This window comes from Rhodococcus sp. P3_B8, assembly GCF_056402775.1.
This window is the reverse complement of record NZ_JBFUGT010000034.1, coordinates 1-49,320: the sequence shown is the minus strand read 5'-3', so window position 1 is coordinate 49,320 and position 49,320 is coordinate 1. Positions and strand designations below refer to the sequence as shown.

Genomic DNA, 49,320 nt, shown 5'->3' with positions numbered 1-49,320 from the left:
GCGCTCCCACGGCGCCGAAGGGCACCTTCGTATGTCTACCCGCGACGACTAGCGGGCGGGTCGCATACTCGGATTCGGGCCGAGAGTGATCGTCCGGGTTCTCGGCAGAAGTCCTATTTCCTTCCACCCCGCGGTCAGTGTGATCGTCCCCGACTCCGGGTAGTCGCTGATCCAGTAGTGCGGCGCGGAGTGATATTCGGACGCCTCCGCGGCGTCGGTCTTCGACGTCGAATGCGGGTGGCGTGGATCGGCGACGCCCTCCATGTCGTCGACCTGCACGTTCACCGCGAGATACGACCACCGCGCCGACGGGTCGTCGGGATCGTCCAGCGGACGCGTCTCGTGCCGCGCGAGATCAGCGGATCTGCCTCTCGCCGTCAGCTCGACGCGCAGCAGCATGCCCGTCGGGTGCGCGACGACCTCCGCCAGTCTCAGGCTCAGGTCGCGGCTCGTCACGAGCTCCACCGGCCCGTGCACCACAATTCCCTCCGTGGCAGGCGGCGGTGCCGCCGGCCACCGTCTCCTGCGCATGACTCAATCGTCCCACCGGCTCCGACCGGCTGCCACAGCTACGTTTCGCACACTCAGGGCAACTGGGCCATGCCGTACACCTTCGTCGCGCGGACCCGGAGTACCTGCCGGTGCTCGGACACCATCGCGCGGCGGAACTCTTCCCAGTCGTCGTGCTCTTTTCCGGACGCGAGCCGGAACACGTCGACGAGCTCGTCCGCCGCCGCGTCGTGCGGATCGGCCGCGACCGCGCTCAGTTCCGCGTCTCCCTCCACGACCGCGTAGCTCCAGAAGTCGGTCGCGCTGACGTGCAGCGAGACCCGCGGGTCGCGGGCGGCGTTCCGGGTCTTGGCCCGATCCGCCGTCACCGACACCCTCGCGGTCTGCGTGCCGGGGTCCCAGGCATAGATCACGTTGGACAATTGCGGGCGCCCGTCGCGTTTGATCGTCGCGAGGACCGCACGGTTGTGTGCGGCGACGAGGTCGAGAAGGGGGCGCCGGTCGTCATTCGCATCGAGGGTCATGTCTCACCCAACCACGGACGCCGAAGCGGTGTTCCCGTGCGGAGTCGCGGCTGCCCCTGGTCGCGGTCCAGGGCCCTACCGACGAGTAGGGCACCKGGATCGGAAAAACATTGGCCGGTAACGTGTTCCAGGAAATCTCAGGATACTGACCGGTACACATTCTCGTGTGGGATCTGCGGTTCTTCTCGGGTACGCTCTCGTGATCCCGAGCCGGAAGGACCACACGTGAACGACTCATATCTCGTCATCGGCGAAACCACCGTGGCCCGACGGGTCTGTGCATCCCTCCGCGAAAGGGACTTTCACGTACGCCATCTCGTCGCCCCCGACGACGACGAGCTCCGCCTGGCGATGGCGGACGAACCTTGCGGTATGGCCGTACTGGTGCGGGACGACGTCGTCGCGCTGCGCTACGCGCTGGCCGCGGCGCACATCTCGGCGTCGATCCCGTTGGTGGTGACGATCTTCGACCGCACGGTCGCGGACCAGCTGTCACAGCTGCTCCCGCAGTGCGAGGTGACGTCACCGGCAGACCTGGCCGCACCGACGCTCGCCGGTCCGTGCCTGGAACCCGAACTCGTCGCGGCCCGGCACGCGGGCGAGCACATGCTGACGGTCCGCATGATCGACGGCCACCCCGAGGGCGCGCACGTCGACCTGCCCCGGCGGAACTGGTGGCGCACCGCGGCGACCGGCGCAACCGGACTGTTGCGGTCGCACGACATCGGCACGCGCATCCTGCTCGGTGGGCTCGCGGGACTCCTGGCGGTCCTGTTCGCCGACTGGCTGTGGCTGATGCTCGGCCAGCACGTGGCACCGCTCGACGCGTTCAACGAGGCGGTGCGGGTGGTGACCACCGTGGGCCCGGGAACCGATACACACGGCAGCCCCGCCTACGCGGTGTTCGCCTCGGTGGCGATGCTGTTCACCGTCGTCTTCACGGCCATGTTCACCGCCGGAATCATCGAGCGCCTGCTCGGCCCCCGGCTGGTCGGGCTGGTGGGCAGCCGCGTCCTGCCCCGCTCGGGTCACGTCATCGTGGTGGGCCTCGGCCAGGTCGGGCTCCGGCTGTGCCGGGAGCTACAGGCCCTCGGTGTCGCGGTGGTGGGCGTCGAACGCGACCCCCACGCCAAGAACCTCCGGCTCGTGCGGTCGATGAACATCCCGACCGTCGTCGGGCACGGCGGCGACCGTGAACTCCTCGAGCGACTGGGCGTGGGCCGCGCCCTCGCGCTGGCCGCCGTCGGCTCCGACGACCTGGACAACATCGCGGTGTCCGTGGCCGCGCAGGCCCTGTCGCCCGGGCTGCGGCTGGTCCTGCGGGCCGGGGAGCAGGAGGCGATCGCCGAGACGCGGTCGTTGCTGCGGCTCGGCATCATCCGCGACGTCACCAGCCTGAGCGCCACGTACGTGGTGGCCAAGCTGATCGGCCTGCAACCGCAGGGGGTCGTGGCGGACGGCAGCCACCTCTACCTGGAGGTGCCGACGGCGGACACGTCCGAGCCCGTCTTCACCGAGCTGCCCATGTCGCCGCGGATGAGCTGCCGGCACCTCGTCACCGCGTAGCGACCTAGCCGGTCACTGCCAGCGCGTCGATCTCGACGAGCATGACCTCGTGCGGGAGGTCGACGAACACCGTGGTCCGGCACGGCAGCTGTCCGCTCGGCACGTTCGCCGCAATGAACTCTCCGTACACGTCGTTCATCGCGGCGAAGTCGTCCCGGGTGGTGAGGTAGACGCGGAACATCAGCACGTCCTCCACGCTCGCGCCGCCGGCTTCGAGGATCGCCTTGACGTTCTCGAGGGTGCGACGGGTCTGCTCGCGCACGTCGCCCTCCGCGATGTACTTGTTGGTGACGGGGTCCATGGGACCCTGCCCCGACACCTGGAGCATGTTGCCCTTCTTGATGCCCTGGCTGAACGTGTGCGCGGGGGCGGGGGCGCCTTCGGTGCGGATGACGGTGGTGTCGGACATATCGATTCTCCTGTGTGTCGTTACTTTTCGGGTGGACGGGGGACGGTCAGGGCTGGGCGCGGTATCCACAGTCGCGGGAGATCCGCGCCCCCACGGCCTGAAGGGGTTCGAGCAGGTCGAGGACGCGTTCGTAACTGAGCACGACGTCGGGCACCGAGACGGAGACGGCGGCGACGACGCGGCCGGACGCGCCACGGATGGGCACCCCGATGCAGTTGACGGACGGCTCGTTCTCCTCCTGATCGTGCGCCCAGCCCTGCTCCCGGACCATGCGGATCTCGTCGAGGTAGCGTTCGGGCGTCGTGATCGTGTTGGCGGTGCGGGCCGAGAAGTCCATCGAGTCGACGATGGGCCGCAGTTCCGAATCCGGCAGGTCGGCGAGGATCACCTTCGCGACCGCGGTGGAATTGAGGTTGGCGCGCAGTCCGATTCGCGAGTACATCCTGATCTGGTCGTGCGATTCGAGTTTGTCGATGTACACCACGTCACCGCCCTCCATCGCCGCGAGGTGCGTGGTGCGCCCGTATTCGCGGTTGAACGCGACGAGGTGCGGTGACGCGATGCGCCGGACTTCCCGCTGATCGGTGGCCTGAGCGGCGAGCTCGAAGATGCGGGAACCGAGGTGGTACTGGTTGCTGTTGTCGCGGAACGTGAACCGCTCGTCGGACAGCGTTCGCAGCAGCCGCAGCACGGTGGTCTTGTGGACCCCGGTGGATTCGGCCAGCTGGTCGAGATTGGCGGGACCGTTGCCGAGTTGCACCAGCAGGTGCAGGGCGCGGGAGACACTCTGACTCATCCGTTCACTCCACTTTCTCGGGGGGAGAAACCGTTGGCGGTGACGCTTGTGGCCGCCCAGTCCGATTCGGAGCACCGGAGCAGCTCGTCCAGCAGTTCGGCGGGCGGCGGTGGCGCCGAGTCCGCGGCCACCGTCAGGGTGGCGGCGGCACCGATGTGTCCGCGGCGCAGGCACCGTGCCTGATCCTCGCCGCGCACCACACCGCTGAGATATCCGGCGGCGAAGGCATCGCCCGCGCCGACGGGTTCGACGACGTCGACGCGGAGCGCCGGAACAGCCACACTGCGGCCACTGCGGTCGACGGCCAGCGCCCGATGCGCTCCGTCCTTGACGACGACGGTGGCCGGGGCGGGCAGGATGAGCCGCAACTCGTGCGGATCCGCGGTGCCGAGAACGCGCAGGGCCTCGTCGGCGCCGACGAGAACCAGATCGGCGAGATTCGCCAGTTCCACGACCATCCGCGGGTCGCCGTCCGGCCACAGTTGCTCACGCCAGTTGACGTCGAAGCTGACCACACCGGAGATTCCCGGCCGGTCGCGGAGCAGTCTCCGCATCAGCGCGAGGCACGAATCGGACAGGGCCGGTGTGATTCCGCTGCAGTGGACCACGGCGGCGCGGCCGAACAGGTCCGCGACCGCCGGCCTGTCGAGGAAGCCGGGATCCATGGCCGACGCCGCCGAACCCGCCCGGGAATACAGGCTGTCCGTTCGCGGCTCGCCGTGCTCGTCGAGGGCGGTGGATTTCGAGTAGTGCCCGGTGGGCCGGTCGGGATCGACCTCGATCGCGCGGACGTCGACACCCCGCGCCTGCAGTTCGGTGCGGATGAGGGTGCCGAACTCGTCGTCGCCGAGGCGTCCGACCCAGGCGGCGGGGACACCCAGCGTGGCGAGCCCGGCGGCGACGTTCGCCTCGGCGCCTGCCAGGTGGAGTGTCGAGTCCGGGGCCACCAGGACCATCGCCTCACCGAGGCACGCGACACCGGACTCGGGGGTGGGGGTCGATTCCTGCACTTGTTACCTCTACGACTGCTCGGACCGGCACTGGAGTTGCGTTTCGAGAGCCCTCGCCCCGGCGATGCATGCCACACCGGACCGTTGACGATGACCCAGGCCAATGCTAGACATAGGTGACTCAAAAACGCAATCACCGTTGCATACAGCGCAACGTTGCACTTCACGGCCACTCCTTCCCGATGAAGACCAGCCCCACAGAACCCGAACGACAGGATCGACGATGACGATCAGCGGACCGGACACACTCGATTCCGGCGCCTTGGCGGAGCTCGACGAGCTGCGCTTGTCCGACGTGGACAAAGCCCTCCCCTCCGCGGCGAACGGCCTCACCAAGACCGAGTTCCTCGGAACGCAGCCGCGGCTGTCCGCCTTCAGCACACCCGTCATGGTCCTCGACGAGACGGCCATCGCCGGCAATCTCGACACCATGGCGGCCTGGTGCGAGGCGCACGGGGTCGACCTCGCTCCGCACGGGAAGACGACGATGTCTCCGGTGCTGTGGGACCGGCAGATCCGCAGCGGCGCGTGGGGAATCACGCTCGCGAACTTCGGTCAGCTCCGGGTGGCGGTGCGATTCGGCGCGCGCCGGGTGCAGATCGCGAACTCGCTCGTCGACCCGACCGCGCTGCGGTGGCTGGCCGAGCAGATGGACGCGAACCCGGAACTCGAAGTCCTGATGTGGGCCGACTCCCCGCAGACGGTCGACGCGATGACCGCGGCACTCGCGGACGTCACGGTGGCCCGTCCGCTGCCCGTGCTCGTCGAACTCGGCGGAGAGGGAGGACGCACCGGCGCACGCTCGGTGGCCGAGGCCGTGAAGGTGGCCGACCGTATCGGCGAGAGCCCCGCACTGCGGTTGGCCGGCGTCTCCGGTTACGAGGGCGCCCTCGCACACGACGCCTCCGAGGAATCCCTCACCCGGGTCCGCGCCTACCTCCGGTCGATGGCCGAACTGCATCGCCGGCTCGAGGCCGAGGGTCGCTACCCCGAGGGTCGGAACGTGTACGTGACCGCGGGCGGCAGCGCCTACTTCGACGTGGTCGCCGAGGTGCTCGCCGAACTTGCCGGCGGCAGAACCAAAGTGGTGGTCCGCGCCGGCGCATACATCATCCACGACGACGGCTTCTACACCGGGATCTCACCGTTCGGCCGCAGCGAAGACAGGCAGGCGCGTCGTCTCACGTCGGCGATGCACACGTGGGCCCGGGTAGTGTCCCGCCCCGAGCCGGGCCTCGCCCTGCTGGACGCCGGCAAGCGCGACGTCCCGTTCGACGAAGGACTCCCCACCGCGCAGGCCGTCGCCGGCCAACTCGGGGCGACGCCGCGGCCCCTCGACGGCACCGAAGTGACCGCCGTCAACGACCAGCACGCGTTCCTCCGGCTCGATCCCGCACGGCCCGAACACGATCTGCGTGTCGGGGACGTCGTCCGGCTCGGTCTCTCCCACCCGTGCACCGCGTTCGACAAGTGGCGCTGGATTCCCGTCGTCGGCGACGACTCCGACGATCCCGTCGTCGTCGACCTGATCCGCACCTTCTTCTGATCCCCCGGCCGAGGACTCACATCATGACCACTCTGATCCGTTCCGCCACCGTCGTCGACGGTTCGGAGGCGCCGCGGTACCGCGCCGACGTGCTCGTCGACGGAGACCGGATCGCCGAAATCCGGTCCGAGGCAGATCACTCCGAGACCGGATGCCCTCGCGCGGATCGGGTGATCGACGCCGACGGCCTGGTGCTCGCGCCCGGTTTCATCGACATGCACGCCCACTCGGATCTGCAGATCCTGCTGAACCCCGAGCACCCGTCGCGGATCACCCAGGGCGTCACCACCGAGGTGCTCGGGCAGGACGGGCTGTCCTACGCGCCCGTCACCGACGACGTGCTCGCGGTGGTCCGGCGCAAGATCGCGGGGTGGAACACCGATCCCTCGGATTTCGACTTCTCCTGGCGGAGCGTCGGCGAATACCTCGACCGACTCGACCGCGGTATCGCCACCAACGTCGCGTATCTCGTCCCGCACGGGGTCGTCCGGGCGCTGGTGGTCGGCTGGGACGACCGGCCGGCGACACCGTCGGAGATCGAGGAAATGCAGCGGATCGTGGCGCAGTCGATGGCGGAGGGTGCCGTCGGGTTGTCCGCGGGGCTGACCTACACGCCGGGGATGTACGCGGACAACGAGGAGTTGCTGGCACTGTGCCGGACCGTCGCCGAGTACGGCGGCTACTTCTCCCCGCACCACCGGTCCTACGGCGCCGGCGCCATGGAGGCCTACGCCGAGATGGTCGACCTGACGTCGCGGGCCGGGTGCGCTCTGCATCTCGCCCACGCCACGCTGAACTTCGGACCCAACAAGGGCCGCGCCCCGGAACTGCTGGCCCTGCTCGACACGGCCGAATCCGCGGGCGCGGACATCAGCCTCGACACCTACCCCTATCTTCCCGGCGCCACCACGCTGTCGGCGATCCTGCCCAGCTGGGCGTCGGCGGGCAGCATGGAACAGACGCTCGATCGACTCCGGGATCCGATTGCCCTCGAACGCATCCGGGAGCATCTCGAGGTCACCGGCTCCGACGGCTGCCACGGGGTGATCGCCGAGTGGCACACGCTCGAGATCAGCGGCGTGCAGAACGCGGAACTCGACGACTACGTCGGGAAGACCGTCGCGGACATCGCCGCCGCCGAGAACCGCGACCCCTTCGACGTGTGCATCGACATCCTGATCCGCGACCAACTCGGCAGCGGCATCCTGCAACACGTCGGCCACGAGGAGAACGTGCGCGCGATCATGCAGCACCCCCGGCACACCGGCGGCAGCGACGGACTGCTGGTCGGCGCGAAACCGCACCCGCGCGGGTGGGGAACGTTCGCACGCTACCTCGGGCACTACAGCCGCGACCTCGGTCTGATGTCCCTCGAGGAGTGCGTCGGTCACCTCAGCGGCCGAGCCGCGACGCGGTTGCGACTGGTCGATCGCGGCTTCGTCCGCCGCGGCTACGCCGCCGACCTCGTGCTCTTCGATCCGGAGACGGTCAGCGACACCGCGACCTACGCGCAGCCGCGCCAGGCGGCGGCCGGTATCACCCACGTATTCGTTCGTGGCCGCCTCGCCCTCGAGGACGGCCGCCTGACCGGCGCGACCGCCGGAAGATCGTTGCGCCGCGAAGAAGGAGGAGCAGTTCGATGACCGAGATCGACATTTTGCGTGCCGACCGGGTACTGACGGTGGTGCGAGCGGAGACCATCCCCGACGCCGCAGACCTGTGCCACGCCCTCGCCGAGGGCGGAATCCGGACGGTCGAGCTGACGTTCACCACGCCCGATGTGCTCCATCATCTCGGTCGCGCCGCCGACGCCGCAGCCGCGGCAGGCAGCATCCTCGGCGTCGGAACCGTGATGACCGGCGATCAGGCCGCCGCCGCGATCGACGCCGGCGCCCGGTTCCTCGTCACCCCCGGCATTCGACCGGACGTCGCGAAAGTCGCGACGGGACGGTCGGTTCCCGTCTTCCTCGGCGCGTTCACCCCCACCGAGGTGGCCATGGCCGTCGACCTCGGCTCGGCCGCGGTGAAGATCTTCCCCGCCAAGCGGCTCGGCCCCGACTACCTGTCGGACCTGCACGGCCCGTATCCCGGCGTCGAACTCCTGCCGTCGGGTGGGATCAACGATTCCAACGCCCGCCAGTTCCTCGACGCCGGCGCGCTGGCCGTGTGCGCGGGCACCAGCGTCGTCCCACCGTCCAGCGTCGCGGCAGGCAACTGGACCGACATCACCGACCGCGCACGATCGTTCGTCGCCGCGCTCTCGAACTAGACCCGCTCTCGCCCGACCCCACCCACCTCCCCTGGAGACGCAATGACGTCGTTCGTCGACTGGCTGCAGCACGACACAGCCGGACTACTCACTCTCGCAGCGGTATCCATCGCCGTGCTGTTGATCCTCATCATCAAGCTGAAGCTCGAGCCGTTCATCGCGCTGATCGTCGTCGGTGTCGGCGTCGCGCTCATCGCGGGAGTGTCGGTGGTCGAACTGGTCGGCACCCCGACGTCGGCGGCCGACTCGATCCTGGAGAAGGGGTTCGGCGGCATCCTGGGGCACATCACCCCGATCATCGGCCTGGGCACCGTCCTCGGCGCGATGATGGAACGCTCCGGCGGTGCCGACGTCCTGACCGAACGGCTCCTGAAGTTGTTCGGGCCCAAGGGCGCTCCGCTCGCGATGGGTGTCACCGGACTCGTGCTCGGCATCCCGGTCTTCTTCGACATCGGCATCTTCATCCTCGCCCCGCTCGTGTACGTGGCGGCCAAGCGCGGCGGCAAGTCGCTGGTGATGTACGCGATGCCGATGCTCGCCGGCCTGTCCATGACGCACGCGTTCCTGCCACCGCACCCGGGCCCCGTCGCCGCGGCCGGTCTGCTGCACGTCGACATGGGCTGGATCATCATCATGGGTCTCGCCTGCGGTATCCCCGCCTGGTTCGTCAGTGGCGTCGTCTGGGGTAGCTGGATCGGCAAGCGGGTGATCATCGAGGTCCCCGACGAGTTCATCCCGGAGGAGAAGGAAGCCGACAAGAACCCGCCGCCGCTCTGGCTGATCTCGTTCATCATCCTCGTCCCGATGGTGCTGATCCTCGGTGCGACGGTCGGCAACGTGGTCCTCGAAGAAGGCTCGACGCTGCTGTCGGTCCTCATCTTCCTCGGCACACCCACGATCGCGCTGACCATCGCCGTCCTGCTGGCGCTGTACCTGCTCGGGACCCGGCGCGGAATCACGGCGCAGGAGATCGGTGCGATGTCCGCGGCGGCGTTGAAACCGGTCGGCATGATCCTGCTGGTCGTCGGCGCAGGTGCGTTCTTCGGCGCGGTGCTGCGGGCCACCGGAGTCGGGCAGGCCCTGGCCGACTCGATGGACGCACTCGGCCTCCCGGTCATCCTGTCCGCGTACCTGATCAGTTGCGCACTCCGCATCGCCCAGGGCTCGGCGACCGTCGCCATCGTCACCACCGCAGGCGTCATCGAACCGTCGATCGCAGCCGGAAACTATTCGTCCCCGCAGATCGCCCTGATCGTGATCGCCGTGTCGGCCGGATCCATCATCGCCAGCCACGTCAACGACGGCGGATTCTGGATCGTGTCACGGTATTTCAATATGTCGGTGAAAGACACCCTGAAGACGTGGACGGTGCTCGAAACCATCCTGTCGATAGTGGGCTTCGCGATGGCCTCGCTGATCTGGGTGCTGGTCTAGCTCCCGGAGTCCGCGTCGCGCAGCGCCCGCGCCGCACCGGCGAACGTCCGCACCTGCCGGTCGTCCCAGACATGGGCAGGCACACCGCCTCCCAGCAGTGTGCGGACGAGTGCGGGGTCGTCGCCGATCGGCACGTCGCTGCCCGCGATCACGATGTTGCCGTAGCGGCGGCCCTTGAGCATGGCGGGATCGGCGATGATCGTGGTGTGCGGGAACACGCTGCCGATGGTCGCCGCCTCCCGGCGCGCCAGGACGAGGTCGCGGGTGTCGCCGCAATTGACCGCATAGATCCCGCCGGGCGCCAGCACCCGTCGCACGTGCCCGGTGAACTCCGTCGTCGTCAGCGGCGCCGGAGTCGTGTTCCCTGCGAACACGTCGCGCACGATCAGGTCGCGGCTGGACTCCGTCAGCGTCTCGGTGACCGCCCGCGCCTCCCCCACCCGCAGCCGCAGCAGTGGGGCCCGCGGGAGGTCGAACCATTCGCGCACCAACTCGGCGAGCTTGCCGTCGAGTTCGACCACCACCTGCCGGGCGTCCGGATACCGGGCGGCGAGATGCCGGGCAAGTGAGCAGGCGCCCCCGCCGAGGTGCAGGGCCCGCACCCGCTGATCCGTCCCCCAGTGCGAAGCGACCAGCTCGGCGATCCACCGCATGTACTCGAAATCGAGGTGCGTCGGGTCCGACAGGTCGATGTGGGAACTCTCGACCCCATTCACCTTCAGCACCCAGCCGTGCGGATTGAGGTGGTCTTCCGCGAGTTCGCAGGTGCCCGTGTCGATCGGGTACACGCCGGCGACGGGACCCCCGTCGGCTGTCCGGGCAGCCCGACCGCCGCGCTGCCTGCCCATCGTCCGTCTTCCCTACTGCTCGCGCCGTCCGCTCGCGTCTGCTGCGAGAATCGTCTTCCCACGATACCGGGACGAGACACGGGTGACCTACCGTGGTGACGCGCACGAGAAGGGAAGACGATGGAACCTCAGGAAGTCGACTTCGCGCACACCGAAGGCGCTGCGAAGCGACGTCGCGAGAAGGCGATGGGACTCGCGCGGTATGTGTGGGATCGCGGAATCAGCGGTCAGGAACTCCTCGACCTCACCGACGGCACGCTGCGGAAACTCGCCCGGGCGGCCGGGTCGAACCCGCCGAGCACCATGGAGACGTGGCTGACCGTGGTCGAGTTGCTCGACCAGAAATCGGCGTGGGCGGAGCGCCACCCCGACCATCCCGCCGCCACCCCGGCGCACCGCGACGAGAAGATCATGTGGGTGAAGCCGCCGATCGTCCCCTGGACCTCCTGACCCGTGAGTACTTGTTAACCGCCCGCGGTTAATAAGTACTCACGGGCGGAGCATGAGGATGCGGTCGTCGCCCTCCCCCGGATCGCCGCGCCCGTCACGGTTGCTGGTGCTGAACCAGACGGCACCGTCCGGTGTCGCGACGACGGTACGCAGTCGCCCGTACTCTCCGTCGAACAGCGACTGCGGTTCGCCGAGCGCGCCGTCACCGGCCACGGGGATCCGCCACAGTCGTTCGCCGCGCAGCGCCGCGACCCACAGCGCGCCGTCCTGGAACGCGAGCCCGGACGGGGACGCCTCGCCGGTGGACCATTGGACCACCGGATCGACGAAGCCCGCCTCGCCCGACCGCCCCTCGACCTCCGGCCATCCGTAGTTGCCGCCGGGTTCGATGAGGTTCACCTCGTCCCAGGTGTTCGCCCCGAATTCGGTGGCCCACAACCGGTCGGCGTCGTCCCACGCGAGGCCCTGCACGTTGCGGTGCCCGAWCGACCAGACCGGTGAACCGGGGGTGGGGTTGTCGGCCGGGATCGACCCGTCGGGGTTGATCCGCAGAATCTTGCCGCCGAGTGAGGACGGGTCCTGGGCGCGTGGCCGGTCACCGGCTTCACCGGTGGCGACGTACAGGTTGCCGTCCGGCCCGAATGCGATCCGGCCGCCGTCGTGGATCGATCCGGCGGGGATGCCCGTCAGGATCGGGGCCGGCTCGCCGAGGCTGCGGCCGTCGAACCGCAGGGCGACCACCCGATTGTCGTCGTCGGTGGTCAGGTACGTGTAAATCATCTGATCCGTTGCGTAGGCCGGTGAGACGGCCAGGCCCAGCAGTCCCGATTCGCCCCGCGCCGCCACACCGGGCACTTCGCCGATCACGGTCGTGTCGCCGTTCGCCTGCAGGTGCCGGATCGCGCCGCTGTCCCGTTCCGCGATCAGTGCCGTCCCGTCCGGCAGGAGCGCGATCCCCCACGGCACGTCGAGGTCGGCGGCGATCACCGTGGGCTCGCTGCCTGCCGGTGCGGCGACCGCGGTGGTCGTCGACGGCTGCGCGGAAGTCCCCTCGGACTGGCATGCCGCACATGTAACGGCCACCAGCAACGCCGTGGCCGAGAAAAGTCGCCGTCCCATGGGTGTCCTCCCGTCACGCGACCGCACCCTGTCCATCCTCCCCCAGGTGAGTGGCAAAGTATCCTCGACCACGCATCGCCACTCACATGAGGAGGTGACGGCGGGTGATCATTCCGCAGAAGATCGCGCAGGGGGTGGCGGACGGCACCGTCACGGTCGCCTTCCGCCGCTGGGCCGCTCCGCGGGTGCTCGAGGCTCGGAGTTCCACACCGTCTCGGGGATGGTCCGGATCAGCTCGATCACGACTCCGACAACCGGGGCTGACGCACAGCCTCGACGTCGGGTACCGGATCGCGCCGCGCGGCGCCGCCTACCTCGCGGCAACACCCGACGACCTCTGATCGGTCATTCGCCGCGCTTAGACTGTGCTCCATGGCCACTGCGGGCGATCTGAATCTGGAGCGGTACTTCGAACGGATCGGGTACGACGGCGACCGATCCGCGACGACGGCGACGCTGAACCAGCTTGCCGCACATCACGCCCGGTCGATCCCGTTCGAGAACCTCGACCCGTTCCTCGGCACACCGAACCGGCTCGACCTGCCGTCACTGCAACAGAAATTGGTCGAATCCCGAAGGGGCGGTTACTGCTTCGAGCAGAATCTCCTGCTGCGCGCTGTCCTGGTCGAGCTCGGATTCGACGTGACGCCGCTCGCCGCGCGGGTTCTGTGGGGATCTCCGATCGATGCGGTCACTCCGCGCTCGCACATGCTGTTGCTCGTCGACGTGGCCGGCGAGCGGCGGCTCATCGACGTCGGGTTCGGCGGCATGACGCTCAACACCACGCTGCGCCTCGAACTGGACACCGTGCAGGACACTCCGCTGGAACCGTTCCGGCTGGTCGACGTCGCGGGCGACTACGCGATGCAGGCACTCGTCGGTGACGAGTGGCGGACCATCTACCGGTTCGACCTCACCAGGCAGTTCCCCGTCGACTACGAGGCCCCCAACTGGTACCTGTCGACCTGGCCCGGATCGCATTTCGTGACCGGACTGATGGCGGCGCGAGCGACGGAAGACCGCCGCTACGCCCTGGCCGGTACGCGGCTGACGGTGCACCACCTCGGCGGGACGTCCGAGCGGCGCGACCTGGCGACCGTCGACGAACTGCGGGACAGCCTCGAATCCGATTTTCTCATCGACACGAGCGGACTTGCCACACTGGACGGGGCGTTCAGCCGGCTCCGGCACGCCTAGCCGCCCGGTAGCATGACGGCGTGTGCGAAACAGGTGGCTGCTGAGGTGGCCGAGCAGCCGGCGTCGGGGGAACGGTATTTCCTCGAGTCCCTGGACCGTGGCCTGACCGTTCTCGAATGCTTCGACGAGCAGCACCGGGAACGCACGCTGAGTGAGGTGGCGCAGGCTGTCGGGATCACCCGGTCCACGGCGCGCCGCATTCTGCTCACCCTGGTGGACAAGGGTTTTCTGCGTCTCGACGGACGCAGCTTCTCGCTCACCCCCCGGGTGCTGCGGTTCGGCTTCTCGTACCTAGCCGCGCTGCGACTGCCGCAGGTCGCCGACCCGCACATCGAGGTTCTCGCGAAGGAACTGGGCGAGACCATCTCCGTCACCATCCTCGACGGTCCCGATGTGGTGTACGTGGCGCGGGTCCGCTCGCCCAGGATCATTCGCATCTCCATCACGGTGGGCATGCGGTTCCCCGCGTATGCGACGTCGACGGGACGGGTTCTGCTGGCCGGGCTTTCGGCCGACGCGCTCGACGACTACCTGAAGGCCACCGAATTCCAGTCCTTCACACCCCACACGATCTCCGACGTCGACCAATTGCGTGCCGAGGTTCGGAAGGTCGCCGCGGACGGCTGGTCGATGTCGGAGAACGAGCTCGAGATCGGCATCCGCGGCGCGGCCGTTCCCATCCGGGATAGGACGGGCGCCGTGGTCGCCGCCCTCAACTCCTCGCTGCAGGGCACGCAGTACACGCGGGACGACGTCGCGGCGTCGGTGGTGCCGAAACTCGTTGCGACCGCGGAGCGGATCGGTTCCGACCTGTCCCTCGGCTGACCGCCATGTTCAGTGTGCGTTCTCGAGCTTCGCGGGTGTGGCGGCGTCCGAGGTGTCGGCACTGGCATCGGGCTGCAGTCGCCACGCGATCAGGGCGCTGACGACGCAGCCGCCGGCCAGGTACACGGCCACGAGGTGCCAGGACCCGCCGCTGGCGGTGACCAGCGCTGCCGCGATGAATGGGGTGAAGCCGCCGCCGATCGCGCTGGCCACCTGGTATCCGACGCCCGCGCCGCTGTACCGGTACTCGGCCCCGAACATCTCGGTGAACAGCGGCTGCTGCACGCTGACGACCATGTCGTGCGAGATGTTGACGAGGAGCACGGCGAGGATGACGGTGCCGATCATCGACCCGTTCTCGAGGAAGATGAAGAACGGGAACGCGCACACCGCGCCGATCAGCGCGCCGAGGATGTAGACGCGTCGCCGGCCGTGCTTGTCGGACAGCCACGCGAACAGCGGGATGGTGCCGATACCCACGGCACCGACGAGCAGGCCGACGTTGAGCATGAAGTTGCGCTCCATCCCCAGTTCCTGGGTGGAGTAGCTCAACGCGAACGTGGTCACGATGTACATCGAGAACAGTTCGGCGAAACGCAGACCGATGATCTGGAGGAATGCCTTCGGGTGGTTGCGCAATGCCTCGACGAGCGGAATCCGCTTCTTGTCCTGCGCGGTCTGCTCCTCCTCTACCTTCTCCACCTTCTCGACGAATTCGGGGCTCTCCTGCACGCCGGCGCGGATCCACAGACCGATACCGACCAGGACGACGCTGGCGACGAACGGAACCCGCCACCCCCACTGGCTGAACGCGTCCTCGGTGGTCAGGTTGCTCATGAGCATGACGAATCCGGTGGCGAGGATGAGCCCCACCGAGTAGCCGACCTGCACTCCGCTGCTGTAGAACGCCTTCTTCTTCGGCGGCGCGCTCTCGACGGCCATCAACGCGGCCCCGCCCCACTCGCCGCCGACGGCGAAGCCCTGGATGGCGCGCAGGGTGACGAGCAGGGCCGGTGCCCACCAGCCGATCGACCCGAACGACGGCAGCAGCCCGATCAGCGCGGTGCTCGTGCCCATGATCAGGACGGTGAGGATCAGCATCCGTTTGCGTCCGATGCGGTCGCCGTAGTGGCCGAACACGACGCCGCCGAGCGGCCGGAACAGGAATCCGACGCCGAACGTCGCGAACGCGGCGAGCGTCCCGATCGCCGGGCTGACGTTCGGGAAGAACTCCGAGTTGAAGACCAGTGCCGCGACCAACCCGTAGAGCAGGAAGTCGTACCAGTCGATGACCGCGCCGACGAAACTGCTCAGCGCTGCTCTTCGCGCCTGCTTCTCGGCTGCCGGGGTGAAGGCGTGATCGCTCATTCCGATGTCCCGTCTACGTTTGTGCCGGACAAGTCCCGTTCGTATATCGAACGCATGTCCGCTGGTCGAATAATGTGACGGTAGCCATAGCGTTTCCGCGTTGTCAAGAAGACGCAGGTGCGTGGTACTGCCGTTTCGTCTATCTCGCTGGCCCGAAATTCACCGAATCGGCGGTTCCAGAGCCCCCACCACTCGTACACACTTTTCCGAATCAGCGACGCACATCACACCCGGAGTAGCGCCGAAGGGATTTCTCCATGTCAGGAACCACCGATCCGCAGCTTCAGCACACACTGAAGAAGCGGCACCTCTCGATGATCGCTATCGCGGGGGTGATCGGCGCAGGCCTCTTCGTGGGCTCCGGGGTCGCGATCCGCGAGACGGGCCCCGGCGTACTCGTCGCCTACGCGCTCGCAGGAATCGTCGTCATCCTCGTGATGCGCATGCTCGGCGAAATGTCGACCGCCAACCCCGAGACAGGATCGTTCTCGGCGTACGCCGACCGCGCGATCGGCCGCTGGGCCGGCTTCAGCATCGGCTGGCTCTACGCGTGGTTCTGGATCATCGTCCTCGGCATCGAGGCGACGGCCGGTGCCGTCATCATGAACCGCTGGATCCCCGACGTCCCGCAGTGGAGTTGGGCACTGATCCTGATGGTGTTGCTGACGCTGACGAACATCGCGTCCGTGAAGTCGTTCGGCGAGTTCGAGTTCTGGTTCGCGTCGATCAAGGTCGCGGCCATCGTCATCTTCCTGGTGCTCGGCGTCCTCGCGATCTGCGGAGCCCTGCCCGGCGTCGAAGCGCCCGGGCTCACCAACCTCACCGGCCACGGCGGATTCTTCCCCAACGGGGCAGGTGCCGTGTTCGCGGCGGTCCTCGTGGTCGTGTTCTCGTTCTTCGGCGCCGAGATCGCCACCATCGCCGCCGGTGAATCCGCCAACCCCGTGGCGGCAGTGCGCAACGCAGTGCGTTCCGTCGTGTGGCGCATCCTCATCTTCTACATCGGCTCCATCGCCGTCGTCGTGACGCTGCTCCCCTGGGACGACGCCTCCGTCGCGCTGAGCCCGTACGTCGCCGTCATGGACTCGTTCGGCATCCCGGCGGCGGGCAACATCATGGACGTCGTCGTGCTCACGTCCGTGCTGTCCTGCCTGAACTCCGGCCTGTACACGGCGAGCCGCATGATCTTCTCGCTCTCCCGCCGCGGCGACGCGCCGGCCTCGTTGTCGAAGATCGGATCGTCAGGCGTTCCCCGCCAGGCCGTCCTCGTCTCGACGGTCGTGGGGTTCCTGACCGTGGGCCTGAACTACCTGTACCCGGACACCGTGTTCCTGTTCCTCGTCAACTCCTCGGGTGCGATCGCCCTGTTCGTATGGCTGGCGATCTCGGTGTCGCAGCTGCGCATGCGGCGCAGCCTCGAGGCGGAGGGCAAGGATCTGTCGCTGAAGATGTGGCTGTTCCCGTACCTGACGTGGTGCACCATCGCCGCCATCATCGCGCTCTGCGTCGGCATGCTCGTGCTGCCGGAGACCAGGAGCCAGATGTACGTCTCGATGGGACTCGCCGTGGTCGTGGTCGGAATCGGGATCTACCGCCAGCGCACGCGCGGGACCACCGACGAGACGCCGGATCCCTCGACCTCCGGCGAAGAGGTCGACGCACTCCGCCCATGAGCTCGGATCGGCCCGGCAGTTCGCATATCGAACAGTAGTGCGCTCTCGGAACTCGGCGTACAGTCCCGCCGAGGAAAGGCCGGACCCACCGGCCCGAGGAAGGACCGAAGCTCATGAAGTGGGCGATTCTGGGTGCGAGCAACGTCGCCGCCACACGCGTACTCCCCGCGTTGCGGGAGTGCGGGCAGACCGCGGCAGTCGTGCTCAGCGGCGACGCGGCGCGCGCCGAGGACTACCGGAGGACCCACGACATCGAGTCCGCCACCGGTRACCTGCGCGACGCGGTGGGCGGGGACGTCCAGGCCGCCTACATCTCCTCGACCAACGACAAGCACTTCGACCACGCCATGGCCGCGATCGACGCCGGTCTGCACGTACTGTGCGAGAAGCCGCTCTCCTTCGACGTCACTCAGGCGCAGAAGATGGTCGACGCGGCCGCGGCCGCGGGGGTGGTCTTCGCGACGAACCATCATCTCCGCACCCATCCCGTTCACCGCGCGGCGCGAAAGTTGCTGGCGGAGGGTGCGATCGGCGACCTCCTGTCGGTGCGCGTCAGCAACGCCATTCTGCTGCGCCAGGCCCTGCGTGGGTGGCGCCTCGACGGCGTCGGCGGCGGGGTCGTCCTCGACCTCGCGGTGCACGACATCGACACGCTCCGCTTCGTCACCGGAATGGAACCCACCACGGTGACGGCGGTCGGCGTCCGCCAGGGACTCAGCGAGGGTCCGGCGGACGCCGTGATGACCAGCGGCGTGCTCGGCACGTCCACCCTGTTCTCGCTCCACGACGCGTACACGGTCCCGCGCGCCGTCACCGGATTCGAGATCCACGGAACGTCCGGCACTCTCGTCGCAGGCGATTGCATGCGCCCCGATCCCACCGGAACGCTGCGGATCGTCGCGGACGGCCAGGACACGACCGTCCCGCTCGAAACCGTCGACAACCTGTACGCACCAGGGATCCGGGCGTTCGTCGACGCCGTCCGCGGGGACGGTGAACCCGTGGCGACCGGACACGACGGACTGCGTTCGGTGACCGCCGCACTGGCCGTCCTACAGTCTATCGACGAGGGCCGGGCGGTGCGCCTCTGAGGAGAGACCGCTACAAGATCAGCCCGCTGGGGCGACGCCGCAGCGGTGACTGTTCCTGCACCGGCATCGAATTCGGCGGGACAGGGTAGGGCGCACCGGCGTTGAGCGTCCCCGCGGCCACGTTCGGCCCGCACTGCGCGATCGCCGCCTGCAGGCGTGGCCCGGGGTCCGTCATCGCGGGAACGCCGGCGTTCGGCGCCGACGAGAAGTCGAACACCGACGTCATGTCGCCGACGGCGCCGCGGCGCCACWCGGTGAGATTGGGGACGGGCACACCGAACCGCTTCTCCAGCAACCGGAGCTGCGACGTGTGGTCGAACGTGTCGGACGCGACGAGGCCGCCGCGACTGTACGGCGAGACGATCAGCGACGGCACCCGGAAACCGAGACCGATCGGACCCGGATTGTTCTCGCTCTCCGACACCGTGTTCAGCGGAACCGTCAGATATTCACCCGGGGTGCCCGGCGGCGGTGTGGGCGGGGTGACGTGGTCGAAGAAGCCGCCGTTCTCGTCGTAACTGATGATCAGCGCCGTCTTCTCCCAGATCGCCGGGTTCGACGTGAGGATGTCGAGTACCTCGACGATCCCGACCGCGCCCGCGGCCGGGGGCAGCGCCGGATGCTCGCACGTGAAGACGTTGGGCACGATCCAGGACACCGCGGGCAGCGTGCCGTTCGCGACGTCGGCCCGGAAGTCGTTCGGGTACGTCGGATCGAGACCGCGGCGAGCGAGTTCCGAATTCGGGTCGCTGTACTGCGTGAAGCAGCCGAGCATCCCGTCGAGCGCGACACTCGACACGGGGCCGAGGTCCTTGTTGGCGTACACCTTCCAGCTGACGCCTGCCTCCTGCAGGTTCTCCGGATAGGTGCGCCAGGAGTAGGCGAACCTGGGGATCACCGTCGGCGTCTCGACCAGCGGCCCGCCGGCCAGCCCGTCCGGGTCGATCGTGCCCGTCATCCAGTACAGCCGGTTCGGGTCCGTCGGTCCGAGTACCGAGCAGAAGTAGTGGTCGCAGATGGTGAAGGCGTCGGCGAGGTCGTAGTGCACCGGGATGTCGGCGCGCGTGTAGTAGCCCATCGTCGCGGGACCGTTCAGCGGCCCCTCGTGCGCGATGTGCACCGGCATCCACCGGTCCATCGCGCCGCCGTTCCACGCGTCGTGCTGCGGACCCCACGAATGGGTGGGGTCGTTGATGCATTCGCCGTCGAGGTGCGTGCCCTGCGTGGTGTCGAGCCGGAACGGGTTGAGAAACCCGGTCGGGGTCGGACCGGCACCCGGCGTCCAGCCGTACTGCTGCCACGCCGGTGACGGGTCGTCGAAGCCGCGCACCCCCGACAGCGTGCCGTAGTAGTGGTCGAACGAGCGGTTCTCCTGCATGAGGTAGACGAAGTGCTCGATGTCGTTCAACGACCCGCTGCCGCCCGGGTCCTGCGCGTAGGCGCGGTCGATCACCGGGCCCGCCCACGAACTGAGGAAGGCGGCGCCACCGGCCGCAGCGGCGGAGGCGAGGAACTTGCGTCGTGAGATGTCCGATGCCGGGGTCACGGATCGTGACGGTAGTCGCTGCGGATGCCGCCCGCCCGGCGAATGCGCAGGTTGCTCTACTGCGGGCCGACGGGCACGTCACCTTCCAGTGTGATGCGGTGCATGACACGGTGCTGGGTGCCGTAGTCGCGGTTGGCGTAGTGCGCGGTGCTGCGGTTGTCCCACAGGACGAGGTCGCCGAGGCGCCAGCGGTGCCGCACGATGTGCTCGGGTTTGGTCAGGTGTGCGTAGAGGAAGTCGAGGATTCCCCGGCTCTCCGCCTCGGACACTCCGGCGATGTGGGACGTGAAGCCCGGGTTCACGAAGATGCCCTTGCGTCCCGTCTCCGGGTGAACCCGCACGACGGGATGCTCGACAGGCACGAGCGCGGTGACTTCCTCACCGTCCCAGACGTTTCCCTTGCCGCCACGCTTCTGCGCGAGGTAGTACCCGAACTCGCGGTTGCCGTCGTGCACCGCGGTCAGCTGATCGATCATCTGCCGGACCGGCAGCGACAGCGACTCGTACGCGAGTTGGCTGTCGGCCCAGTTGGTGTCGCCGCCGTGCGGCGGGAGGACGACGGGACGGAGGATCGACCCCAGCGGCGGTCGCTTCATGAACGTCACGTCCGTGTGCCACACGTCGGCGAAACCGTTGTCCTGGCTGTCGAGGGCGTACACCTCCTGCGCGACGTCGCCGCTGTCGTGGACGGGGTGCCCCGCGGTGAGCCGGCCGAGACGGCGACCGAACTCGATGTGGCTCGCGTCGCCGAGTGACTGACCGCGCAGGACCAGCACCTTGTGTTCGGTCAACGCCGAACGGATCGCGGCCACCTCGTCGTCGGTGGCGGACGCGACGTCCAGGCCGATGATCTCGGCACCGAAGTGGGGGCCGAACTTGTCGAGCGTCAGCGACGGTGTTCTGGTTTCGAATGCAGTGCTCATGATGTCTTTCCGCGAAGGTGATGGTGCCTGGAGACGGGCGTACCGGCCCGGACCTGCGAACGCGGAGAATGCGTGAGGAATGACCGGATGCCGGAGGCTACCGAGGAGTGGACAGCACGCGGTACGCGCGCCGGACCATCAGCAACAACAGATGTTGGCGCACGTACGGCACAGGTCGACGGTGAGGCGTCGCACCAGGTGAGTCGTATGCACGACGCAATTCCTACCGGATGGGAGGGAAATGAGCAAGCTCGGGGCAATCGGCGGCGATCAGCTCCAGCGCGCCTGGCCGCCGTCGAGCGGGATGGTGGCACCGGACAGGTACCCGGCGTCGGGGCCGACGAGGAAGACGACGGCACGTCCGATGTCCTGCTCGCAATCACCGATCCGGCCGAGCGGGATCGACTTCACGAACTCGGCGGCCTCCTCGGGATTGTTCTCCGTCCACCATTTCAGGCCCGGGGACAGTGCGTGCGGCGCAATCGCGTTGACGCGGATTCCGTCGGGTCCCCATTCGCTGGCCGCGGTCCGGGTCAGCGAGCGCATCGCCTCCTTGGTGGCCGCGTAGAGCCCGTAGCCGCTGGTGTCCCACCGCACCGCCGAGGAGCTGACGAGGTTGATGATCGAGCCGCCGCCACGCGCCTTGAGGTGCGGGTAGCACAGCTGCATGAGGAACAGGGTGGCCACTGGGCCGACGGCCATGGCGCGGTCGAGAAGTTTCGGAGTGATGTCGAGGAGCGGTCCGAGTGCGCTCGCGTTGGCGTTGTTGACGAGGATGTCGATGCCACCGAACGCATCCACGACGCGGTCGACCATCGGGCCGAGCTGATCGCGTTTGCTGACGTCGCAGACGATCGGCTCGGCGACGCCGCCGAAGTCGGCGATGGCGGCGCACGTGTCGACGAGTTTCGACTCCGTTCGCCCGACCACCGCGATTCGGGCACCCTCCTTGGCCAGCGCGAACGCCATACCGGCGCCGACGCCCTGACCGGCGCCGGTGATCAGTGCGACCTTGCCGTCCAGTGTCCCCATCACGAGTCTCCTTTGCCGGGTTCCGTGTCGGCTGCCCACCGGTTGGACGTCAGCCGGAAGCTGGGAATGTCGGCCAGCGACATCACCGCCTCGTAGGTGCGCTCGTATCCGGTGTGGGCGATCCGCCATCGGTCGTCGGGCCCGCGGACGTAGCGGTCGGAGTAGAATGCCGCCCCGCGCAGCACCATGTCGTGTTCCGGGATCAGCACGGTGTCCGACAGATACCAGCGTCCGGTCGCCGTGTCGCCGTCGACGTCGATCTCCGGGTGACCGCAGTGGTGCTCGGTGATGGTCTGCGGCCCCAGATTCGACTTCATGAATTCGACGAGCGCGTCGCGCGACTCGAACGCGAGATGCTCACCATAGTTCGCCGTTGCGTCGGGAAGGAGCGTGTCGGCGAACTCGTCCCAGCATTTCGTGTCCAGGGCCCGCAGATACGCGTACTTGAGCCTGCTGATCGCGGCGACGGCCTCGAGATCCACGGAATTCACCCTTCGTCCGCCCCCAAAACTGACACCTGTTCTACCACGGATCGTCAGGTGTGGGGGCGGACTCGGGGATTACCGGCCGACGCTGCCCGCGGCGCTCATCGGCTGACGCTGCCCGCGTCGACCGGCAGGGCGACGGACGTGATGTAGCGCGCCTCGTCCGAGGCCAGGAACAGCGCGGCGTTGGCCACGTCGACCGGCTCGATCCACGGAATCGACAGCATGTTCATCGTCACGGCCGCCGCCGCGAACTCTTCGCGGGTGGGGTGCTCGAGGTCGGGCCGGAACGCCCGCCGCACCATGTCGTTCTGGATCATGTCCGTGTCCACGTTCGTGGGATGCACGCTGTTCACCCGCACCCGGTGCGGCGCGAGCTCCTTGGCCAGCGACCGCATCAGACCCACCACCCCGTGCTTGGCCGCGGTGTAGTGGGCGACGCCGACGAGCCCGCGCAGCCCCGCGATGGAACTCGTCAGGATCATCGCCCCGCCGCCCCGCTCGATCAGGTGCGGCGCCGCCGCCTTGCACGTCTGCCACACCCCCGTCAGATTGACGTCGAGCATCGTCTGCCACGTCTCGGCGTCGAGGTCCAGCGCGGCACCCGAGGACGTGATGCCTGCCGTGGCACACACGAAGTCCAGCCCGCCCAGCTCGCCGGCCGCCGCAGTGACCGCCTCGGCGAGCACCGCGCCGTCACGCACGTCCACCTGCGCGGTCACGATCCGGCGGCCCGTGTCCCGGACCAGTTTCGCGGTCTCCTCGAGGTCCTCCGGACTCGCCGGTGGCGTCACCACCGTGCCGACCGGGCCACACAGGTCGACAGCCACGACGTCCGCGCCCTCCTGTKCGAACCGCAACGCCTGCGCCCGGCCGACCCCGCGTGCGGCACCGGTGACCAGGACGACTCTTCCGTTCACTCGACCTGTCATCTCTACACCTTCTGGGTCAGTCCGGCGTCGACCACGAGTTGTGTGCCGGTGATGTATCGCGATTCGTCCGAGGCCAGGAACAGCAGCGCATTGCTGACGTCCCGCGAGTCCAGCCACGGGACGGGCAGCATGTGGTTCGCCGCGAGGACGGGGACGACGTCGTCCCGGGTCGGATTCTCGAGGTCCGGCCGCAGCCGTGCCATCGTCTCCGGGTTCAGGGTCATGCGGGTGCCGACGGCGCCGGGGTGCAGCACGTTCACCCGGATGAACTGCGGTCCGAGTTCGTTGGCGAGGGTCCGGGCCAACCCGACCACGGCGGTCTTGGACGCCGAATAGTGGGCGGCCCCGGCCACCGCCTTGATACCGGCGGTCGAACTGACGATCACGACGGAACCGCTGCCGTCCCGCATCGCCGGGACCGCGGCCTTCGCCGTGTTCCACACACCGGTGAGGTTGACGTCGAGCGATCGGTGCCAGACCGCGTCGTCGATCGTCCACGCCGGGCCGGGGTTGTCACAGACACCCGCGTTCGCGACGACGACGTCGAGGGGTCCCAGTTCCGCGACTCCGGCGTCGACGGCTGCCCGCAACGCCGACGGGTCACGCACATCGGCATGGGCGACGACCGCGCGCCGGCCGAGTTCGCCGACCAGCCTTCCGGTTTCGGCGAGATCCGCCTCGGCCGACGGCAGATCGACGACGACGACGTCGGCGCCCTCCTCCGCGAGCCGGACCGCGTGACTGCGTCCCATGCCGTTCCCGGCACCGGTGATGAAGGCGACCTTGCCTGCCATCCGTGACATCGGTTGTCCTCTCTAGTCCAGGCGGCCGGGAGTCGGGTAGCTGCGCAGGGAGAGCCCCACCCGCCCGTCCTCCACCGCGTCGTCGATCGATCCGCGCAGCGCGCCGCAGGTGGGGACGAACATCGAGTGCTCTCCCTCCTGCGCACGCCGTGCGAACTCCGGGCAGGTCTGCTCGGCGTCGCCCAGCCACTGCACGCTCGTGTGCGCCTCGCTGTATTTCTCCACGAGCACCGCGTTACCGCAGCGCCGGCATTCGACCGGAAGCACTCAGCTCACCGCCCCGGCTGCGTGCCGGGCGCCGACCCAGCCGAACACCATCGCGGGACCGATCGTCGCGCCCGCACCGGCGTAGTCGTTGCCCATCACGGACGCCGACGTGTTGCCGGTGGCGTAGAGCCCGGGGATCGGTTCGCCGCTGCTGCGGCACACCTGGCTGTGCTCGTTGCACACGAGCCCGCCTTTGGTGCCGAGGTCGCCTGCTTCCATCCGCACCGCGTAATACGGGGCCTTCTCCACCTCGTCCATGGTCGGGTTGGGCAGTCGCGGGTCGCCGTAGTACCGGTCGTAGGCGCTGTCGCCGCGACCGAAGTCGGCGTCGACCCCCGCACGCGCGAAACCGTTGAACCGGGCGATCTCCGCGGTCAGCGACTCCGCGGGAACGCCCATCTTCTGCGCGAGTTCGCCGAGGGTTGCGGCGCGTTGCATCAGCCCCGTCTCGAACCACTCGGCGGGGAACTTCTGCCCGGGCATCACACCACCGAACTGGTAGCGGCTCTTGGCCTTCGAATCGAAAACGAACCACACCGGGTCGTGACCACCGGCGATCTGGTCGTGGACGAACGACACGTACGGGGACGCCTCGTTGGTGAACCTCTTGCCGTTCTGGTCGACGATCAGCGACGGCGGAATCGACCGCTCCGACACCAGGACGTGCATGATGCCGTCCGGCCGCCGGAACGACGGCATCCACCACGCGTCGTCCATCAGATCGACGGCCGCGCCGACCTGCTCGCCGGCGACGATTCCGTCTCCGGTGTTGTCGGGTGAGCCGGCGCTGTAGTTGTCCTTGCCGCCTTCCCGGAGGAACCGCTTGCGCATCTCCTCGCTCTGCTCGAACCCGCCGGTGGCCATCATGACGCCGCGGCGGGCGCGCACGCGCAGTTCCCGTCCCCCGGACTCGACCACCGCGCCCGTGACGGCTCCGGATTCGTCGGTGACCAGACCCTTCAGCGGGGAATTCAGCCACAGCGGAACCTCGGCCTCCTGGAGCGTGAGCCGCAGACGCCCGACGAGGGCCTGCCCCAGAGTCTCCATCCGCCTGCGCCGCAGCATCGCCACGACCGAACGCCAGCCGACGCCCAGCGCGGTCCTGCGTCCGGCCCAGGTGCGGAAGACCATGTTGAGGTGACGGAACTCGGTGGACGTCATGTACAGCCCACCGGGCATCGCGAGGGAGTTCGGCCGCTGCAGGTCGCCGTCGGCGCCGAGCTGGTTCATGTCGAACGGCAGCGGTTCGACCGTCCGCCCTTTCGGCCGTCCGCCCACGTTCTCGGGGTGGTAGTCGGAATAGTCCTCGCACCAGGAGAACCGGAGATGCGGGCAGTTCTGTTCGAAGAACCGCATCATGGCCGGCCCCTGCTCGATGTACGCGTCGAGGCGCTCGGCCGGCACGCTGTTGCCGACGATCGACTCCAGGTACTTCCGGACGTCGTCGGGGTCGTCGGCGCGGCCTTCACGGACGAGGATCGGCGAGTTGGGAATCCACAGGGCGCCACCCGACAGTGCCGTCGAACCGCCGTACACCCCGGACTTTTCGACGACGAGGGTGTCGAGCCCTCGCTCGGCCCCGGCGAGGGCGGCGGTCATGCCACCGGCACCGCTGCCGATCACCAGGAGATCTACCTCCCGGTCCCAGTTCTGCTCGTCTACGCTCATCGTGCACACCTTCCGAAGTGGTCTCGATCACACTCTGCCGGTGTCAATTGCTGTTTCCCACAGCCTTTCCCGCGGAGCGGGAGACAGCGCGGCTAGGTGGCCGCGGTGAAGATGCCGAGCCCGCCGCGGTACACCAGGAGCGGCGGCGCATCCCTGAGCACGTCCAGACCGGTGACGCGCGCGACGACGATGGTGTGGTCGCCGGCGTCGTGCTCGAATTCGACGGTGGCCTGCACCTGGGCCAGCACACCGTCCAGCGCAGGGGCACCGTTGCGGGCGTGCGACCACCCGACGTCGGCGAACTTGTCGGCGCCGCTGGTCGCGAACGTCCCGCACACGTCGCGCTGGTCGTGGGCGAGGACGTTGACGCAGATGTGTTCGCTCGCCCGCAGCCGCGGCCAGCTGGTCGACGTCCGTGCGGGGCTGAAGGACACGTACGGCGGGTCCAGCGACAGCGACACGAAGGACTGACATGTGAAGCCGTGTAGGCTCTCGCCGTCGTGCGCGGTGATCACCGTGACTCCGGTGCAGAAGTGGCCGAGCACCGACTTGAGCTCGGCGGGGTCGATGCGTCGTGCCGTCGGCGGCACGGGTTCTTCGGTTCGGGTCATCGTGTCTCCTCGGATCGACGGGTTGCGTTCAGCCTGGCCGCGGCGCCTGCAGGCGGGGAATGCCCCGTCCCGCCCAGCGGCAGGGTTTCGCGTGTCCGGCAGTCGGCGCACGGTTGATAGGCTCGGGAAATGCCATCGTCCGACCCCACACAGAGCTCCGGGTTCGCCGGCCTCCGATCGACGAGCTGGCCGGTACTCGGCATCCTGTCGTTCGGCGAGGAACTGTCCGGCTACGACCTGAAGAAGTGGGCGTCGTACAGTGTGCGTTTCTTCTACTGGAGCCCGTCCTTCAGCCAGGTGTATTCGGAGCTGAAGAAGCTGGAAGACCTGGGATACGTGACGTCCCGGACCGTCGTGGACGACGAGGCACGGGTGAAACCCAAGCGCCTGTACAAGATCACGGACGCGGGCATGGCCGTCATGCGCAGCTGGGCGCGGGAGGCGCCGATCGATCCGCCCGTCCTCAAGCACGGCGTGATGCTGCGCATGTGGCTCGGTCACCTCACCGAGCCGGAGCAGCTCAAAGATGCCCTGAAGGAGCACATTTCGTACGTGGAGGGGATGAGCAGGCAGGCCGCGCTCGACGCCCGCGATTCCGACGTCGAACCGACGTGGGCGTTCGCGCACATGGTCAACAAGTGGTCCGAGCGGTACTACGCCGCCGAGAGCGAGCTCGCGAAGCAGATGCTCGCCGACATCGACGAGGCCGTCGAGCGGATGCACGGTGAAGGGACGCCGGAACATCCCGGTGTGCCGAAACCGACCGCATCGCATTCGATCCGGCGCTCCCGCGAGGCGCAGAAGGAGTACCAGGCCGCGATGAAGGCGGCACGGGACGCGGACGACGAGACGGAGCGCGAAGACTAGTCGGACGGAGTCCGCACCGGTTCGGCCACCAGATTCCGGAGCCGAGGCCACAGTTCCCGCCGCGCGGTCTGCGCCGCGGCCATCGCGTCGATCGTCAAGAATCCGTGGAACATTCCCTCGACCCGCCGGCACTGCACGGGAACACCGGCGTCGGCGAGCGCCGCGGCGTACTTCTCCCCCTCGTACCGGAGGGGATCACGTTCGGCGGTGATCACGATCGCGGGCGGAAGCCCGCCGAGGTCCTCGGCCCGGACCGGGGCGGCGTAGGCGGGTACGGTCTCGCGGTGGGTCGGCAGGTACTGATCCCAATACCATTGCATCGCAGAGCGGGTGAGGAAATGACCCTCCGCGAACAGCTCGTAGGACTCGGTGTCGAAGACCGGTTCGATGACRGGGTAGATCAGCAGCTGCCCGGTGACGGCGGGGGCCTCCCGGTCCCGGGCCATCAGCGCCGCGACCGCCGCGAGATTGCCCCCACTGCTGTCGCCGGCGACGAGAAGACGATCCGGATCTCCGCCGAACTCGCGGGCGTGCCGCGCGACCCAGCACGTCGCGGCGTAGGCGTCGTCCGCTGCGGCGGGCCACTGCGATTCCGGGGCGAGTCGATAGTCGACGGAGACGACGACGGCGCCGATCCCGTTGCACATCGCGCGACAGAAGCCGTCGTGGCTGTCGAGGTCGCAGATCACGAACCCGCCGCCGTGAAAGAAGACGACGACGGGCAGGGATTCCGCGGGATGCCCTGCCGGCGAATAGATCCGCACGGCAATCGGTCCAGCCCCGCCGGGGATCTCCCGGTCGCGCACACTACCGACCGGCTCGGGGTCGGCGACGGCCTTGCGTCCCGCCCTCGTCGCCGCCCGCGCCTGGGCGCCCGTCATGGTCTCCACCCGGGGGAAGTTCTCGTTCAGTCCCCGGAGGATGGTCTCGGCCTGCTCGTCGAGCGGCATTCGTGCTCCTTCGTCCCGCCTCAGGCGGAGTATCGGTCGGCGCGGCCGGCGGCCGGCGTCGCGGTCGCCATGTAGTTGCGCCAGGTGCCCTTGGCGGACATGCGGATCGGCGCGGTCAGGCGGTGATCGAGCTTGATCTGGCTGCTCGGACCGCACACGGAGATGGCCGCGACCACGTTGTCGTCGGCGCCCACCGGCACGGCGACGCAGCTGACGCCGACGAGATCCTCTTCCCGGTCGTACGCCGCTCCGCGTTCGCGGGTCTTCTGCAACTCGGCACGGAACGCCGCGGGCGAGTCGATGCTGAATCGTGTGCTGCGGGGCAGACCCGCTTCGACGACGCGGTCGACCACGGACTCGGGCGAGTGGGCCAGCAGCACCTTGCCGACGCTCGTACAGTGCGCGGGCTGGCGGCCGCCGACGCGGGACGGCAACCCGACGCCGAACCGTCCGGCGATCTTCTCCAGGTAGACGACGTCGATCCCCTCGAGCACCGCGAGGTGCACGGCGTGCCCGGTGAGCCGGTGGAGTTCGTGCAGGAACGGCAGGGCGGCCCGGTGCAGACGGTCCTGGTGCACGGCCAGCGACCCGAGTTCGAACAGCCGCATGCCGAGTTCGTAGTCCCGGCCTTCCCGGCGGAGCCACCGCAGCTGGACGAGACGTTCGAGCATCCGGTGTGCGGAGGAGCGCGGAAGCCCCGTGCGGCGCACGATCTGCGCGAGCGTGAGCCTGCCCGGGCCGTCGAAGGCGTCGAGGAGAAGGGCGGCGCGATCGAGGCCGGCGGTGGGGGTGGGGCTGAGTGTCGTCGTCATGGGGACCTCCGTAGCGGCGCTGCTCGGTGCGGCGACGCGGTGTGTGACTGGCGACACTTACTATAAATAGGCATATACCTATTTGCAATAGTGCTGGCTGAACGGCCCCGAACAGCCCCGAACAGCCCACAGGCCCGGTGCACGCATCGAGTGGATACGCACACCGGGCCCGGACACCCCTTACATCGCCGCCAGCGGCTCGCTTCCGGACCAGTCGTGGCCCCAGTAGCTGTCCGCGGTGATCTCCTCCGCGGAGTAGTACTTCTCGTCCACCTTCATGCCCTCGGTGCCGAACTCGATGTCCCAGCCGCCGGGGGCACGCACGTAGAACGACACCATCTTGTCGTTCGTGTGGCGGCCGAGGGTCGAGGAGACGGAGAACCCGTCCTTGACGACGCGGTCGAGCGCCTGGCCGACGGCGTCGAGCGTGTCGACCTCCACCATGATGTGCACCAGTCCCGGCGCCCCGCCGTGCGGTGCCGGGCACAGCGCGAGGCTGTGGTGCCGCTCGTTGACACCCAGGAAGCGCACCCGCATCGGACCGAACTCCGGCGGTGCCGGGATGCGGAAGGCGCCGCGGGGCAGGAATCCGAGCACCTCGGTGTAGAAGTCGAACGCGCCGCTGAAATCCATCACCGGCAGCACCACGTGGCCGAGACCCTGCGCCCCCGTCACGAACTTCGCGCCGAACGGGGTGACCACCGGGCTGTGGTCGAGGACGGCGCCGTGGAAGACCTCGATCGTCGCACCGGTCGGATCCTGGAACGTGACGACCTCTTCGACGCGGCGGGCGTCGGCCTCTTCCACCGACAGCGGTTTGACGGCGATCCCGGCGCCCTCGACCGCCTCCTGGACGCGGACCAGACCTGCATGATCGCGGACCTCCCACCCGATGGTGACGACTTCGTCCGTCTCGCCCGGCACGATCACGATGCGGGCCGCGCGCTCGTCCATGCGGAGGTACAGGGCGTCCTCGTCCGGGCCCGATCCCTCGGCGAATCCGAGCACGTCGAACGCGAACGTGCGCCACCGCTCCAGGTCGTTGGTCTGGATCTTGACGTAGCCAAGCCCCTTGATATCTGTCATGTGTTGTCCTTCTGCTGTTTTCGAGGTCCGACGGCGGTCAGATCATCGACTTGAGGTTGTCGGCCGGGTCGAGGCCGAGCGAGCTGAGCGCGGAGGCGTGGTAGACGGTGCTCGGGACGTGGATGGCGTGCGCCAGGCCGGCGTGCGCGTCCCGCCAGTACCGCTGCAGCGGCTTGTCCATGCGCAGCGCGTTGCCGCCGGAGCGGGCGAAGATCTGGTCGACGGCTGTGACCGCACGCCACGCGGCACGCACCTGCGTCCGGCGCCCGGCCGCGCGGTCCTCGAACGTGACCTCCCTGCCCGACTCGACGAGGTCCCAGATCCTGTCGACGTTGGCGAGGAGTTCCTGGCGGGCGGCATTGATGTCGGCCGCGGCCTCGCCGACCGCGAACAGCACGTAGGGGTCGTCCTTGATCGCGGTGCCCTGCGCTCCGACGCGGTCGCGCTGGTAGTCGAGGTGAGCGGCCAAGGCGCCCTCGGCGATTCCCACCACGGCGGAGGAGATTCCGAGCGGGAACATCGTCGACCACGGCATGTTGTACAGCGTCTCGGTGCGCCCGAACTTCTGCACCGCGGTGCCGTTCATGACCTCGTCGGCGTCCATCACCCGGTAGTCGGGGACGAACGCGTTCCGGACGATGATGTCCTTGGAACCGGTGCCCTTGAGGCCGACGACGTTCCATGAGTCCTCGACGATCTCGTAGTCGCTGCGCGGCAGGATCATGTGCAGCATCTTCGGCGGCAGGGCCATCGCGCCGTCCTTGTCGCCGAGCATCGCGCCGAGGAAGATCCAGTCGCAGTGATCGGTTCCCGACGAGAACTGCCAGCGTCCGCTGAAGAGGTAGCCGCCGTCGACCGGGGTCGCGATCCCGGTCGGCGCGTACGGCGAGGCCATCCAGGTGTCGTTGTCGGCCGCCCACACCTCGTCCTGCACCTTCGGGTCGGCGAACGCCAGCTGCCAGGGGTGCACGCCGACGATGCCGCACACCCAACCGGTCGCCGGGTCGAGGGACGCGGCGGCCATGACCGTCTCCGCGAACTCGCGCGGATGAGCCTCGTAGCCGCCGTACTTGCCGGGCTGGAGCAGCTTGATCGGCCCGGCCTCGCGGAGCTTCTTCGCCGTGTCGTCGGGCAGCCGGCCGATCCGCTCGGCCTCGGGCGCCTGATCGCGGAGCTGATCCGCGATCGCCATGATGTTGTCGAGAACCTCGTGGGTCATCTGTCGTGTCCTTCTTTTCGGAGCCGGGCTCAGGCGTTGGTGTCGAGCGGCACGACGCCGTTGGCGAGGTTGTCGGCGACTTCCGCCTCCCAGCTCTGCACCGCCCTGGTGGTGTCGATCTCGAATTCGAAGCGCTTGGTCATGTCGTCGGTGATGTCCTCGACGTCCACGTAGAACTGCTGGTACCAGCGACGCAGCTGGTACACCGGCCCGTCCTCCTCCGACAGCAGCGGGTTGTCGATGCGCGACTTGTTGAGCCAGATGTCGACGTCCTGCTTGAACCCGAGTTCCACGCCCTCGGCGAACTGCGCCGCCATGCCGTTCGCCACCTCGTCGGACAGCCCCTCGGGCTTCTTCACCATGGCGCCCCACTGCAGGACGAACGAATTCGCGGTAACCGGGTAGTGGCAGTTGATCAGCACAGTCTCGATCATCATGCCGTTCGCTTCGCTCCACAGCTTGTCGATCATGTAGGACGGGCCGAAGTACGACGCGTCCGAACGCAGCGTCGAATTGGGGTCGTCGTAGCTGGTGCCCACCGAGATGTCGTGGCGGGGCGTCGACTGCATGTACTGGGTGGCCACGTGCCCTTCGAAGACGTTCTTGAAGTAACGCGGGAACGAGAAGTGGACGTAGTAGAAGTGCGCCATGTCGACCACGTTGTCGACGATCTCGCGGCAGTGCGAGCCCTCGACGAGCAGCGAATTCCAGGTCCAGTCGGTCCATTCAGGGGAGCCGAATCCCTCGATCTCGGGAATCGTCACGTCGGCGGGCGGCGGGTTGCCCTGCGGGTCGTTCCAGACGTAGAGCTGCCCGTTGCGCTCGATGGTCGTCCAGGCCCGGGTCCGCGCCAGCGGCGGGACGCGTCGCGCATACGGGATTCCCGTGCACTTGCCGTTGCCGCCCCAGCGCCAGTCGTGGAAGGGGCACGCGATGGAATCGCCCTTCACGGTGCCGTGCGCCAGGTTGCCACCCATGTGACGGCAGTAGGCGTCGAGCACGCTGAGGGTCCCGTCCGAGGTTTCGAACACCACCAGCGACGTCCCGAACGCATCGACCTGATGCGGGGCACCGTCCCTGAAGGTGTTCGCCAGACCCAGGCAATGCCACCCACGCGCGAAACGCGTTGGTGCCGATCCCACTTCGATCATCCGGACTTCGTCGCCGTCAACGGCACTGTTGCGCGCCATGTCTACCTCCGCCTCGCTGTACGTCAAGAACACCCTCGGGGTGTGGTGTAGCTCATAGTCTTCGCGACGGGTCCGCAGCGGTACCCGACTCTCCCACTCAGCGAGAGGCTTTCGCATCCACGCCTCAGAGCGGAAGTTCGGCGTCCCGATCACAGGGACCACACCCCCCCGTTTACGGGCCGCGGCGACTACCGTGCGGATCACATACCCGGAAATTGGGAGGAACGATGGCCGCACTCATCTCTTCGCAGCGGTACACAGCGGAGGTTCGCCGGCTCTGCGCCGACGCCGTCCCGAGCGGGGTGGTCGTCGCACCCGAGCCGGGAGCGGCCGTCGAGCACGATTTCCTCCTGCTGCGACCGCACCGGACGTCGGACGACGCCCTGTCCCCGCAGGTCCGGAGGGTGGGCGACCACGACCTGCTCGTCCGCTTCCGCAACCGCGACGAGCAGCTGGTCTTCGAGTTCTGGACGAACAGCTTCACCGGAACTCCGACATCCGACGACCGGTCGGTGGACCTGCTGGAGCGCTACTGCGCCGAGCAGTTCCCCGGGACTCTCCGCAGGTTCCGCACCCGCATCCGGCGGGCCGTGCCGTCCGCAGCGGACTTCTCCGCGTCGCTGCAGCAGACGTACGTCCAGGACGGCACACGTATGGCGGACGTCACCGTCACGTGCACGCAGGGTGGTGACGTGCTCGCGCAGGCGTGGGCCACGTACGCACTCCCCGACTGATCTCGACCTCGTTCTTCCACGAATTGGTCAGCCGCGCAGGCAATTGTCTGCGCGGCTGACCAATGTCTGGGAAACTATCCCACCGGGTCGGCCAGCCTCGTCCGGGAACGGCTGAACTCGAAACCGCGGAACCCCTCCTCCGCGACGTCCGCGCAGATCCGCCCGTACGCGCCGAAGCCCCCGAGGTACGGCATGAACACGCGGGGCTTGCCCGGAATGTTGGCACCCATGTACCAGGAGTTCGCCAACGGGAACAGGGTCTGCGCGGCGAGCTCACGGCAGTGCTCCACCCACTGCTCGGTGGCGGGGACGGACGCCTCGATCGCGTCGTGGTCCTTCTCCCACAGGTGCTCGATGCAGTCCGCGATCCAGTCGACGTGCTGTTCGGCGCCGAGCACCATGTTCGCCAGCACCGACGGACTTCCCGGCCCCGTCACGACGAACAGGTTCGGGAACCCCGGAACACCCAGACCGAGATAGGTTTTCGGCCCCTCACTCCAGTACTCGGAAAGCGACACACCGTCGCGCCCGACGATCCGCATGCGGTCGAGGGCGCCGGTCATGGCATCGAATCCGGTGGCGAACACCAGTGTGTCGAGGGCGTAGTCGGCGTCTGCGGTGGTGATCCCCGACGGGGTGATCGCTTCGATCGGCGCCGCCTTCAGATCCACCAGGGTGACGTTCGGCCGGTTGTACGTTTCGAAATAGTGGGTGTCGGTGACGATCCGCTTGGTCCCGATGGGGTGATCGTTCGGGATCAGCTTGTCCGCGACGGCGGGGTCGTCGACGAGCAGGCGGATCTTCTCCTCGGCGAACTGGCGTGCCGTCGCGTTCGCGGCCTCGGTCTTCGTCTGGTCCGGAAAGGTTTTCGCGAACAGCACCCCGCCGAGCTTCCACCGCGTCTCGTAGGCCTCGCGACGTTCCTCGTCGGAGACCTCCAGCGCCGACTTCGGATGTGCGTTGTACGGCGAGCCGCCACCGCTTTCCCGGGACAGCCGTCGGCGCTCGTCGTATCCCGCCTTGATCGCGCGCCGCATCTCGTCGTCCCACGTCTGGTTGCCCGCCGGGACGCTGTAGTTGGCGCTGCGCTGGAATACGTACAGGTGCTCGGCCTGCTCGGCGATGAGGGGAATCGACTGAATTCCCGAGGAACCGGTGCCGATGATCCCGACCCGCCTGCCGGTGAAGTCGACACCCTCGTGCGGCCACTGTCCGGTGTGATGTGTGTCCCCGGTGAACGATTCGCGGCCCGGGATGTTCGGCATGTTCGCGGTGGACAGCGCGCCGGTCGCGAAGATGCAGTACCGGGCGGACAGCACGTCGCCGCGGTCGGTGCGTACCTCCCACCGGAGCGACTCCTCGTCCAGTTCCGCGGAGGTGACCCGGGTGCCGAACAGGAAACGGTCGCGCAGGTCGAACCGGTCCGCGACGTGATTGATGTACGCAAGGATCTCGGGCTGGGTGGCGTACTTCTCGCTCCAGTCCCACTCCTGCTCGAGTTCCCGCGAGAACGAGTACGAATAGTCGACGCTTTCCACGTCGCACCGGGCGCCGGGATAGCGGTTCCAGAACCACGTTCCGCCGACGCCTCCCGCCGCCTCCACGCCCTGGACGGTCAGCCCCAGGCTCCGCAGCTTGTGGACGGCGTACAGTCCCGCGAATCCCGCGCCGACGACAACCGCGTCCACGTCGCCGATCCGATTCGCACGAGCATCAACTTCGGTGCGTGCACTCACGGGCGCGCTCCTCTCCCATTCGACAGACACATTCGGCAGCAAAGGCCTGTCTGGGACGGTAGGTCGCGGCACCGGGCAGCCACAGGTTCGTTCCCGGTGAGCGGTCGGGCAGCGCCTAACTGGACACGACGGGAGCGAGAGCGGGGTCGATCACGTCGGCCAGCGCGTCCCACGGCACGGTGACGGTGACGAGTCCGATGGCGTGCGGCCCCACCTGGTAGTCGTTGAAATGGATCTCCATGCCTGCCGGGGTGGCCAGCCAATTCGCGAAGTTCGCCTCGGTCGGCTCGATGCCGCTGCGCTCGAAGTCCGCTCCGGCGACCGTCTCGGGGAGCAGGCGCGCGGATTCGTTCGACAGCGTCTGCAGTCCCGCCGGCAGGTCGGGGAAGAGATCACCGAGCGTGATCGGCGCGGCGGTGTCGGCATTCACCACCACCGTCGCGACGATCGGTGTCGGATGCGCACCGGGTGGGTCGGCGTTCCACGACGTCACCAGCAGCCCGCTGATCACGTGCTCGCCGATGTGCGCGACGCTGTGCTCCTGGCTGCTCAGCGTGAAGGCGTCGGTGCCCCAGCCGTCGATCTGGTCCTGGAGTGCGGCGCGCATCGATTCGTTGAACTCGGCGGTGACCGCCGGATTTCCACCCTCGATCTGCGGGATGAGGACGTCGTAGCCGACACGGCCGGTGGAACCCGTGACCTGCAGTTCCGTCTCCGTGTACGGCAGGCTCGCGGGCGTGGTCGCCTCGGTGCCAGGCGTGTCCGCGGCGGACACGGTCGTCGTTGTCGACGGCTCGCTCACTGCGGTGCCGGCTTGGTCGGAGCAGGCGGCGAGTGCGAGGACCACCGCAACGAGCGCCGCTGCCCGACCAGATCTCCGGATGCCGCTCATGAGCTATCTCTACCACGTCGATTCCGCGGGGTCACCTACCGATCGGGTCGACGATGGTGTGCAGCGTGTCGACGAAACCCTGTGCGGTGGACGCGTCGTAGAGGTCGGCGGAATACACCAGTTCGGCATCGATTCCGGCGGGCCTCCCGTCGACGTCGTGACGTTCCGTGAAGTGGAAGTGCAGATCGCACTTGGCGATGTCGAGCGGACGGGGTGTGACCTCGAAGTCGAGCCCGGACACGTTCAGGGCCGCGGGAGCGAAGTTGTTCAGCGACAGCGCAACCTGGAACAGCGGGTGCAGGGACGGCGACCTCGGCGGGTCGAGCACCTGGACGAGTCGCTCGAACTGCACGTCGGCATTTGCCAGAGCCCGAAGCTCCACGCCGCGTGACCGATCGACGATGTCGCACAGCGTCATTGTCGGGTCCACCCGGGTGCGCAGAACCAGCGTGTTGACGAACATCCCCACCACGTCGTCGAGCGCCGGGTCTCCCCGGCCCGCGATCGGAGTTCCGATCGCGATGTCGGGGTCGCCGCTGACGCGGGCGAGCAGGACCGCCACCGCCGACCTGAGCGCCGTGAACAGGCTGGCGTGGTGCTCGTGCGCGGTGGCCAGCAGGCCGCGGTGCGCATGCTCGTCGAGGGAGAACGGAAGTCGTCCCGCTCGGTAGGTCCACCGGCGGGGCCTGGGGCGATCGGTGGGCAGCGCGAGCTCCCCCCGAAGTCCCGACAGTTCCTTCGTCCAGTGGGCGATCTGCTGGGACGCGATGCTGTCCGGGTCGGCCTCGTCACCGAGCAGGGCCCGGCGCCACACCGTGTAGTCGGCGTAGTGCACGGTCGGCGGCTCCCATGCGGGCTCACTGCCGTTCGCCCGGGCACGGTAGGAGTCGGCGAGATCTCGTGCCAACGGCGCGAGCGACCAGCCGTCGGCGGCGATGTGGTGGACGACGCAGGCCAGAAGGTGGTCGCCGTCGCCGAGCCGGAACAGCCGGGCGCGCAGAGGAGGCTCGCGCCGCACGTCGAATCCCGCGGACAGCAGCTCCGACGTCTGCGCTTTCACGTCCGCGGCGCCGGTCTCCACCGGAGTCAGGTCGGGCAACGCATCGGCCACGTCGAGCACACGCTGGTACGGCCCCGACGGCGAGTCGGGAAACACCGTCCGCAGCGAGCGGTGTCGGCCCAGCACATCCGCCATCGCCGAGCGCAGCACCTCGACGTCGAATCCGCCGCGCACTCGTACCGTGAACGGGATGTTGTGGAGAGCGCGTTCCCCTTTGGTGCGGTCGATGTAGTACTGCGACGGGGACAGCGGCACCCGGTCCGGCAGTGGTGCGACGCCCAATTTCGGTCCGCCGGACCGCCCCGCGTTCTGCGGGCGTGCGCCGGTGTCCGCGATCGTCCGTGCGAGTGCCGCGACCGTCGGTGCATCGAAGAGTTCGCGCACGCCCAGCGTGGTGCCCAGCTCGGCGTTGATCGTCGCGACCACCCGGATGGCCGACAGCGAATCGCCGCTGAGATCGAAGAAGGAATCGTCGGCGCCGATCGTATCCACGCCGAGTACCTGGGCGAACACCCGTGCGACGCGGCGCTCGGCCGGGGTCTCCGGGTCACGATGAGGCACCGAATCCGAGCCGAACTCCGGCAGCGGGAGCGCCGCCCGGTCGAGCTTCCCCGTCGGCGTCAACGGGATCGAGTTCACGAGCATGATCGATTTCGGAACCATGTAGTCGGGCAGGAATCGTGCCAGGTGCGCCTTCAACGCCTCGCGATCGATGAACGCGTCCCCGTCGGCCATGATGTAGGACACCAGGGTCGGATCTCCGGCCGAATTCCGTTGCACCACCGTCGCGGCGAACGCGACGCCCGGATGCGTGTTCAGCGCGGCATTGATCTCGCCCAGCTCGACACGGAAACCTCGGATCTTGATCTGGTCGTCCGCCCTGTCCAGAAACTCGAGCGTTCCTGCCGCCGTCCAGCGCACCACGTCGCCGGTGCGGAACATCCGGGAGCCGCTGCGACCGAACGGGTCGGCGACGAACCGGGACGCGGTCAGCCCGGGGCGCCGATGGTAACCCCGGGCGAGTGCCGGGGTGGCGAGGTAGAGCTCTCCGACAGCGCCCGGCGGAAGCGGACGTAGACGGTGATCCAGAACCACCGCGTCCACGCCGCGCATGAGCGAGCCGATCGTCATCCGCTCGTCCGGTGACAGAGGATCCGTGAGAGTGACGCTGCACGTCGTCTCCGTCGGACCGTACGCGTTCCGCATGGTCCGGCCACCGGCCCACCGCCGCGCCAGCTCCTGCGGACACGCTTCCCCTCCGACCAGCACCAACTCCAGTTCGTCCATGACGCAGGAGTCGACGGCGGCCAGGGCGGACGGCGTCGTCAGGAGGTGGGTGACGTGTTCGTCGCGCAACAGTCGTGACAGTTCCTCGCCGCCGAACACCCCGGGCGGGGTCACGACGAGCGTCGCGCCGCCGACACAGGCCGCGAGCACTTCGACGAGCGCGGTGTCGAAGCTCGGCGAGGCGAAATGCAGGACACGAGAACGCGCGGTCACCGCGTACTTGTCCCGAATCTCCTGGGCGAGGTTGGCCAGGCCGCGATGGGTGACGACGACGCCCTTCGGCGCTCCCGTCGACCCGGACGTGTAGATCAGATACGCGGGATGGTCCACGAGCAGCGGACGGGTCCGTTCCGCACCGGGGAGGGTTTCCCCACAGAGGTTTTCGAGTTCGTCGATATCCGTGGTCAGCCATGCGACGGTGCCGGGCAGTCGGGCGCGCTCCGAGCGGACGGTCAGCCCGACTGTCGCACCGCAATCGTCCAGGGCGTACGCGATGCGAGCGCTCGGGTGCGAGGGATCGATCGGAACGTATGCGGCGCCGGCCTTCGCGACGGCCCACAACGCCAGCACCGACTCGAGCGACCGCGGGATGGAGACCGCGACGATGCTCTCGGGTCCGATGCCCCGGCCGGTCAGGAGCCGGGCGAGCCGGCCGGCGAGCCGGTCCAGGTCACCGTAGGACAGTTCGCGTCCGCGATCGCGGATCGCGATCGCCTTCGGGTGGTCGGCGACGGTCCCCGCGAGGAGACGGTCGAGTGTGATCGGGTCGGCATCCGGAAGTCCCTGCGCGGGAGCGAATTCTCCGCGCTCGCCGGCGAGGAAGACGTCGAGGTCGGCGACCGGTCGTTCCGATTCGATCGATGCGGTGAACCTGTCGAGGTAGGCGAGGAAACGCGCATGATGTCCGGTCAGTTCGGCGTGGTCGTACAGTGCCGGATTTCCCTCGAAGTCGATGCGGGCGGCGCTGCCCTCTGCCCCCGGATAGATGTTGACGGCGAGGTCCGCGACGGGACCGGTGGTGAGTACCCGGACCGTCCCGTTCACGGCGCCGAGCGTGATCTCCTTCGTGAACATCATGACGTTGACCACCGGACCGAAATGCAGGAGTTCGACACCGCCCGTGGCGAGGTCCCGGCCGATGTCCTCGCGGCGGTAGCGTTGATGCCGCAGTGCCGCTGTCAACGCCGCCTCGGCGGTTCCGACCGCCTGACGGACGGTGGCAGAGCCGATTCCCTTCAGCCGCAACGGAATCACATTGGAGACCGAACCGCCCGAATACCTGAGGCGGGCCGTCGTTCTCGCCGACACCGGAAGCGACAGGACCACGTCGTCGACGCCGGTCATCCTGGCGAGGTAGGAGGCGAAGGCGGCGACCGTCACCGCCGTCGAATTCCGTGAGCTCTTGCTCGGGCTCGGGTGCCCGGTCGCCGTCCCGGCGTCGATGTCCGGTCGCGCCGTGCGACCGCTGAGGCTGAGGACGGAAGTCAGGTCGCCGCCGGATTCGCGCCAGTAGTCGCGGTCCCGGGCGAACCGGGTCGAGGCACGGTAGGTCGCGTCCTCCCGCACGAGACGTTCGGGCCCCACGATCCGGCTGTCCGGCGGCTCCCTGCCCTCGATGGCGGTGACATACAGTTCGGCCGTGCGGCTCATCAGCATCATCGCGGCGTACCCGTCCGACACGATGTGGTGAGCGCGGGAGTACCAGTAGTAGTGATCGTCGCCCAGCTGCAGAATGCGCGAGACGAGGAGCGGTCCGTCGTACATGTCGGTGCGAGCGCTCCGGTCGTTCCGCATCCAGCGGTGGGCAGCGTCCACGGGATCGCCCTCGCCGCGAAGGTCGGTGGTGGGCACCCGGTCGTCGACGGTTGGGTCCACGACCTGATGCGGCTGCCCGTCGATGTCCACCAGGCGCACCGCTCCCCAGCCGAATTCGCGATTCGCGCGCCGGGTGGCTTCAGACAGAACGGCAAGGTCGGCCGGACCGCGCAGATCGACGTAGTGGGCGATGACGTACGGGATCTCCGGCGTGAGCTGTTGCGCGAACCAGATGGATCGCTGCGCCGCGGTCAGCGGGAAGGCTCCCACGGCCACTCGCGCCGGGCGCCCGAGCGGGCGTTCCACGATGGCGACGTCGGGCCGGACGGGCGCGGGCCTTTCCGGGCAAGCGCACGCCGTGCCGCCGGATTGCTGCTGCGAATCGAAATCGAAATTCATCTTTCCCCCTCAGGCTGCGCTCTGCACTCCACCACCCCACTGCGCAGAGTCGTCGCGGATGTCGGATCGGCGACTGCTATGGCACCAACCATCAGCCTCCTCGCCCCGCACCGCCTTCACCAGGCACCCCAGGGTGCGTACCCGCCTACCCTCCTTATTCGGGGAGGTGCCCGCGCCGCCACCCGAGTAGCGTCGAACGGGTGACTATTCGCCTTGGATACCAGATGCCGAATTTCAGTTACTCCACTCCCGTCGCGGACCTGTTCCCGACCGTCATCGCGCAGGCCCGCGAGGCCGAATCCGCGGGCTTCGACACCGCATTCGTGATGGACCACTTCTATCAACTGCCGGGCATCGGTGCGCCCGACGAACCGATGCTCGAGGCGTACACCGCCCTCGGCGCCCTCGCCACGGCCACCGACAACATCCAGCTGTCCGCGCTGGTCACCGGCAACACCTACCGCAACCCGCCCATGCTTGCCAAGGCGGTGACCACCCTGGACGTCGCCAGCGGCGGTCGGGCCGTCCTCGGAATCGGCGCCGGCTGGTTCGAACTCGAGCACACGCAGTACGGCTACGAGTTCGGCACGTTCACCGACCGATTCGAACGGCTCGACGAGGCACTGCAGATCATCGCGCCGATGCTGCACGGCGAACGTCCGACGTTCGACGGCAAGTGGTATCACGTCGAGAACGCGATCAACGAGCCGCGGATCCGCGACGACCTGCCGATCATGCTGGGAGGTGGCGGTGAGAAGAAGACGTTCGGTCTCGCCGCACGGTTCGCGGACCACCTGAACATCATCTGCAACGCCCGCGAACTGCCGCGCAAGCTCGAGGCTCTCGATACCCGGTGCTCGGAGATCGGTCGCGACCGGTCCACGCTGGAGACCAGTTACCTGGCCTTCGTCATCATCGACGAGGACGGCGACCGCGCCCGGCAGCTTCAGCACGACTTCCTGCTCACGCAGGGCGTCGACCTGTCGACGGCGTCGGACGAGGAACGCGCCGCCGCCACCGACCGGCAGTTCTGCGGTGCCCCCGACGAGGTGGCCGAACAGCTGAAGACCCGTGTCCTCGACGCGGGAATCGACGGCATCGTCCTCAACCTCGTCGCCAACGGGCACGAACCCGGCATCGTCGAACTCACCGGGCGCACGTTGCGTCCCCTGGTCGACGCCTGACCGTTCCGGCAGCCAGGAATACGCGCACTACCTCTGCGGTTGGACCCAGAGGTAGTGCGCGAGGCTAGCCTCTCGCGCCTGTTCTTGGTGACGAAAGGTGACGAATCCCGTGAGCGCTGTTCTGTCGATTCTCGATCTGGCCTACATCCGCGAGGGCGACACGGCGCGGGACAGTTTCGATGCGAGCGTGAAGCTCGCACAACTCGCGGAGACCCGCGGGTACCGCCGCATCTGGTACGCGGAGCACCACAACATGCCGTCGATCGGCTCATCCGCGACGAGCGTCCTCATCGCGCACGTCGCCGCGCACACCGAGAGCATCCGGCTCGGCGCCGGCGGCATCATGCTGCCGAACCACGCGCCGCTGACGATTGCGGAGCAGTTCGGCACCCTCGAGACACTGCACCCCGGTCGCATCGACCTCGGACTCGGACGCGCCCCGGGCAGTGATCAGAAGACGATGTATGCGCTGCGCCGCGACCCGGCGTCCGCGGACCGCTTCCCGCAGGACGTGCTGGAACTCCAGGCATACCTCCGCGGTGTGTCACGGGTTCCCGGCGTCGACGCGATCCCCGGCAAGGGCACCAACGTTCCCCTCTACATTCTCGGGTCCTCGACGTTCGGCGCACAGCTCGCCGCGAAGCTCGGACTCCCCTACGCCAACGCGTCCCACTTCTCCCCCGACTCGCTCGTCGACGCCGTCACGCTGTACCGGGAGCGGTTCGAGCCGTCCGAGGATCTGTCCGAGCCGTACGTGATCGCCGGCGTCAACGCCATCGCCGCGGACACCACCGAGGACGCGCACCGGCAGTTCGAAGCGTCCCTGCGGCGGCGGGTGGTGCAGATGGTCGGTCGGGGGCAGAAATTCACCCCCGAGGAGGTCGACCTCATCATGACGTCCCCGGCGGGTCAGCAGGTCGCGCAGATGGTGCGCTACTCCGCCGTCGGAACGCCGACCGAGGTCAAGACGTACCTCGACGAGTTCGCCGAGCACGCGCAGGCCGACGAGCTGATCGTCGCCTCCCATGCCGAGAACACCGAGTCCTGGCTGAAGACGTACGACCTGCTCGCCGACGTGTGGCGCTCCGCGCCCGTGCGCCTTTCTGGTAGCTAGCACAACCAGAAAGGCGCACGGGCGGCGAAGCCGCCTACTGCTCGTGGACGATCACGCCACGCAGGTTCTTTCCGTCCCGCAGATCCTGGTAGCCCTCGTTCACCTGCTCGAGCGTGTACTTGGTGGTGATCAGCTCGTCGAGCTTGAGCTGACCCGCGTCGTACAGGCGCAGCAGGCGGACGATGTCGTACTGCGGGTTGGCCGAGCCGAACAGCGAACCCTTGATCGTCTTCTGGTTCAGGGTCAGGTCGGTTCCCGAGATGTGCACCGTGAGCTTCGCGGGGTCGGCGAGGCCGGTGATGACGACGGTGCCGCCCTTGCCGATGACGGCGGTCGCGTTCTGCACCACCTCTTCGTCGACGGTGCCCACCAGGATGAGGGCCTGATCGGCGCCCTGTCCCCAGGTCAGTTCGTTGACCTTCTCCGCCGCGGTCGCGGCGTCCGCGAACGCGTGGGTGGCGCCGAACTTCAGGGCGGCCTCCCGCTTCATGGCCACCGGATCCACCACCACGACGTACTTGGCGCCGGCGCTGACCGCGCCCTGCACGGCGTTGATGCCAAGTCCGCCGATGCCGTAGATGACGACGGTGTCACCGGCGCGAACTCCGCCGGCGTACACCGCGGTGCCCCAACCGGACGGCACACCGCAGCCGACGAGGACGGCGGTCTCCAGCGGAAGCCAGTCGTCCACCTTCACCACCGAGTGCTGCGAGATGGTGGCGCGCTCCGCGAACGTGCCGAGCATGCACATGGCACCGAAATCCTGCTTGCCCGAGTGGAACCGGAACGAACCGTCGGGCATCGAACCCTCGAGGATGGTGGCGCCCATGTCACACAGGTTCTGGCGGCCGGTGGCACAGTACCGACACGTGCCGCAGTTCGGGATGAAGCTGCAGACCACGTGGTCGCCGGGCTTCACCTTGGTGACGCCGGGGCCGACTTCCTCGATGATGCCGGAACCCTCGTGCCCGCCGACGATGGGGAAACGCGGTGGCAGATCGCCGTCGGTGAGGTGCAGGTCCGAGTGGCACAGGCCTGCCGCCACATACTTGATGAGCACTTCGCCGGGGCCCGGACCGTCGAGCTCGAGTTCCACGATTTCGAACGGCTTGTGCGTTTCGAACAGAACCGCTGCTTTGGTCTTCATGTCTTCTCCTCGTTGAGTGACGGTCAGAGTGCGATGTTGACGGCTTTGGTCTGGGTGTAGAGATCGATGGCGGTCGCCCCGAGCTCACGTCCCCAACCGGACTGCTTGTATCCGCCGAACGGCATGGCGGTGTCGAACCCGTTGTACTGGTTGATCCACACCGAACCGGCCTTGAGCTGACGGGCCGTGAGGTGCGCCTTGGACAGGTCCTTGGTCCAGATTCCGGCGGCGAGGCCGTAGATGCTGCTGTTCGCCGCCTTCGCGACTCCCTCCTCTGCGTTGAACGGGAGCGCTGCGACGACGGGGCCGAAGATCTCCTCCTCCACGATGCTGAACTCGGGTTTCACGTCCACGAACACCGTCGGCTCGACGTAGAAGCCGGTGTCGCCCCAGCGCTTTCCGCCGGTGAGGGCGCGGGCGCCGTCGGCGAGTCCGGCGGCCAGGTAGCCGGTGACCTTGTCGAACTGCTCCTGCGACACCAGCGGTCCGAGCTGGGTGGTTGGGTCGAGTCCGGGGCCGATCTTGACCTGGCTCGCGGCCTCGGCGACCGCTGCGGTGAAGTCGTCGAAGATGCTGTCCTCGACGAACATCCGGGTGCCTGCGACGCAGCACTGGCCGTGGTTGAACAGCCAGGCGTTGAGCGATCCGGTGACGGCGGCGTCGAAGTCGGCGTCCGCGAACACGACGTTGGCGCTCTTGCCGCCGAGTTCGAGCGACACCTTCTTGAGGTTGCCCCTAGCGGCGTCGACGATCTTCTTCCCGACCTCGGTGGAGCCGGTGAACGCGATCTTGTCGACGTCGTCGTGGGCCGACAGTGCCGCGCCGGCATCGCCGTAGCCGGTGACGATGTTGACGACGCCGGGCGGGAAGCCGGCCTCCTCGAACACCTCACCGAGCAGGATCGCGGTGAGCGGGGTCTGCTCCGCGGGCTTGAGGATCACCGTGTTGCCTGCGGCGAGCGCGGGGGCCAGCTTGAATGCGGCCATCAGCAACGGGAAGTTCCAGGGAACGATCAGACCGCAGACGCCGACGGGTTCACGCAGCGTGTACGCATGGAACTGGCCACCGGGGACGAACGGCATGCTCACGTTGACCGTGCTGCCCTCGATCTTGGTGGCCCAGCCCGCGAAGTAGCGGAAGATGTCGGCCGACCAGGCGACGTCGACTGCCGCGGCGATGCCCGCCGACTTGCCGTTGTCCAGCGCCTCCAGCTGGCCGAATTCCTCGGCGCGCTCGGAGAGGATGTCGCCGACCCGCCAGATCAGCCGTTCCCGCTCGTTGGGCTTCATGGTGGCCCACGAGCCTTCCTCGAACGCCGTGCGAGCGGCCCGGACCGCGCGGTCTACGTCTTCGGCGCCGCCGCGCGCGACGGTGGTCAGCACCTGCCCGGTGGCCGGGTCGATCGTCTCGAACGTCTCACCGCTCGCCGATTCCACCCACTGCCCTCCGACGAGGAATCGCTTGGTGCCGGACAGAAAGTTCCGTACCGACGGCAAGAGTTCCGCTTGGCTGGGTTCGATCGTCGCTRTCATCAAAACCTCCGAAGTTGTGAATGTGACGTGGCTCATAGTGCACTGGTTGCCATATCACTAACTGTCCTGACTTCGGACACCTCCGGACGGTCGCGGATCGGTGGATGAAACTGCAGCTAGACGGTGATATCGAGGGCTCGGATCCGGACGTAGAGCGTGCTGCGGCTGATGCCCAGCGCGGCCGCGGCATGCACCTTGTTGCCGCCGCATTCCTGCAGTGCGTCGACGATGGCCTGCCGTTCGGCGCGCTCGCGGCCGGCCAGCCGGGACACCCGCGTCGGCGTCCGATACTGGTCAGGCAGATCCGCGACGGCGATGTTCGCGCTGCTGCGTCTGCCCGCGGCGGCCTGCAGCACGACGGACAGTTCCGCGATGTTGCCCGGCCAGTCGCGGGCGATCAGAGCGTCGAGCGCGCTCGCGGTGAGCCGGAGACCGGGATCGACGGAATCGAGGATCCCCTGCGCGATGTCGGCGAATTCGCGGCTGCGTTGTCGCAACGGCGGAAGCACCACTTGTCCGGGGCAGCGGCCGACGAGACCCGCCACGCCCGGCGGCAGGTCACCCAGAGGGGAACTCGTCATCACGATGCGTGGCCCCGCGTCGGCCGCCAGCATCTTCACGACCAGCGGCAGCATCGACTCGGGCAGCAGTTGCACTTCCTCGATCACCAGGGCCGCGGAGGGTCCGGCCGCCAGCGTGAGAAGTCGGTCGATCCACGCGTCGGCGCCGTCGAGGGCGATGGCGGCGGCGTCCATACATACGAGCGACCGGTCGCCGGCCAGATCACGAACCGCCGTCGTCCTGCCGGTTCCCGGTTCTCCGCTGATCACCACCGGATCCCGGGTCTCGCGCAGTCGCGACAACTCCGACCTGCTGCGTTCGACGACGGAACTCGACGGGGACTTGCCGCGCCGGATGGGGGTGCTGGTCCGGCGGTCCGGTCGGACGACGAACACGGCCCCGCCGTCCGTGCCCGCCACGCGGTCGGCGCGGACCAACGCCGGTTCGCCCGAGGACAGTTGGATGCGCACCGTCTTCGACTGCTCCGGACGCAGGTCCGCGGCAAGTCCTCGCAGCGTCGCGTGATCGGACACCTGGAGCAGGTCGAGCGCCACCCGATTGCTGAGCAGGATGTCCTCGCCGATCGCGGTGACCGCCATCTGATTCTGCGGCGACACCCGCTGGAACGCGTCCACGAGCCGCTGCTGAGACACCCGGGACCCTTCGAGCAGCCGTCGTTCGATGTCCCCGGCCGCGCGGGCCAGGAACGGGGCGAACAGCGGGTTGGCGCGCGACGCGACGCCCGTCATGTCGAGGATGCCCTCGACGCGGCGCGTCACCGGATGGACGATCGGGTGTCCGTAACAGCTGAGGTCCTTGAACCGCTCGAGGTAGTGCTCCTCGCCGTGGATCACGACTCCACGCCGGACCTCCATCGGCGTCCCCAGCGCGGTGGTCCCGACGCAGTCCTCGCCGAACCGCGAACCCAGCACCGCCCCGGCACCGTCGATCAGGCGCTCGAGTCGGGGGCCGTCGAAGAGCCGGGCGACGATGCGGCAGTCGCGGTCGGCGAGCAGGACACAGAATCCGGTGCCCTGGATCTGCTGTTCCATCTCGTCGAGGACGGGCCGGGCCGCCTGCAGCAGCCGGCTGGACTTGTCCAGGTCGGAGCAGGGGTCACCGGTCGGCGTCGAACTCGGTTCCAGGCCGCTGAGCGCCGAACGCTTCCAGGACAACGCGATCTCCGGCCGCATCGCCGCGTGCCCGGTCATGCCGCCAAACTCCAACCTCGACTCCTTGCCGCGCGCGGGTCGGGTCGTGCACCGGTGCACGACTCACACCCGAACGTACCCACCCAGTGTGACCCACGCCATAGTGCCTGTGGGCGCGGCGAGCAACTGTCCGGAATCTGGACAGTGCCGCGTTCACTCGTCGAACAGCCCCCGCACGAACGGGATGGTGTCGGCCTGCGAATCGACGAGAGTGCCGCTGTGGTCGGTCGGATACGTCTTGAACGTGACCGGCTCACCGTTGGCGGTCAGTGCCGCGACCAGCGAGAACGCCGAGGGCGCGGGCACGTCGATGTCGGTGAGCCCCTGCCCGATGAACAGGGGACGGTCGTACCCACTCGTCGGGACGCCCATGTAGTCCACGAGCAGCCCATGGAAGTTCGGGATCTGGTTCAGCGGCTTGCTGAACAGGTCGCCGACCACCACACCCTCCGCGGCGTCGTGGAGGTCGTTGACGCACAGCTGCTCCGCGGCGTCCACGTACCGGGCGCCGAGCGGGGTGAGATACGAGTCGAGGTCGATCTCGGGGTGCGCCGACCGCAGTCCCGCGAGGATGTAGAACAGGTACGACGTGAGGCCGGCGGGGATCGCCGTGGGCGGCACCCCCGGGCCCAGCGGCAGCAGTGTCAACTCGATGTTCGCGGGCACACCCGTTCCCACGGCCCCGCGGTAGTCGAGCGTCTCGCCGCCGTACTCGGTGGCGTAGCGGGCGGTGGTGATCGCGGCACCGCCACCCTGCGACTGGCCGACCACCACCCACTTGTTCGACAGGGACTCGTCGACGGCGCGGGCGGCCTTCACAGAGTCGACGACGCTGTGCGCCTCGACCTTTCCGTCGAGGTACGGCATCACACCGGGTGTGCCGAGGCCGACGTAATCGGTGGAGACGACGGCATATCCCTGCTCGAGCCAGCGTCCGAGGTACGGGTAGTCACGCTCGGGAAGCGCGGGACCGACGAGCGAGGGAGCACAGTCGTCCGCGAGCCCGGACGTGCCGTGTGCCCACGCGACCACCGGCCATCCCCCGTCGGGCGCGTCCCCCGGTGGCACGTACACGGCGCCGCTGCTGAGTGCGGGGCTCCCGTCGGACCCGATCGACCAGTAGGTGATTCGCTGCGCGTCGGCAGTGCCGGGGATCCAGAGGTCGGCCGGTAGCGGCTCGACCTCCACGACGCTCCCCGGCCCGCGTTCGGCCTCGTCGGCGAACGCGGCCGGGGAGGCGAGGCAGGTGCCGCCCACCGTCAGAGATGCGATCGCGACACTTGCCGCGGCTCGCGCCATACGTACCGAGTGTGTCTTCACCGCTTCAAGATAGAGCCTCCCCGCACGTGAGTGGCAAAGCGTGCGGGAGCACACTGTCTGAGTTCAGGACATGCAGGACAGTTGATGTCTCAGGACATCGAGGACACTGACGACCCGTGCCCGTGACAATCGGGCATGGGTGGAAAAGGGTTTTCGATGAATCCGGACATCGTGGCCGCGGTCTCGGCGGTCGCAGGCGGGGCACGGGTGAACGTGTCCCGCCTGTGCCGAGAGCAGGGCATCTCCCGCAATACCTTCTACGTCCTGGTGGGCAGGTTCCGCACCGAGGGCGCCGCAGCGTT

45 protein-coding genes are annotated in these 49,320 nt (G+C 68.1%); 16 read left to right on the top strand and 29 right to left on the bottom strand.

Annotated elements, in window-relative coordinates; translation table 11 throughout:
• Nucleotides 1–48: 48 nt before the first annotated feature.
• Together AC1D1G_RS15050 and AC1D1G_RS15045 are read right to left on the bottom strand one after the other, a co-directional pair.
• Nucleotides 49–531: a hypothetical protein gene (locus AC1D1G_RS15050; protein WP_283354409.1), complete on the bottom strand. Its 483-nt coding sequence runs from the start codon at nucleotides 529–531 to the stop codon at nucleotides 49–51.
• A 53-nt stretch (nucleotides 532–584) separates the two neighbouring features.
• Nucleotides 585–1,034 carry a PPOX class F420-dependent oxidoreductase gene (locus tag AC1D1G_RS15045; protein ID WP_164059794.1) on the bottom strand — a complete coding sequence of 150 codons (450 nt, stop codon included), beginning with the start codon at nucleotides 1,032–1,034 and terminating at the stop codon, nucleotides 585–587.
• Nucleotides 1,035–1,259: 225 nt separating this feature from the next.
• On the opposite strand from AC1D1G_RS15045, the gene AC1D1G_RS15040 reads away from it, so the two are divergent.
• Nucleotides 1,260–2,600 (top strand): potassium channel family protein, encoded by a 1,341-nt coding sequence (locus tag AC1D1G_RS15040; protein ID WP_280780526.1) that lies wholly within the window; start codon nucleotides 1,260–1,262, stop codon nucleotides 2,598–2,600.
• A gap of 4 nt (nucleotides 2,601–2,604) precedes the next feature.
• Here AC1D1G_RS15040 and AC1D1G_RS15035 read toward each other — a convergent pair whose 3' ends face one another.
• Genes AC1D1G_RS15035 through AC1D1G_RS15025 form a run of 3 tightly spaced genes read right to left on the bottom strand, consistent with a single transcriptional unit; the run spans nucleotide 2,605 to nucleotide 4,815 of the window.
• On the bottom strand, nucleotides 2,605–3,009 hold the full coding sequence (locus AC1D1G_RS15035) for a RidA family protein (RefSeq protein ID WP_009475147.1): 405 nt from the start codon (nucleotides 3,007–3,009) through the stop codon (nucleotides 2,605–2,607).
• A 46-nt stretch (nucleotides 3,010–3,055) separates the two neighbouring features.
• On the bottom strand, nucleotides 3,056–3,805 hold the full coding sequence (locus AC1D1G_RS15030) for an IclR family transcriptional regulator (protein ID WP_005251230.1): 750 nt from the start codon (nucleotides 3,803–3,805) through the stop codon (nucleotides 3,056–3,058).
• Nucleotides 3,802–4,815: a sugar kinase gene (locus AC1D1G_RS15025; RefSeq protein WP_477952676.1), complete on the bottom strand. Its 1,014-nt coding sequence runs from the start codon at nucleotides 4,813–4,815 to the stop codon at nucleotides 3,802–3,804. Before AC1D1G_RS15025 ends, AC1D1G_RS15030 begins: the two co-directional genes overlap by 4 nt.
• A 223-nt stretch (nucleotides 4,816–5,038) precedes the next feature.
• On the opposite strand from AC1D1G_RS15025, the gene AC1D1G_RS15020 reads away from it, so the two are divergent.
• The 4 genes from AC1D1G_RS15020 to AC1D1G_RS15005 are packed head-to-tail and all read left to right on the top strand — an operon-like array spanning nucleotide 5,039 to nucleotide 10,064.
• Nucleotides 5,039–6,361, top strand: a complete 1,323-nt coding sequence (locus tag AC1D1G_RS15020; RefSeq protein ID WP_477952675.1) for an amino acid deaminase — start codon at nucleotides 5,039–5,041, stop codon at nucleotides 6,359–6,361.
• A 23-nt stretch (nucleotides 6,362–6,384) separates the two neighbouring features.
• Nucleotides 6,385–8,004: an N-acyl-D-amino-acid deacylase family protein gene (locus tag AC1D1G_RS15015; RefSeq protein WP_477952674.1), complete on the top strand. Its 1,620-nt coding sequence runs from the start codon at nucleotides 6,385–6,387 to the stop codon at nucleotides 8,002–8,004.
• A complete protein-coding gene (locus AC1D1G_RS15010) occupies nucleotides 8,001–8,630 on the top strand; it encodes a bifunctional 4-hydroxy-2-oxoglutarate aldolase/2-dehydro-3-deoxy-phosphogluconate aldolase (protein WP_009475152.1) in 630 nt (209 codons plus the stop codon). Before AC1D1G_RS15015 ends, AC1D1G_RS15010 begins: the two co-directional genes overlap by 4 nt.
• 42 nt (nucleotides 8,631–8,672) lie before the next feature.
• Nucleotides 8,673–10,064 carry a GntP family permease gene (locus AC1D1G_RS15005; RefSeq protein WP_105417911.1) on the top strand — a complete coding sequence of 464 codons (1,392 nt, stop codon included), beginning with the start codon at nucleotides 8,673–8,675 and terminating at the stop codon, nucleotides 10,062–10,064.
• Here AC1D1G_RS15005 and AC1D1G_RS15000 read toward each other — a convergent pair.
• A complete protein-coding gene (locus AC1D1G_RS15000) occupies nucleotides 10,061–10,912 on the bottom strand; it encodes a spermidine synthase (RefSeq protein WP_477952672.1) in 852 nt (283 codons plus the stop codon). The genes AC1D1G_RS15005 and AC1D1G_RS15000 overlap by 4 nt on opposite strands.
• Before the next feature lie 120 nt (nucleotides 10,913–11,032).
• Here AC1D1G_RS15000 and AC1D1G_RS14995 point away from each other — a divergent pair, with 120 nt between their 5' ends.
• Nucleotides 11,033–11,362: a hypothetical protein gene (locus AC1D1G_RS14995; RefSeq protein ID WP_283333757.1), complete on the top strand. Its 330-nt coding sequence runs from the start codon at nucleotides 11,033–11,035 to the stop codon at nucleotides 11,360–11,362.
• Nucleotides 11,363–11,401: 39 nt separating this feature from the next.
• Here AC1D1G_RS14995 and AC1D1G_RS14990 read toward each other — a convergent pair whose 3' ends face one another.
• Complete coding sequence (locus tag AC1D1G_RS14990) at nucleotides 11,402–12,481, bottom strand: PQQ-dependent sugar dehydrogenase (RefSeq protein WP_477952670.1); 1,080 nt, start codon at nucleotides 12,479–12,481, stop codon at nucleotides 11,402–11,404.
• A 104-nt stretch (nucleotides 12,482–12,585) separates the two neighbouring features.
• On the opposite strand from AC1D1G_RS14990, the gene AC1D1G_RS14985 reads away from it, so the two are divergent.
• From AC1D1G_RS14985 to AC1D1G_RS14975, 3 genes are read left to right on the top strand one after another with little or no spacing between them, the layout of a single operon-like run.
• Nucleotides 12,586–12,822, top strand: a complete 237-nt coding sequence (locus AC1D1G_RS14985; RefSeq protein WP_283333754.1) for a hypothetical protein — start codon at nucleotides 12,586–12,588, stop codon at nucleotides 12,820–12,822.
• A gap of 31 nt (nucleotides 12,823–12,853) precedes the next feature.
• Entirely contained in the window at nucleotides 12,854–13,678 is an 825-nt protein-coding gene (locus AC1D1G_RS14980) for an arylamine N-acetyltransferase family protein (RefSeq protein ID WP_477952669.1), read from the top strand.
• Nucleotides 13,679–13,723: 45 nt separating this feature from the next.
• Nucleotides 13,724–14,503, top strand: coding sequence for an IclR family transcriptional regulator domain-containing protein (locus tag AC1D1G_RS14975; protein ID WP_477952667.1), 780 nt, complete (start codon nucleotides 13,724–13,726; stop codon nucleotides 14,501–14,503).
• Nucleotides 14,504–14,512: 9 nt separating this feature from the next.
• Here the strand turns inward: AC1D1G_RS14975 and shiA are convergent, their stop codons facing one another.
• Nucleotides 14,513–15,871, bottom strand: coding sequence for a shikimate transporter (gene shiA, locus AC1D1G_RS14970; protein WP_477952666.1), 1,359 nt, complete (start codon nucleotides 15,869–15,871; stop codon nucleotides 14,513–14,515).
• A gap of 257 nt (nucleotides 15,872–16,128) precedes the next feature.
• Here shiA and AC1D1G_RS14965 point away from each other — a divergent pair, with 257 nt between their 5' ends.
• Together AC1D1G_RS14965 and AC1D1G_RS14960 are read left to right on the top strand one after the other, a co-directional pair.
• A complete protein-coding gene (locus AC1D1G_RS14965) occupies nucleotides 16,129–17,544 on the top strand; it encodes an amino acid permease (protein ID WP_005258931.1) in 1,416 nt (471 codons plus the stop codon).
• 113 nt (nucleotides 17,545–17,657) lie between these two features.
• Entirely contained in the window at nucleotides 17,658–18,635 is a 978-nt protein-coding gene (locus AC1D1G_RS14960; RefSeq protein WP_477952665.1) for a Gfo/Idh/MocA family protein, read from the top strand.
• Between the two features lie 10 nt (nucleotides 18,636–18,645).
• Here the strand turns inward: AC1D1G_RS14960 and AC1D1G_RS14955 are convergent, their stop codons facing one another.
• The 9 genes from AC1D1G_RS14955 to AC1D1G_RS14915 all read right to left on the bottom strand — a co-directional run bounded on the left by AC1D1G_RS14955 (nucleotide 18,646) and on the right by AC1D1G_RS14915 (nucleotide 26,902).
• Complete coding sequence (locus AC1D1G_RS14955; RefSeq protein WP_477952664.1) at nucleotides 18,646–20,181, bottom strand: phospholipase C; 1,536 nt, start codon at nucleotides 20,179–20,181, stop codon at nucleotides 18,646–18,648.
• Nucleotides 20,182–20,237: 56 nt separating this feature from the next.
• Nucleotides 20,238–21,104 (bottom strand): TauD/TfdA dioxygenase family protein, encoded by an 867-nt coding sequence (locus tag AC1D1G_RS14950; protein ID WP_009475163.1) that lies wholly within the window; start codon nucleotides 21,102–21,104, stop codon nucleotides 20,238–20,240.
• A gap of 270 nt (nucleotides 21,105–21,374) precedes the next feature.
• Entirely contained in the window at nucleotides 21,375–22,136 is a 762-nt protein-coding gene (locus AC1D1G_RS14945; RefSeq protein WP_005258951.1) for an SDR family NAD(P)-dependent oxidoreductase, read from the bottom strand.
• Nucleotides 22,136–22,618, bottom strand: coding sequence for a nuclear transport factor 2 family protein (locus tag AC1D1G_RS14940; RefSeq protein WP_477952681.1), 483 nt, complete (start codon nucleotides 22,616–22,618; stop codon nucleotides 22,136–22,138). The genes AC1D1G_RS14945 and AC1D1G_RS14940 overlap by 1 nt, the downstream gene beginning before the upstream one ends.
• A 104-nt stretch (nucleotides 22,619–22,722) precedes the next feature.
• Nucleotides 22,723–23,553 (bottom strand): mycofactocin-coupled SDR family oxidoreductase, encoded by an 831-nt coding sequence (locus AC1D1G_RS14935; protein WP_477952661.1) that lies wholly within the window; start codon nucleotides 23,551–23,553, stop codon nucleotides 22,723–22,725.
• Nucleotides 23,554–23,555: 2 nt separating this feature from the next.
• Entirely contained in the window at nucleotides 23,556–24,356 is an 801-nt protein-coding gene (locus AC1D1G_RS14930) for a mycofactocin-coupled SDR family oxidoreductase (RefSeq protein ID WP_477952660.1), read from the bottom strand.
• Nucleotides 24,357–24,368: 12 nt separating this feature from the next.
• Nucleotides 24,369–24,623, bottom strand: coding sequence for a hypothetical protein (locus AC1D1G_RS14925; RefSeq protein WP_005258959.1), 255 nt, complete (start codon nucleotides 24,621–24,623; stop codon nucleotides 24,369–24,371).
• Nucleotides 24,624–26,291 (bottom strand): FAD-binding protein, encoded by a 1,668-nt coding sequence (locus AC1D1G_RS14920; RefSeq protein ID WP_477952658.1) that lies wholly within the window; start codon nucleotides 26,289–26,291, stop codon nucleotides 24,624–24,626.
• Between the two features lie 92 nt (nucleotides 26,292–26,383).
• Entirely contained in the window at nucleotides 26,384–26,902 is a 519-nt protein-coding gene (locus AC1D1G_RS14915; protein ID WP_477952657.1) for a flavin reductase family protein, read from the bottom strand.
• Nucleotides 26,903–27,031: 129 nt separating this feature from the next.
• On the opposite strand from AC1D1G_RS14915, the gene AC1D1G_RS14910 reads away from it, so the two are divergent.
• Complete coding sequence (locus AC1D1G_RS14910; protein WP_271209576.1) at nucleotides 27,032–27,769, top strand: PadR family transcriptional regulator; 738 nt, start codon at nucleotides 27,032–27,034, stop codon at nucleotides 27,767–27,769.
• Here AC1D1G_RS14910 and AC1D1G_RS14905 read toward each other — a convergent pair.
• The 5 genes from AC1D1G_RS14905 to AC1D1G_RS14885 form a co-directional block, all read right to left on the bottom strand.
• Entirely contained in the window at nucleotides 27,766–28,719 is a 954-nt protein-coding gene (locus AC1D1G_RS14905; protein WP_283354396.1) for an alpha/beta hydrolase, read from the bottom strand. The genes AC1D1G_RS14910 and AC1D1G_RS14905 overlap by 4 nt on opposite strands.
• A 20-nt stretch (nucleotides 28,720–28,739) precedes the next feature.
• Complete coding sequence (locus tag AC1D1G_RS14900; protein ID WP_283354395.1) at nucleotides 28,740–29,531, bottom strand: IclR family transcriptional regulator; 792 nt, start codon at nucleotides 29,529–29,531, stop codon at nucleotides 28,740–28,742.
• A gap of 180 nt (nucleotides 29,532–29,711) precedes the next feature.
• Nucleotides 29,712–30,617: a biphenyl-2,3-diol 1,2-dioxygenase gene (gene bphC, locus AC1D1G_RS14895; RefSeq protein ID WP_164059770.1), complete on the bottom strand. Its 906-nt coding sequence runs from the start codon at nucleotides 30,615–30,617 to the stop codon at nucleotides 29,712–29,714.
• 37 nt (nucleotides 30,618–30,654) lie between these two features.
• Entirely contained in the window at nucleotides 30,655–31,836 is a 1,182-nt protein-coding gene (locus AC1D1G_RS14890) for an acyl-CoA dehydrogenase family protein (protein ID WP_283333741.1), read from the bottom strand.
• A 29-nt stretch (nucleotides 31,837–31,865) separates the two neighbouring features.
• Complete coding sequence (locus AC1D1G_RS14885; RefSeq protein WP_037182512.1) at nucleotides 31,866–33,026, bottom strand: 3-ketosteroid-9-alpha-monooxygenase, oxygenase component; 1,161 nt, start codon at nucleotides 33,024–33,026, stop codon at nucleotides 31,866–31,868.
• 227 nt (nucleotides 33,027–33,253) lie between these two features.
• Here AC1D1G_RS14885 and AC1D1G_RS14880 point away from each other — a divergent pair, with 227 nt between their 5' ends.
• Nucleotides 33,254–33,760, top strand: a complete 507-nt coding sequence (locus tag AC1D1G_RS14880; RefSeq protein ID WP_283333739.1) for a hypothetical protein — start codon at nucleotides 33,254–33,256, stop codon at nucleotides 33,758–33,760.
• Between the two features lie 74 nt (nucleotides 33,761–33,834).
• Here AC1D1G_RS14880 and AC1D1G_RS14875 read toward each other — a convergent pair whose 3' ends face one another.
• From AC1D1G_RS14875 to AC1D1G_RS14865, 3 genes are all read right to left on the bottom strand, one after another.
• Nucleotides 33,835–35,457, bottom strand: a complete 1,623-nt coding sequence (locus tag AC1D1G_RS14875) for a flavin-containing monooxygenase (RefSeq protein WP_477952680.1) — start codon at nucleotides 35,455–35,457, stop codon at nucleotides 33,835–33,837.
• A gap of 154 nt (nucleotides 35,458–35,611) precedes the next feature.
• Entirely contained in the window at nucleotides 35,612–36,388 is a 777-nt protein-coding gene (locus AC1D1G_RS14870) for an RsiV family protein (protein ID WP_477952655.1), read from the bottom strand.
• A 31-nt stretch (nucleotides 36,389–36,419) separates the two neighbouring features.
• Nucleotides 36,420–40,949, bottom strand: a complete 4,530-nt coding sequence (locus AC1D1G_RS14865) for an amino acid adenylation domain-containing protein (RefSeq protein ID WP_477952654.1) — start codon at nucleotides 40,947–40,949, stop codon at nucleotides 36,420–36,422.
• Nucleotides 40,950–41,149: 200 nt separating this feature from the next.
• On the opposite strand from AC1D1G_RS14865, the gene AC1D1G_RS14860 reads away from it, so the two are divergent.
• Complete coding sequence (locus tag AC1D1G_RS14860) at nucleotides 41,150–42,133, top strand: LLM class F420-dependent oxidoreductase (protein WP_280780554.1); 984 nt, start codon at nucleotides 41,150–41,152, stop codon at nucleotides 42,131–42,133.
• A gap of 109 nt (nucleotides 42,134–42,242) precedes the next feature.
• Nucleotides 42,243–43,247 (top strand): LLM class flavin-dependent oxidoreductase, encoded by a 1,005-nt coding sequence (locus AC1D1G_RS14855; protein ID WP_283333736.1) that lies wholly within the window; start codon nucleotides 42,243–42,245, stop codon nucleotides 43,245–43,247.
• 34 nt (nucleotides 43,248–43,281) lie between these two features.
• Here AC1D1G_RS14855 and AC1D1G_RS14850 read toward each other — a convergent pair whose 3' ends face one another.
• From AC1D1G_RS14850 to AC1D1G_RS14835, 4 genes are all read right to left on the bottom strand, one after another.
• Complete coding sequence (locus tag AC1D1G_RS14850; RefSeq protein ID WP_061041241.1) at nucleotides 43,282–44,394, bottom strand: NDMA-dependent alcohol dehydrogenase; 1,113 nt, start codon at nucleotides 44,392–44,394, stop codon at nucleotides 43,282–43,284.
• Between the two features lie 23 nt (nucleotides 44,395–44,417).
• Complete coding sequence (locus tag AC1D1G_RS14845) at nucleotides 44,418–45,926, bottom strand: aldehyde dehydrogenase family protein (protein WP_477952653.1); 1,509 nt, start codon at nucleotides 45,924–45,926, stop codon at nucleotides 44,418–44,420.
• 116 nt (nucleotides 45,927–46,042) lie between these two features.
• Nucleotides 46,043–47,698 (bottom strand): sigma-54-dependent Fis family transcriptional regulator, encoded by a 1,656-nt coding sequence (locus AC1D1G_RS14840; RefSeq protein WP_477952652.1) that lies wholly within the window; start codon nucleotides 47,696–47,698, stop codon nucleotides 46,043–46,045.
• A gap of 153 nt (nucleotides 47,699–47,851) precedes the next feature.
• Nucleotides 47,852–48,997 carry a lipase family protein gene (locus AC1D1G_RS14835; protein ID WP_477952678.1) on the bottom strand — a complete coding sequence of 382 codons (1,146 nt, stop codon included), beginning with the start codon at nucleotides 48,995–48,997 and terminating at the stop codon, nucleotides 47,852–47,854.
• 156 nt (nucleotides 48,998–49,153) lie between these two features.
• On the opposite strand from AC1D1G_RS14835, the gene AC1D1G_RS14830 reads away from it, so the two are divergent.
• Nucleotides 49,154–49,320: helix-turn-helix domain-containing protein (locus tag AC1D1G_RS14830; RefSeq protein WP_477950852.1), on the top strand; the 167-nt coding region annotated here is incomplete at its 3' end.

What these genes read in the sequence shown, in the direction of transcription:
- AC1D1G_RS14865 (WP_477952654.1), bottom strand. Translation starts at nt 40,949, where the DNA reads ATGAATTTCGATTTCGATTCGCAGCAGCAATCCGGCGGCACGGCGTGC.
- AC1D1G_RS14980 (WP_477952669.1), top strand. Translation starts at nt 12,854, where the DNA reads ATGGCCACTGCGGGCGATCTGAATCTGGAGCGGTACTTCGAACGGATC.
- AC1D1G_RS15030 (WP_005251230.1), bottom strand. Translation starts at nt 3,805, where the DNA reads ATGAGTCAGAGTGTCTCCCGCGCCCTGCACCTGCTGGTGCAACTCGGC.
- AC1D1G_RS14945 (WP_005258951.1), bottom strand. Translation starts at nt 22,136, where the DNA reads ATGGGGACACTGGACGGCAAGGTCGCACTGATCACCGGCGCCGGTCAG.
- AC1D1G_RS14995 (WP_283333757.1), top strand. Translation starts at nt 11,033, where the DNA reads ATGGAACCTCAGGAAGTCGACTTCGCGCACACCGAAGGCGCTGCGAAG.
- AC1D1G_RS14890 (WP_283333741.1), bottom strand. Translation starts at nt 31,836, where the DNA reads ATGACCCACGAGGTTCTCGACAACATCATGGCGATCGCGGATCAGCTC.
- AC1D1G_RS15010 (WP_009475152.1), top strand. Translation starts at nt 8,001, where the DNA reads ATGACCGAGATCGACATTTTGCGTGCCGACCGGGTACTGACGGTGGTG.
- AC1D1G_RS15000 (WP_477952672.1), bottom strand. Translation starts at nt 10,912, where the DNA reads ATGGGCAGGCAGCGCGGCGGTCGGGCTGCCCGGACAGCCGACGGGGGT.
- AC1D1G_RS15050 (WP_283354409.1), bottom strand. Translation starts at nt 531, where the DNA reads ATGCGCAGGAGACGGTGGCCGGCGGCACCGCCGCCTGCCACGGAGGGA.
- AC1D1G_RS14920 (WP_477952658.1), bottom strand. Translation starts at nt 26,291, where the DNA reads ATGAGCGTAGACGAGCAGAACTGGGACCGGGAGGTAGATCTCCTGGTG.
- AC1D1G_RS15045 (WP_164059794.1), bottom strand. Translation starts at nt 1,034, where the DNA reads ATGACCCTCGATGCGAATGACGACCGGCGCCCCCTTCTCGACCTCGTC.
- AC1D1G_RS14850 (WP_061041241.1), bottom strand. Translation starts at nt 44,394, where the DNA reads ATGAAGACCAAAGCAGCGGTTCTGTTCGAAACGCACAAGCCGTTCGAA.
- AC1D1G_RS15035 (WP_009475147.1), bottom strand. Translation starts at nt 3,009, where the DNA reads ATGTCCGACACCACCGTCATCCGCACCGAAGGCGCCCCCGCCCCCGCG.
- AC1D1G_RS14835 (WP_477952678.1), bottom strand. Translation starts at nt 48,997, where the DNA reads ATGGCGCGAGCCGCGGCAAGTGTCGCGATCGCATCTCTGACGGTGGGC.
- bphC (WP_164059770.1), bottom strand. Translation starts at nt 30,617, where the DNA reads ATGACAGATATCAAGGGGCTTGGCTACGTCAAGATCCAGACCAACGAC.
- AC1D1G_RS14910 (WP_271209576.1), top strand. Translation starts at nt 27,032, where the DNA reads ATGCCATCGTCCGACCCCACACAGAGCTCCGGGTTCGCCGGCCTCCGA.
- AC1D1G_RS15020 (WP_477952675.1), top strand. Translation starts at nt 5,039, where the DNA reads ATGACGATCAGCGGACCGGACACACTCGATTCCGGCGCCTTGGCGGAG.
- AC1D1G_RS14840 (WP_477952652.1), bottom strand. Translation starts at nt 47,698, where the DNA reads ATGACCGGGCACGCGGCGATGCGGCCGGAGATCGCGTTGTCCTGGAAG.
- AC1D1G_RS14870 (WP_477952655.1), bottom strand. Translation starts at nt 36,388, where the DNA reads ATGAGCGGCATCCGGAGATCTGGTCGGGCAGCGGCGCTCGTTGCGGTG.
- AC1D1G_RS15015 (WP_477952674.1), top strand. Translation starts at nt 6,385, where the DNA reads ATGACCACTCTGATCCGTTCCGCCACCGTCGTCGACGGTTCGGAGGCG.
- AC1D1G_RS15005 (WP_105417911.1), top strand. Translation starts at nt 8,673, where the DNA reads ATGACGTCGTTCGTCGACTGGCTGCAGCACGACACAGCCGGACTACTC.
- AC1D1G_RS14950 (WP_009475163.1), bottom strand. Translation starts at nt 21,104, where the DNA reads ATGAGCACTGCATTCGAAACCAGAACACCGTCGCTGACGCTCGACAAG.
- shiA (WP_477952666.1), bottom strand. Translation starts at nt 15,871, where the DNA reads ATGAGCGATCACGCCTTCACCCCGGCAGCCGAGAAGCAGGCGCGAAGA.
- AC1D1G_RS14885 (WP_037182512.1), bottom strand. Translation starts at nt 33,026, where the DNA reads ATGGCGCGCAACAGTGCCGTTGACGGCGACGAAGTCCGGATGATCGAA.
- AC1D1G_RS14915 (WP_477952657.1), bottom strand. Translation starts at nt 26,902, where the DNA reads ATGACCCGAACCGAAGAACCCGTGCCGCCGACGGCACGACGCATCGAC.
- AC1D1G_RS14965 (WP_005258931.1), top strand. Translation starts at nt 16,129, where the DNA reads ATGTCAGGAACCACCGATCCGCAGCTTCAGCACACACTGAAGAAGCGG.
- AC1D1G_RS14930 (WP_477952660.1), bottom strand. Translation starts at nt 24,356, where the DNA reads ATGTCACGGATGGCAGGCAAGGTCGCCTTCATCACCGGTGCCGGGAAC.
- AC1D1G_RS14900 (WP_283354395.1), bottom strand. Translation starts at nt 29,531, where the DNA reads ATGACGACGACACTCAGCCCCACCCCCACCGCCGGCCTCGATCGCGCC.
- AC1D1G_RS14880 (WP_283333739.1), top strand. Translation starts at nt 33,254, where the DNA reads ATGGCCGCACTCATCTCTTCGCAGCGGTACACAGCGGAGGTTCGCCGG.